The following is a 56,996-nucleotide window of genomic DNA, read 5'->3' on the forward strand; positions in this document are numbered from 1 at the left end:
TGAGCATGCAGCACCCCCTGCGTGCCCTCCTGCGGCTTGAAGTGGAACGGCAGATGGTTGGCATCCAGCCCACCCTCGCCGTGGCTGACCAATACACCCAGCGGGTTCTGCATGATCAGTTGATGCAGCACCTCGGGGCGCGACTCGTTGAAAGACTGCGGTACGTACATGGTTTGCATCCATCCGGCACAGGGCGATGGCAAATTGTGTGGCGCAACTGGCCCATGGTATAGATCCACTATCGAACAAAATGACTGGACCAGAAAACATGGCGCGCAAAGCCAACGTGGTGGATATTCCTTCGCTGGGCACGCTGGACCGCAGCAGCGGCCAACTGGGGCGCCAACTGGCCCAGGCGCTGCGTGCGGCGATCCGGCGCGGCGACCTCAAGCCCGGCGAGGCGCTGCCCTCGACCCGCATGCTGGCCAGATCGCTGATGATCGCGCGGGGCACGGCCATCGAGGCGTTCGAGCAACTGACGGCCGAGGGGTTTCTGGAGTCCCGCGGCCGTGCCGGCACGCGGGTCGCGCACAGCCTTGAAGAGCCACCTGCCGCGCACACGACAGGTGTGGCGCGGCCCGCCGCCAGCTCGGCACGCATCGAACGCTTTGCACAACTTGCCCGCCGCTTCGGCGAGGTACCCCAGGTACCGTTCGCCGTCTCGGTACCGCTGGGCAAGGCCGCGCCGGATGATATCTGGCGGCGCCTTGGCAACCGGGTGCGCGCCCGCGGCCCGGGCGCCCCTGCCGGCTATGGCGACCCGCTGGGGGAAATCGAGCTGCGCGAGGCGGTGGTGGACTATGTGCGCAAATCCCGCTCGGTACGCTGCGAGGCCAGCCAGGTGATCATCACCTCCGGCACCCAGCAGGGCCTGTACCTGGCCTGCCAGGTGCTGCTGGACATCGGCGATTTCGCCTGGGTCGAAGACCCGGCCTACCGCGGTATCACCGCCATTCTCGAAAGCGCCGGGCACAGCGGGCAGATGGTGCGCGTACCGGTGGACGCCGAGGGCATGGACGTGGAACACGCCGTCGCTACCTGCCCCCACGCCCGCGCCGCCTTCGTCACCTCTTCGCACCAGTACCCGCTGGGCATGCCGATGAGCATGACCCGGCGCGAGGCACTGCTGAGCTGGGCCAGAACCCACAATGCATGGGTGATCGAGGACGACTACGACGGCGAGTTGCGCTATGCAGGGCACCCCTTCCCCTCGTTGCAGGGGCTGGACCCTGAACGGGTGATCTACCTGGGCACCTTCAGCAAGATCCTGTTCCCGTCACTGCGCCTGGGCTATGCGATCGTGCCGCCGGACCTGGTGGACGCCTTCTGCGGTGCCCGCGTGCTGATGGACCGTCATCCGGCCAACGCCGACCAGCAGGTACTGGCGGCCTTCATCAACGAAGGCCATCTGGACCGGCACATCCGCCGCATCCGCGGTGTGTACGCCACCATCCACCGCCAGGTGAACGAAGCGGTGGCGCGCTGGCTGGAGCCTGAGCTGGCCTGGCTGCAACCGACCGACCAGGGCATGCACCTGGTGCTGTGGCTGGCAGCCGGTATCGACGACAGGCAGGTAGCGGACCAGGCCGCAGAGGCCGGGGTGGTGGTGCGCGCGGTATCCCCCATGTATGCGGGGCCGCACGGCAGGCCCGGGCTGGTGCTCGGCCTGGGTGGGTTCAGTGGCGAAGCCATCGATGCGGCGATGCAGCGCCTGGCACGGGTGATCGAAAGCGCCAGCGTTCAGGCCAGCGCCTGCAGGTAGGCGCTGGCCTGTTGATAGCGCTGCAGGCGCGCGATGTCTTCGGGGCCGGGCATGGCGATGCGCGAAAGGTCGCTGTTGTCGGCAAGGTCGGCAAGCTTTACCACCCGTGCCAGCGGGTCGCTGCCCAGCCGCGCGACGAAGGCCTCGTAGCTTTCGTCATCGCGCCGGCTCAGCGCCTGCACCGCCGCCAGTATCTTCAGGGCGAAGCCTTCGCGGGCCAGGTCCGACAAGCTCATGCTGGTATCTTCAAGCACGTCGTGCAGCACCGCGACGATGCGCTGCTCGGTGGTCTGCACCCTCAGCATCACCCGCAACGGGTGCAGGATATACGCAGTGCCGCCCTTGTCCTGCTGCCCTTCATGGGCCCTGGCGGCAACCGCAATGGCTCGCTCCAGTGTGGACATAAGCCCCCTCCTCTAACCCTCGCGCCGTCGCAGGCGCGCCATGCTGCAGGCATCGGTGAACACACCGTCACGTAAAGCATAGTCGCGCAAATGCCCTTCCACCTCGAAGCCGTGGCGCCGGTACAGCGCCAGTGCCGGCTGGTTATCGGCGTAAACAGTGAGTTCGACGCGCTGCAGGCCCATCCAGTTGTCCGCCACCTCGAGCACCGCCGACAACAGCCGTGTGCCCACCCCCTGCCCTTGCCAGGCCGGGGCGACGCCCATGCCGATGCCGCCGCAGTGGCCGCGACGTACACGTATGAACTGCTCGAGCGTACAGCTGCCGATCACCTCGCCTTGATGTAAGGCCACCAGAAACACCATTCGTTCGTTGTCGGTGGCGATGCGTTTGCGCCACAGGTCGGCGCTCTGATACGGCATCTGCAGCACCTGCCGCGCCACCTGTGGGTGGTTGTACAGGGCCGTGAGCCCCTCGACGTGCTGTTCGGTACAACGTTGAAGGGTAATGGCGAAGGGCGAATCATTCATGACGGCTCATCCTTGAAGACAAGCCGTGAGTGTAAGAGGCGTCGCCGCGTGCTGGCTAGCGCTCGGCGCCGTGCTGGATGACCACCGAATCGGTACCCAGGCGCGCCATCACATCGTTCTTGCTGGCCAGGGCCTCCTCTTTGGTCGGGTAAGGGCCCAGCAGAACCACCGGCTTGCCGTCGCGGTACACCACCGAGGATGGAATCTGTTTTTCGATCAGGCGCGCGGTCATGTCGCTGAGGGCGCCCATGTTCGGGCCCTGGATGATCTCGACGTCCCAGCCTTCGGGCGCGGGCTGGTCGGCCAGCGCATCGGCGCGGCGCTGCAGGTCGGCACCACCGCAGATTTCGCGGATGCGCAGGTCGCCGCCGGTTTCGTCGATGATGATCTGGTAGTCGTCGCCCTGCTTGATGGCCACGTAGCTGCGGTAAGGCTGGAACACACCGGCCGCGTCCTTGCCACGGAACTGGCCGCAGATATCGCCCTGCTTGTTGAATCGCACGTTGGCGAACTTGGCCGTCTTCGGGTTATCCAGATGCTCGGCAACCTGCTTGTGTACCCGTTCGGCATCGTTGTCACAGCCGGCCAGGGCCAGCACTGCCATTACCACCGCCACTTTGCGCACGCGTCTATCTCCAGGTTTCAAGCGGCGGATTTTAGCATCTGTGCAAGGCCGGGGGTTACAATCGCCCGGCCTTGAACTTCCATAGGGCCTTCCATGCGCCAGGTACTGCTGATTATCGACGTACAACCCTCGTTCAACCCGCCGCAATGGCTGGTAGACGGCATAGCATCACTGATCGGCCGCATGCCGTCGGTGGCGAGCGTGGAGCGCCATGATGAATCGGTGACCCCGTTTCAACGTCAGCTGGGCTGGCAACCGGCGGCGCACGACCAGAGCCTGGTGGCGGCAGATCGTATCTTCATCAAGCATGGCTACGCCCCGACGGCCGAGATGCTGGATTACCTCAGGCAATTGAACCCCGAGCGCGTGCTGGTGTGCGGCATACAGACCGACACCTGCGTGCTGGCGGCGGGGTTCGCGCTGTTTGATGCGGGGCTGCAGCCGACCCTGATCAGCGACCTCACGGTAGGGTCGTCGCTGGATCGCTCGGGGCAGTTGGGGGTGAGCCTGTGGCGGCATCATTTCGGGCACGTGGTGAGTACGCAACAGTTGCGGTGAAGGCTTCGCCGGCAAGGCCGGCGAAGCGGCCAGCACAAACCATCCCTCATTCGCGGATGCAATCCACCGTATACACGTCCCCCACCTCATGCTGCAGCCCGTGCACATCGGCCACAAACCCGGGGAACCCACGGTCGAACGCCCGTGCAAAGCCCAGGTAGTCGATGATCGAGCGCGTCGACTCGGTAAAGCGCTCCCCGGGCATGATCAACGGAATCCCGGGCGGGTACGGCACCAGCATCACCGCCGCCACCCGCCCGATCAGGCGCTCGATCGGCACCGCCTCGACCTCGCCGCGCACCAGCTTGTCATACGCATCCCCCGGCTTCATCACCACCTCGGGCAAACGCGTGTACAAGCGCTTGAGCTGCTTGGCCGTGGCGTTGGCGCGGTAGCATTCGTGCAACTGCTCGCACAGGTCGCGCAGGCCCATGCCGTGGTAGCGCAACGGGTCCAGTTGCGCCACGCACGGCAGGCTCTGCAGCAGCGCGGTATTGGCGTCGTAGTTGCGCTTGAACTCCAGCAGTTCGGTGAGCAAGGTGCTCCACTTGCCCTTGGTGATCCCCATCGAGAACAGCACCAGAAACGAATACAGGCCGGTCTTCTCCACCACCAGCCCGCGCTCCCACAGGAACTTGCTGACCACTGCCGCAGGAATACCATGCTCGCCCAGGCTGCCGCCCGCATCCAGCCCCGGCATCACCAGCGTGACCTTGATCGGGTCGAGCAGCACGTAGTCTTCGCTCACATCGCCAAAACCGTGCCATTCGGCCTGGGGTTGCAGCAGCCAGTCCTCGGTCGCCACGCGGTGAATGCCACCCACCTGCGGCGGTTGCCAGATACTGAACCACCAGTCGTCGGCCAGGTGCTCGCGCAGGTTGGCCAGCGCACGCCGAAAGCTCAGCGCCTCGTCGAACATTTCCTGCAGCAGCGAGCGCCCAGCCGGGCCTTCCATCATCGCCGACGACACGTCCAGCGAGGCCAGGATGCTGTACTGCGGCGAGGTGGAGATATGCATCATGAACGCCTCGTTGAATCGATCACGGTCGAGCTGGCGTGCACCGCCGTCCTGCACGTGGATCATCGAGGCCTGGCTGAACGCGGCCAGCAGCTTGTGGGTGGAATGGGTGCTGAACACCAACGGGCTGTCGGCACTGCGCGAAGTACCCATGGCGTAACGCCCGGCAAAGAATTCGTGAAACGCCGCGTAGGCGTACCAGGCCTCGTCGAAATGCAGCACCTCGACACTGTTGCCCAGCACCTGCTTGATCATCTCGGCGTTGTAGCACAGCCCGTCATAGGTGGAGTTGGTCACCACCGCCATCTTCACCCGCGGCTCGCGCCCTGCGGCCAGCGGGTTGGCCTCGATCTTGGCCTGGATCGCCTCGCGGCTGAACTCGCTCAGCGGGATGGGGCCGATGATGCCCAGTTCGTTGCGCTCCGGACACAGGTACAGGGGGATTGCGCCGGTCATGATGATTGCGTGCAGCACCGACTTGTGACAGTTGCGATCCACCAGCACCAGGTCGTCACGCCCGACCATCGAGTGCCAGACGATCTTGTTGGCGGTGGAGGTGCCGTTGATCACGAAGAAGGTGTGGTCGGCGCCGAAGTTGCGCGCCGCACGCGCTTCGGCCGCCGCCAGGGGGCCGGTATGGTCGAGCAGCGAACCCAGCTCCGGCACCGACACCGACAGGTCCGAACGCAGGGTGTTCTCGCCGAAGAACTGGTGAAACGCCTGGCCCACCGGGCTCTTGCGATACGCCACGCCACCGCCATGGCCCGGCGTGTGCCAGGAGTAGTTCGATTGCGCGGTGTGCTGCACCAGGGCCTTGAAGAACGGCGGCAGCAGGCCGTCCAGGTAGTTGTGCGCCGCCCGCGCCACTTGCCGGGCCAGAAACGGCACGGTGTCTTCGAACAGGTAAAGGATGCCGCGCAACTGGTTCAGTTCGCTCATGGCGTCGGCCGGCGCGTTCTCCAGGGTCACCTGCTCGCCCAGTGCGAAGATCGGCAAGTGCGGTGCGCGCACCCGCGCCAGGCGGATCAGCTCGACCATGTTCTGCAGCAGGTGGGTGTTTTCCCCCGCGCCTTCGGCCGCAATCAGCATGCAGGCCAGACCGTGGTGGGTGGCCGCTACCAGGCGGCCCTCGGCGTAGTCCACCGCCGGCAGAATGGTAAAGCCGTCCTGGGCCAGTTCCTGGGCAATGCCGCGCACGCGATCACCGGCCACACTGTCGGCCTTGATATCGCGGTGCACGATGAGTATCGGAAACTTGAGGTCCTTGTACATGGGCGCCGGCACCTTCTGAGCGACAGGCCGTGAGGCCGTTCATTTCAGGGTAGAAGGTCGGCGCCAGGTACGCGGCGGGATTTGCTTCAGCGGGCCTCGAGCAGTTGCTGCCACAAGGCCGGGCCACCGGTGGATTTTGCCACCGCTTCAAGGCGCGCCATGTGCGCTTGCAGCTCTGCCTCGGTGGCCGGGATGATGCGCCCCGGCTGACGCCCCACCAGCCGACGGATCTCGCTGCCCTGGCTGGACTGGCCTTCGCCCTCGCTGTCGCTGCCGGCCAGTGACAGGCTGGTCTGGCCGCCGGTCATGGCCAGGAACACGTCCGCCAGCAACTCGGAGTCGAGCAACGCGCCGTGCAGTTCGCGGCCGGAGTTGTCTACGCCATAGCGTTTGCACAAGGCATCGAGGCTGTTGCGCTGGCCCGGGTGACGCTCGCGGGCCATCAGCAGGGTGTCGAGCACCTCGCAGTGCTGTGCGATATCGGCGCGATCGTGCTGGCCGAGCATGGCGAATTCGTTGTTGATGAAACCAACGTCGAACGCCGCGTTGTGGATGATCAGCCGCGCGCCCTTGATGTACTCGAAGAACTCGTCGGCGATTTCGGCGAAACGCGGCTTGCCCACCAGGAATTCGTCGGTGATGCCGTGCACCCCGATCGCGCCCTCGTCGCTTTCGCGGTCGGGCTGCAGGTACACGTGGAAATTGCGTCCGGTCATGCGCCGGCCGACCAGCTCGATACAGCCGATCTCGATGATGCGGTGACCATCGGCCACCGGCATACCGGTGGTTTCGGTGTCGAGCACTACCGACCTGTTGTTCTGCATCTCCACGTCGGTCATCTCCTGCCGCGTACTGCCTGAATATTGAAAGCGGCGAATTTTACCTCACCCGGGGCAGGATGTGGCGAATTCGCTAAAGGGAGGGTTCAGCGTTGCTTGCGCAGATCGTCGACGCCGCGGTTGGCCAGCTGGTCGGCACGCTCGTTGCCGGCGTGACCGACGTGCCCGCGCACCCACTGCCATTTCACGTTGTGGCGGTTGACCTGTTCGTCGAGCTGCTGCCACAGGTCGGCGTTCTTGACCGGCTCCTTGGCGGCGGTCTTCCAGCCACGCTTCTTCCAGTTGACCATCCACTCGGTGATGCCTTTCATCACGTACTGCGAGTCGGTCACCAGCAGCACATCACACTGGCGCTTGAGCGCCTCGAGGCCCTTGATGGCGGCCATCAGTTCCATGCGGTTGTTGGTGGTTTCGCGCTCGCCGCCCCACAGCTCCTTTTCGACGCCCTTGCAGACCAGCAGCGCGCCCCAGCCGCCCAGGCCAGGATTGCCCTTGCAGGCACCATCGGTGTAGATCTCGACGCTTTCGACGCTTTCGCTCATGTACAGCCTTTATTCATCATTGAAGGTGCGGCCCTCGGGGTGAGGCGTGCGCCGGTTGACCTTGGCCATCGGCAACGGCAGCAGCTTGCCCATCGGCTCGCGGCGCACCTGGCGCAGCGGGCGCAGGCCCACCACCATCTTGCGCGCCACCAGCACGTACACACCGCCACCGGATATCTGCCAGCGCCCGGCAGCACGCTCCCAGCCAGACAACCGTGCCTGCCAGGCCGGCGAGGCAAGCGGCGGACGATAGCACCCGAAGCGGCGTTTCTCCAGCGCGAAGCCCAGCAGGTTGAGCCAGTCGCCCACCCGCGACGGCGAGATGCAGCGCGCCTTGCGCAACGCATCATGGGCAAACACCCGGCGCAGGCCCCAGGTGCTCCAGGGGTTGATCCCGACGATCAGCAGGTGCCCGCCAGGGCGCACGCTGCTGGCCGCCTCGCGCAGCAGGCCGTGGGGCGAGAGGCTGAAGTCCAGCCCGTGCTGCAGCACCACCACGTCGGCGGCGTGCTCGCTCAGGGGCCAGGCCTGTTCTTCGCACACGATCTCGACGCCCGGCAGCGGCGCCCCCAGGCGCACGTTGCGTTGCACCTGCGGGGCATTGGGCGGTGCCTCGGCGCAAGGGCCGTAATGCACCAGGTAGCCACCGAAGAAGCGCCCCAGCTCCTCTTCGAGCAGGCGCTGTTCCCCGGCGAGCAGCTGCTGGCCCAGCGGGCCGGCGAACCACTCGCGCGCCTGGCTGATCAGCTCGAGCCACTGCGGGTCGGCCTGGGCAAAGGCTTGATCGGTCATTGCTGTCTCCCTTGGAAGGTTCTCGACAACGCACATAGCTACTAAGATGCACCCATGTCCACCGTTTGGCGAATCGCACGATGATACAGATACAGGCCCTGCCCGCTTTCAGTGATAACTACATCTGGTTGTTACAAGATGCCGTGAACCAGCGTTGTGCGGTGGTCGACCCGGGCGATGCCGCCCCCGTGCTGGCCTGGCTGCAGGCGCATGCCGACTGGCAACTGACCGACATTCTGATCACCCATCACCACCACGATCATGTGGGCGGCGTTGAGCAGCTCAAGGCGCACACCGGCGCCCGCGTCAGCGGCCCGGCCAACGAACGCATACCCGCCCGCGACCAGGCCCTGAACGACAATGACCGCCTCGAGGTACTGGGGCTTGAGTTCCAGGTATTCGCCGTACCCGGCCACACCCTGGGGCACATCGCCTATTACTGTGCCCAGCCGCAGTTGCCGATGCTGTTCTGTGGCGACACGCTGTTCGCCGCCGGCTGCGGGCGCCTGTTCGAGGGCACGCCGGAGCAGATGCACCACTCGCTGGAGCGCCTGGCAGCGCTGCCGGCGGCCACCCAGGTGTATTGCGCCCACGAATACACCCTGAGCAACCTGCGCTTTGCCTGTGCGGTCGAGCCGCAGAACCCGCACGTTATCCAACGCTTCGAAGACGTTACCGCACTGCGCGCGCAAGATCGCATCACTTTGCCCTCCACCATCGCGCTGGAGAAGCTGACCAACCCGTTTTTGCGGGTAGCAGAAACATCCGTTAAACAAAAAATAGACGAACGGGTGGGCCGCATAAACCCTACGCCCAGTGCTGTTTTTGCAGGGTTGCGGGCCTGGAAAGACACGTTCTAAACAGGCGCTGTGAAGGTCGGAAAATTCTCAAAGGTTGACCGATGGGGGGTGCCTTTCTAGAATCGCCCGACATTTTTGCCCGGAACTTTCCCCCAGCCAATGTCGTCCCCTAGCCGCAGAACCTTCAATTCCGTTGCCCTGACGCGCCTGGCCCAAGCCAGTGCGCTGGCCCTGGCCGCCACCCTCGTGGGCTGCCAGAGCACGCGCCAGGTCGATGAATCCGATAGCGTTCGCGCGCACAACTTCCAGGCGCGGATCAAGCAGAAACCGATCTTCGTGCATGACAAGAAGCCGGTCGAGCCAGCCGTGGCCCAGGACGTCTGGGAACGCATGCGCCAGGGCTTCCAGTTGCAGGACGGCATTGCGGTGAACCCGCGCATCGAGCAGCAGCGCCTGTGGTTCGCCAGCAACCCTTCGTTCCTGGAAGGCGCCGGCGACCGCGGCAGCCTGTACATCCACTACATCGTCGAGCGTCTTGAAGAGCGCGACATGCCGCTGGAGCTGGCCCTGCTGCCGGCAATCGAAAGTGCCTACAACCCGATGGCCTATTCCCGCGCTCACGCGGTGGGCCTGTGGCAGTTCATCCCGTCGACCGGGCGCTACTTCAACCTGCGCCAGACGCGCTTCTACGATGGCCGTCGCGACATCACCGCCTCGACCAACGCGGCGCTGGACTACCTGACCCGCCTGCACGACATGTTCAACGGCGACTGGCTGCTGGCCCTGGCGGCCTACAACGCCGGTGAAGGCACGGTCAGCCGCGCCATCGAGCGCAACGAGAAGCTCGGCCTGCCAACCGACTACTGGAACCTGCCGCTGCCCAAGGAAACCCGTGACTACGTGCCAAAGCTGCTGGCCCTGTCGCAGGTGGTACTGACACCGCAGGCGTACGGCGTGAACCTCAACCCGATTGCCAACGAACCCTACTTCGAAGCCGTGGCGATCAAGGACCGGCTCGACCTGTCGCGGGTCGCCGCACTGGCCGAGATCGACGAAGACGAACTGTTCCAGCTCAACCCGGCCTTCAAGAAACGCATGACCGTGGACGGCCCGCAGCAGTTGCTGGTACCCACCGCCAAGGCGCAACTGCTGACCACCAGCCTGTCGAACATGAAGCCCGAAGAGCTGCTCAGCCTGCAGCCGAAAAAGGCGGTATTCGAGGCAGCCCTGGCCGAAGCCTCGACGCCGGTGCGCAACAGCCGCTACCGGGTCAAGCGTGGCGACAACCTGGGCAGCATCGCCCGGGCCAACAAGGTCAGCGTCAAGGACCTGCAGCGCTGGAACAAGCTGCGCGGCAACAACCTCAAGGTCGGCCAGACCCTGGTGATGCAAGGTGCGCAGCCTGCCAGCGCGGCCGGCAACCAGAAGAAGCCTACCCAGTACAAGGTGCGCAAAGGCGATTCGCTGTACATGGTGGCCAAGCGTTTCAACGTTGAAATGCAGCACCTCAAGCGTTGGAATCCGCGCAGCGGCCACGCCCTCAAGCCCGGCCAGACCCTCACCGTCTACCTGCCGCACTGAGACCCGGGCCAGGCCTGCCTGGCCGCGGCCCCGGCGATCTCCGGGGCTGCTCTTTTTCCTGCCGATACAAGCTGTTACTGTAGCCGGAATAAAGCCCAAGCCCGGATCGGATCGCCGACTTGATACGTCCCCTCCTGTTGCTGTCATTCAGCCTGGCCTTGAGCTTTCCCGCGGGCGCGACCATCAGCGAAAGTCACGGTTACGCCCAGTTCGGCACGCTCAAGTACCCAGCCAAATTCACCCATTTCGATTGGGTAAATCCGCAAGCGCCCAAAGGCGGCACCTTGCGCGCCATGGCATTCGGCACGTTCGATACCCTCAACCCCTATACCTTCAAGGGCTCAAGCCCGGTCACCACGCCCAACTTCCTGCAGTACGGGGTGAACGAGCTGAACGAGACCCTGATGGTCGGCACCGGCCAGCGCGACCCCTCGGGCGATGAAGCCACCTCCAGCTACGGGCTGATCGCCCGTTCGGTGGAGTACAGCGAAGACCGCAGCTGGGTGGTGTTCAACCTGCGTCCCGAGGCACGCTTTCACGATGGCCGGCCGATCACCGCCGCCGACGTGGCGTTCTCCTACCGCACCCTGCTCAAGGAAGGCCACCCGCTCTACCGCACCAACCTGCAGGAAGTGCAGCGGGTCGACATCCTCAACCCCAAGCGCATCCGCTTCGTGTTCAAGCGTGCCGGCAACCCGCTGCTGATCTTGCGCCTGGGCGAAATGCCGGTGCTGCCCCAGCATTACTGGAAAGGCCGCGACTTCAAGGCCACTACCTTCGAGCCGCCACTGGGCAGCGGCCCGTACCGCATCACCCAGGTACAGCCAGGTCGAAGCCTGGTGTTCGAGCGGGTCAAGGACTACTGGGGCAAGGACCTGGCAGTCAACCGCGGCAAGTACAACTTCGACCGCGTCGAGTTCGAGTTCTACCGCGACAGCGATGTGGCCTTCGAGGCATTCAAGGCGGGTGAATTCGATGTCTACATCGAGCACCAGGCCAAGAACTGGGCCACCGGCTACAACTTCCCCGCTGTGCGTCGTGGCCAGGTGATCCAGGCGCAGATCGCCCACCAGATCCCGACCCAGACTCAGGGGTTGTTCATGAACAGCCGGCGCGCCGCCTTCAGCGACGACCGCGTGCGCCAGGCGCTGGGCCTGATGCTGGACTTCGAATGGACCAACCGCACCCTGTTCAGCAGCGCCTACAAGCGCGCCAGCAGTTACTACCCCAACAGCGAGTTCAGCGCCACCGGCCTGCCGGTGGGCAAGGAGTGGCTGCTGCTGGCGCCGTACCGCGACCAACTGCCTGCCGCCCTGTTCACCCAGCCCTACAGCGTGGGCAAGACCAACGGGCGCGGTATCGACCGCGATACCCTGCGCCAGGCCCTCAACCTGCTCGGCCAGGCAGGCTGGAAGCTCAGCGGCCAGCGCCTGCTCAACAGCAACGGGCAGCCGCTGAAGCTGGAAATTCTGCTGGTGAACCCGAACCTGGAGCGGATCCTGCAACCTTATGTCGAAAATCTTGCCAGCATCGGTATCGACGCGCGCTTGCGCACGGTAGACCGGGCCCAGTACAAACAACGGCTGGACCAATTTGATTTCGACATGATTCTGATGACCCTGAACCAGACCCTGAGCCCGGGCCTTGAGCAGTGGCTGTATTTTCATTCCAGCCAGGCCGCCACCAAAGGCAGCAAGAATTACGCGGGTGTGAAGAGCCCGGTGGTCGACCACCTGCTAGAGTCCCTGCTCAATGCACAGAGCCGCGACGACCAGGTGGCTGCGGCGCGCGCCCTCGATCGAGTGCTGCTATGGCAGCACTACATGGTTCCCAACTGGTATCTCGACTATCACCGCCTGGCCTACCGCAACCGGTTTGCCTTTGTCGCCACGCCGCCCTACACCCTGGGGCTGAACAGCTGGTGGCTCAAGCCCACGGAGAACGCCCAATGATGCCATTGCCGTGCCTGCGCCTGATCGCAGGCGGCCTGCTGCTGGCCAGCCTGAGCCTTCAGGCCCTGGCCGCCCCGCAACATGCAGTGACCCTCTACGACGAAGCGCCCAAGTACCCGGCCAACTTCAAGCATTTCGACTATGTGAACCCCGACGCGCCCAAGGGCGGCACCTTTCGCGTCAACGGCTCCGGCAGCTTCGACAGCCTCAACCCCTTCATCAACAAGGGCGTGCCGGCCGACAACATCGATCTGGTATACGACACCCTGGCGCGCAACAGCCTTGATGAGCCATTCACCGAATACGGGCTGCTGGCCAGGCAGATCGAAAAAGCCCCCGACAACAGCTGGGTGCGCTTCTACCTGCGCCCCGAGGCGCGCTTTCAGGATGGCCATCCGGTTCGTGCCGAAGACGTCGTGTTCACCTTCAACACCCTGGTCACCAGCGGCGCACCGCTTTACCGCGCCTACTATGCCGACGTCGACGAAGTGATCGCCGAAGACCCGCTGCGTGTGCTGTTCAAGTTCAAGCACAAGGGCAACCGTGAACTGCCGCTGATCCTCGGCCAGTTGCCGGTGCTGCCCAAGCACTGGTGGGCCACCCGCGACTTCACCAAAGGCAACCTGGAGATCCCCCTGGGCAGCGGGCCGTACAAGGTCGCCGAGGTCAAGGCCGGGCGCTCGGTCCGCTACGTGCGCGACCCCAACTACTGGGGCAAGGACCTGCCGATCAACCGCGGCTTCTACAATTTCGACACCATTCGCGTCGACTACTACCGCGACAACACCGTGGCGCTCGAGGCGCTCAAGGCCGGCCAGTTCGACTACTGGCTGGAGGTCAGCGCCAAGAACTGGGCCACCGCCTACAACATCCCGGCAGTTCGCCAGAACCGCCTGATCCGCGAAGAGATCGCCAACGGCAACCCGACCGGCATGCAGGGCTTCGTGTTCAACCTGCGCCGCCCGATCTTCCAGGACGTGCGCGTGCGTGAGGCACTGAGCCTGCTGCTGGACTTCGAGTGGACCAACAAGCAGCTGTTCAATGGCGCCTACACCCGCACCACCAGCTACTTCGAAAATTCCGACATGGCGGCCAGCGGCCTGCCGGATGCGGCCGAACTGAAACTGCTGGAACCGCTGCGCGGGCAGATCCCCGACAAGGTGTTCACCGAAGCGTTCAAGAACCCGGTCACCGATGGCAGCGGCATGATCCGCGAGCAGCAACGCCAGGCCTACAAGCTGCTGCAGGAAGCCGGCTGGCGCATCCAGGACGACAAGATGGTGGATGCCCAGGGCAAGCCGGTGGTGATCGAGTTTCTGCTCGCCCAGACCGAGTTCGAGCGCATCCTGCTGCCCTACAAGCGCAACCTGGCCGACCTGGGCATCGAGCTGAACATTCGCCGGGTGGACGTATCGGAGTACATCAACCGCCTGCGCTCGCGCGACTTCGACATGATCGTGGGCGGCTTCCCGCAATCCAACTCGCCGGGCAACGAGCAACGCGAGTTCTGGCAGAGCGCGAGCGCCGACAAGCCCGGCAGCCGCAACTTCATGGGCCTCAAGGACCCGGCCGTGGACACCCTGGTGGACGGCCTGATCAATGCCGACTCGCGCCAGAGCCTGATCGAACACACCCGTGCCCTGGACCGCGTGCTGCAGTGGGGCTACTACGTGGTACCCAACTGGCACATCAAGACCTGGCGCGTGGCGTACTGGAACCATATCGGCCACCCGGCCACGCCGCCCAAGTACGACATCGGCATCAACACCTGGTGGATCAAGCCGGACGTGAAACCGGTGGTGCCGGGGGCCGCAGATGCCGCCCCAGCCGATGCTGCTCCAGCGGGCGAGGCACCTTGACATGCTGGCCTATATCTTTCGCCGCCTGTTGCTGATCATCCCCACCCTGCTGGGTATCCTGATCATCAACTTCGTGATCATCCAGGCCGCGCCCGGCGGCCCGGTGGAACAGATGATCGCCAAGCTCGAGGGCTTCGACGGCGCCACCAGCCGCATCGCCGGTGGCGGTTCGGAAGTATCCGTGGCCGGCTCCAACTACCGTGGCGCCCAGGGCCTGGACCCTGCCCTGGTCAAGGAAATCGAGCGCATGTACGGCTTCGACAAGCCGGCGCCGGAACGCCTGTGGATCATGATCAAGAACTACGCCCGGCTGGATTTCGGCGACAGCTTCTTCCGCGACGCCAAGGTCATCGACCTGATTGCCGAGAAGATGCCGGTGTCGATCTCGCTGGGGCTGTGGAGCACGCTGATCATGTATCTGGTGTCGATCCCCCTGGGCATCGCCAAGGCCACGCGGCACGGCAGCCACTTCGACGTGTGGACCAGCTCGGCCATCATCGTCGGCTATGCGATCCCGGCATTCCTGTTCGCCATCCTGCTGATCGTGCTGTTTGCCGGCGGCAGCTATCTGGACTGGTTCCCCTTGCGCGGGCTCACCTCGAACAACTTCGATGAACTGAGCACCACGGGCAAGATCCTCGATTACTTCTGGCACCTGACCCTGCCGGTGACCGCGCTGGTGATCGGCAACTTCGCCACCATGACCCTGCTGACCAAGAACAGCTTCCTCGACGAGATCAACAAGCAGTATGTGATCACCGCCAAGGCCAAGGGCCTGAGCCCCAACCGGGTGCTCTACGGGCACGTGTTTCGCAACGCGATGCTGCTGGTGATCGCGGGCTTCCCCTCGGCATTCATCGGCATCTTCTTCACCGGCTCGCTGCTGGTGGAGGTGATCTTCTCCCTCGACGGCCTGGGCCTGATGAGCTTCGAGGCGGCCATCAACCGCGACTACCCGGTGGTGTTCGGCACGCTGTTCATCTTCACCCTGCTGGGCCTGGTGGTGAAGCTGATCGGTGACCTGACCTACACCCTTGTCGATCCGCGTATCGACTTCGACAGCCGGGAGCACTGAGATGACCCTATCCCCTCTCAACCGCCGCCGCTTCGAACGCTTCAAGGCCAACCGCCGAGGCTGGTGGTCGCTGTGGCTGTTCCTGATCCTGTTCGGGCTGAGCCTGGGCGCCGAGCTGATCGCCAACGACAAGCCGCTGGCGGTGCGTTACGACGGCGAATGGTACTTCCCCGCCCTCAAGCGCTACCCCGAGACCACCTTCGGCGGCGAGTTCCCGCTGGAGGCCAACTACAAGAGCCCGTACATCCGCGAGTTGCTGGCAGCCAAGGACAGCTGGGTGCTGTGGGCACCGATCCCGTTCAGCTACCAGAGCATCAACTACGACCTGAAGGTGCCCGCCCCGGCCCCGCCCTCGGCGCAGAACCTGCTGGGCACCGACGACCAGGGCCGCGACGTGCTGGCGCGGGTGATCTACGGTTTTCGCATCTCGGTGCTGTTCGCCCTGACGCTGACGGTGTTCAGCTCCATCATCGGGGTGATCGCAGGCGCCCTGCAGGGCTTCTATGGCGGCTGGGTCGACCTGGCCGGGCAGCGCTTTCTGGAGATCTGGTCGGGGTTGCCGGTGCTGTACCTGCTGATCATCCTGGCCAGTTTCGTGCAGCCCAACTTCTGGTGGCTGCTGGGCATCATGCTGCTGTTCTCGTGGATGAGCCTGGTGGACGTGGTGCGCGCCGAGTTCCTGCGCGGGCGCAACCTGGAATACGTGCGCGCGGCGCGGGCGCTGGGCATGCAGAACGGCGCGATCATGTACCGGCACATCCTGCCCAACGCGATGGTCTCGACCATGACCTTTTTGCCGTTCATCCTGACCGGCGCCATCGGCACCCTCACGGCGCTGGACTTTCTCGGCTTCGGCCTGCCACCGGGCGCGCCGTCGCTGGGCGAGCTGGTAGCCCAGGGCAAGTCCAACCTGCAGGCGCCGTGGCTGGGCATGAGCGCCTTCGCGGTACTGGCACTGATGCTCAGCCTGCTGGTGTTCATCGGCGAGTCCGCCCGCGATGCCTTCGACCCGAGGAAATGAGATGAGCAACGACACCTTGATCGAAGTGCGCGACCTGTCGGTGGAGTTCGTCACCGGGGCGCAGCAGCAACGCGTGGTCGAAGGCATCAGCTTCGACATCCGTCGTGGCGAGACATTGGCACTGGTGGGCGAAAGCGGCTCGGGCAAGTCGGTGACCGCGCACTCCATCCTGCGCCTGCTGCCCTACCCGCTGGCCCGCCACCCCAGCGGCAGCATCACCTACGAAGGCCAGGACCTGCTCAAGCTGGAAGAAAAACAGATGCGGCGCATTCGCGGCAACCGCATCGCGATGATCTTCCAGGAGCCGATGACCTCGCTCAACCCGCTGCACAACATCGAGAAGCAGATCAACGAGATTCTCATGCTGCACAAGGGCCTACGCGGGAAGGCGGCCACCGAGCGCACCCTGGAGCTGCTGGAACTGGTGGGCATTCCCGACCCGGTCAAGCGCCTCAAGGCCCTGCCCCACGAGCTGTCGGGCGGTCAACGCCAGCGGGTGATGATCGCCATGGCCCTGGCCAACGAGCCGGAGCTGCTGATCGCCGACGAACCGACCACCGCGCTGGACGTCACCGTGCAGCTGAAAATCCTCGAATTGCTCAAGGACCTGCAGGCGCGCCTGGGCATGGCGCTGCTACTGATCAGTCACGATTTGAACCTGGTGAAAAGAATTGCCCATCGCGTATGTGTCATGCAGCGCGGTTGCATCGTCGAACAGGCGTCGTGTGACGAATTGTTCCGTGCCCCGCAGCATCCGTACACGCAAATGCTGCTCGGTGCCGAGCCCAGCGGCAAGCCTGCCGACAACCCGGTGGGCCCGCCGCTGCTCGAGGTCGAGGACCTGCGCGTGTGGTTCCCGATCAAGAAGGGCCTGCTGCGCAAGACCGTGGACCACGTCAAGGCGGTGGACGGCATCAACTTCAGCCTGCCCCAGGGCCAGACCCTGGGCATCGTGGGCGAGAGTGGTTCCGGCAAGTCTACCCTGGGCCTGGCGATCCTGCGGTTGATCGGCAGCCAGGGCGCGATACGCTTTGAAGGCCAGGCGCTGGACGGCCTGACCCAGCAACAGGTGCGGCCGTTGCGCCGCCAGATGCAGGTGGTGTTCCAGGACCCCTTCGGCAGCCTGAGCCCGCGCATGAGCGTGAGCGATATCGTCGGAGAGGGCCTGCGCATTCATCGGATTGGCACGGAGGCAGAGCAGGAACAGGCGATCATGGAGGCGCTAGAGGAAGTAGGACTGGATCCGCAAACCCGGCACCGCTACCCTCACGAGTTCTCCGGTGGCCAGCGACAACGTATTGCCATTGCCCGGGCACTGGTATTGAAACCGGCGCTGATACTGCTGGACGAGCCCACTTCGGCGCTCGACCGGACCGTTCAGCGCCAGGTGGTGGAACTGCTGCGTACGCTGCAGACCAAGTACAACCTGACCTACTTGTTCATCAGCCATGACCTGGCGGTGGTCAAGGCGCTCAGCCACCAGTTGATGGTGGTCAAGCAGGGCAAGGTGGTGGAACAAGGTCCGGCTACGGGTATTTTCAGCGCCCCGCAACATCCCTATACACAGCAGCTGCTGGAAGCCGCCTTTTTGGCCCCCACAGCTGTCGATTAACCTGAAGAGGAACAACACATGGGTTTTCTCGCCGGTAAGCGCGTACTGATCGTCGGTGTCGCAAGCAAACTGTCCATCGCATCCGGCATCGCTGCCGCCATGCATCGCGAGGGTGCAGAACTTGCCTTCACCTACCAGAACGAAAAGCTCAAGGGCCGCGTCGAAGAGTTCGCCGCTGGCTGGGGCTCCAGCCCTGAGCTGTGCTTCCCCTGTGACGTTGCCAGCGATGAAGAAATCGCCAAGGTCTTCGAAGAACTGAGCAAGAAGTGGGACGGCCTGGACTGCATCGTGCACTCCGTAGGCTTCGCGCCGGGCGACCAGCTCGACGGCGACTTCACCCAGGCCACCACCCGTGATGGCTTCCGCATTGCCCACGACATCAGCGCCTACAGCTTCGTGGCCCTGGCCAAGGCCGGTCGCGACATGATGAAGGGCCGCAATGGCAGCCTGCTGACCCTGTCGTACCTGGGCGCCGAGCGCACCATGCCCAACTACAACGTGATGGGCATGGCCAAGGCCAGCCTGGAAGCCGGCGTGCGCTACCTGGCGCGCAGCCTGGGCCCGGAAGGCACTCGTGTGAACGCCGTTTCGGCCGGCCCGATCCGTACCCTGGCAGCCTCGGGTATCAAGAACTTCCGCAAGATGCTGGACGCCAACGAAGCGCAGACCCCGCTGCGTCGCAACGTCACCATCGACGAAGTCGGCAACGCCGGCGCGTTCCTCTGCTCGGACCTGGCGTCGGGCGTGAGCGGTGAAATCATGTACGTGGACGGTGGCTTCAACACTACCGCCATGGGCGACCTTACCGAGTAAGGTTGGCAGGATGGGAAAAGGCCGCTGATGCGGCCTTTTCTTTTGTCCGGGATCTGGCCATTCTCCGGCAAGGCCGGCTCCTGAAGAGGTTGCGATCCCTGTAGGAGCCGGCCTTGCCGGCGAACGCCCCCGTACAACCAACACAAAAACAGAAAGGGCCGCATCAGCGGCCCTTTCCGTTTACAGCAGCATCACTCAGTAACGGGTGATGTCCGCCTTCTCTTCCAACTGCTTGCGGTATGCAGCGAAGTCCTGCTGGCCAGCACGCGACGCCAGGAAGCGACGGTAGGCCGCCTTCTCTTCGTCACTTGCCGCAGCACCTTCGTTGACGCCGTTCAGGCGCAGGACCACAAAGCTGCCGTCGTTCAAGGTGACGCTACCGAAGGTCGGCTTGTCCTTGGCTTGCGGCTTGCTCATGCGGAACACCGCCTGCAGCTCGGCCGGGTCGATGGCCTCCTGGTTGCGTGTGACCGCTTCCTGGACCTTCCAGCTCTGCCCTTCCTGGCTGGCTGCCAGTTCGACCTTGCCGTCGCGCAGGCCGGCGATCAGCGCCTCGCCCTTGGCCTTGGCCGCCGCACTGGCGTGCTCCCTGGCCAGGTGCTTGCGAATGCTGTCGCTCACCACTTCCAGCGGCAGTTGCTCAGGCTTGCGGTGCTCCTTGACACGGATGACCACGACCGTCTCCGGGTCCAGCTCGATGGCGGTGCTGTTGGCACCCTCTTCCAGCACTTCCGGGCTGAACGCCGCCTTGATCACCGCACGGTTGGCCGTGATGCCATCGCCACCTTCACGACCGAACGGCGCCGAGGTGTTCAGCTTCAGGCCAAGCTCCTGGGCCGGCTGGGCCAGGTCGGAGGCTTCGAACGCCGAGTCCTCCAGCTGCTTGGTCACTTCGACGAAGCGCTGTTCGACCTGCTGGGTCTTGAGCTCGCGGGTCAGCTTGTCTTTCAGGCTGGCGAAAGTCGGCACTTCAGGTGCCTGCACATCCAGCAGCTTGATCAGGTGCCAACCGAAGTCGGTACGCACCGGCGCCGATACCTGGCCCTTGTTCAGCGCATACAGCGCCTCTTCGAAGGCCGGGTCGTAGACGCCCTGGCCGGCATAGCCCAGGTCACCACCCGTGGCGGCAGAGCCCGGGTCCTGGGAGAACTCCTTGGCCAGCTTGGCAAAGTCTTCGCCTTTGTCCAGACGCTGCTTGATCTCTTCGATGCGGGCCTTGGCCTGGGCATCGTCAAGCTTGTCGTTGACTTCGATGAGGATGTGCGCGGCATGACGCTGCTCGGCCAGGTTGGCGATTTCCTTCTGGTACAGCGCCTGGAGCGCCTCGTCGTCGACCTTGACCTGGTCGAAGAACGCGGCCTTCTTCAGCTCGATGTAGTCGATGACCACCTGATCGGGGCTCATGAACTCCTTGGCGTGCTCGTCGTAGTGCGCCTTGATCTCTTCGTCGGTGACCTTGACCGCGGCCGGGTCGGCCTTGAAGGTCAGCGAAGCGAAATCACGGGTCTGCTTCTCCAGGCGGGCAAATGCCTCGACCTGCGAATCGGTAACGAAACCGCTGCCGGCCAGGCCAGCACGCAGTTGGCCGATCAGCATTTCCTGCGCCAGCATGTCGCGGAACTGCAGGCGACCGTAGCCCAGCTGACGAATCACCTGGTCGAAACGCTCGGGGCTGAACTTGCCGTCAACCTGGAACTCCGGCGTTTGCAGGATGACCTGGTCAAGCGCGGCTTCGGAGAAGCTGAACTTGGCATCCTTGGCGCCCTGGAGCAGCAGCTTGCGCTCGATGAGGCCCTTGAGTGCTGCTTCACGCAGCATTTTTTCATCCAGCAGGGAGGCGTCGAAATCCTTGCCCAGCTGTTGCATCAGTTGCCGACGTTGCATGTCGACAGCCTGGCTCAGCTCATTCTGGCTGATGGTGTCGCCATTGACCTTGGCAGCGTCCTGGCTATGGGTGGTGGCCTGGAAGATGGCATCGAAGCCGGTCAGCGCCATCAAGGCCACGATGACACCGATGATGGTCTTGGCAATCCAACCTTGTGAATTGTCCCTGATATTTTGAAGCATGCGTCCCCCAGAAACGGCCGTACTAAATAAACAACCGCGGAGCGTGGGTAGAGTCCTGATAGAAGAAAGGCGCATCCGAGGATGCGCCTTCTCGTAACTGGCGAAGCACACGGGAATCTGTTTTTGCGATTCCCCGTGCTGCGCTACCAGGCCAGGCGAAACCCGACCCGGTTAGGCGAAGCCTGAAAGAGACGCCTTAGTTGACGGCTTCTTTCAGTGCTTTGCCGGCCTTGAAGCCTGGCTTCTTGGCAGCAGGAATTTCCAGAGTCTTGCCGGTTTGCGGGTTGCGACCGGTACGGGCAGGACGATCGGTTACCGAGAAGGTACCGAAACCGACCAGCACCACGGAATCACCGGCTTTCAGGGCGCCGGTGACGGATTCGATGACTGCGTCCAGCGCACGGCCGGCAGCAGCTTTCGGGATATCAGCAGATGCGGCAATAGCGTCAATCAGTTCCGACTTGTTCACTCTAAGTCCCCTTATCTCTATTTGAGTTTGTTTCTAAGTATGTAATGAAAAGCAAAACGATTGCCGGGTGGCCCACCGACAAGTGGGCGCCGCTTTATAACAAGGGCCCGAATTAACGTCGTGGAGGCCCCCCAGCCAAATACGTACTAATGGGTACTGATTCGTTCCTTGGAATCGCTGTCGCGCTTTTCATCCTTGGCGACAATCTCGGGAGCCACATCTGGCAAGGGCTCCGGGGCGTATTGCAGCGCAATTTGGAGGACTTCGTCAATCCATTTGACAGGTTTAATCTGAAGATCCTGTTTAATATTGTCAGGAATTTCCTTCAGGTCGCGCACATTCTCTTCTGGAATGATCACGGTCTTGATCCCGCCGCGGTGTGCTGCCAGCAGTTTTTCCTTCAAACCGCCAATGGCCAGCACCTGGCCACGCAGGGTGATTTCCCCGGTCATGGCCACATCGGCGCGCACCGGAATCCCGGTCAGGGCCGACACCAGTGCAGTGCACATGCCGATGCCAGCGCTCGGGCCGTCCTTGGGGGTAGCCCCTTCCGGCATGTGAATGTGGGTGTCGCGCTTCTCGTGGAAGTCGGCCGGGATCCCCAGGCTGCGTGCACGGCTGCGCACCACGGTCTGCGCGGCAGTGATCGACTCGACCATCACATCGCCCAGCGAACCGGTCTTGATCAGTTGACCCTTGCCCGGAATCACCGCGGCCTCGATGGTCAGCAGCTCGCCGCCCACCTGGGTCCACGCCAGGCCGGTTACCTGCCCTACCTGGTCCTGCTGCTCGGCCAGGCCGTAGCGGAACTTGCGAACGCCCAGGTAATGCTCGAGGTTGTCACCATCGACCTTGACGGCCACCTGCTTGAGCCCGGCATGTTCCTTGACGACCTTGCGGCAGATCTTGGCGATCTGGCGCTCCAGGCCCCGCACACCGGCTTCGCGAGTGTAGTAGCGGATGATGTCGCGGATGGCGGCAGTGTCGATCTCCAGCTCGCCCTTCTTCAGGCCGTTGGCCTTGATCTGCTTGGGCGAGAGGTACTTGACCGCAATGTTGATCTTCTCGTCTTCGGTGTACCCCGGCAGACGAATCACTTCCATCCGGTCGAGCAGCGCCGGCGGGATATTCATCGAGTTGGAGGTGCACAGGAACATCACGTCCGACAGGTCGTAATCGACCTCCAGATAGTGATCGTTGAAGTTGTGGTTCTGCTCGGGGTCGAGCACTTCGAGCAGTGCCGAGGCCGGGTCGCCACGCATGTCGCTGCCCATCTTGTCGATTTCATCGAGCAGGAACAGCGGGTTGCGCACACCCACCTTGGTCATCTTCTGGATCAGGCGACCTGGCATCGAACCGATGTAGGTACGGCGGTGACCGCGAATTTCTGCCTCGTCACGCACGCCACCCAGGGCCATGCGCACGAACTTGCGATTGGTGGCGCTGGCAATGGATTCGGCCAGGGAGGTCTTGCCCACACCCGGCGGGCCGACCAGGCACAGTACCGGGCCGCGGATCTTCTTCACGCGCTTTTGCACGGCGAGGTATTCGAGGATGCGTTCCTTGACCTCGTCCAGGCCATAGTGGTCGGCATCCAGGATCTCTTCGGCCTTGGCCAGGTCAAGGCGCACCTTGCTCTGCGCCTTCCACGGCACCTGCACCAGCCAGTCGAGGTACGAGCGCACCACGGTGGCTTCAGCCGACATCGGCGACATCTGCTTGAGCTTGTTCAGCTCGGCCTGGGCCTTGGCGTAGGCATCCTTGGGCAGGCCGGCAGCGTCGAGGCGCTTTTTCAGCTCTTCGACTTCGTTGTGGCCTTCGTCGCTGTCGCCGAGCTCTTTCTGAATGGCCTTCATCTGCTCATTCAGGTAGTACTCGCGCTGGCTGCGCTCCATCTGCTTCTTGACCCGACCACGGATGCGCTTCTCGACCTGCAACAGGTCGATTTCGGCATCCAGCAAGGCCAGGACGTGCTCGACCCGGGCGCCCAGGTCGATGATTTCGAGAATTTCCTGCTTCTGCTCGATCTTCAGGGCCATGTGGGCGGCCATGGTGTCGACCAGGCGCCCCGGCTCGTCGATGCTGTTGAGCGACGAGAGGACTTCAGCGGGGACCTTCTTGCCCAGCTGCACATACTGTTCGAATTGCGACAGCAGGCTGCGCACGAAGACTTCGGACTCGCGATCGGCGGCCTCGACTTCGTCGATCAGCGCCACATCGGCGCGAATATGCCCGTCGACTTCGACAAAGCGCTCAACCGCACCGCGCTGCTCGCCCTCGACCAGCACCTTGACGGTGCCATCGGGCAGTTTGAGCAGTTGCAGTACGGTTGCGATGGTGCCGACACGGTACAGGGCATCTTCACCTGGATCGTCATCAGCTGGATTCTTCTGGGCCAGCAGGAGGATCTGCTTCTCGCCCGTCATCGCGGCCTCGAGGGCCTCGATGGACTTTTCACGCCCCACGAACAGCGGGATGACCATGTGCGGGTAAACGACGACATCGCGCAATGGCAAAAGAGGCAAGTCGAGGGTTGTCTTCATGATTTCGCCTCTACAGCGGCCTTATGGCCGTAATCCGATGGAAATTTGAGCATGGAGTTAATGTGGGGGCAGGCCCGCAAAAAAACAAGCTCTGCGACAGGAAAAGCAAAGGGGCCCGTAGGCCCCTTGCTGGTTTGCTGCCGTCACCCGACTCAGGCGTCGGGTGCAGCCTTGGCTTGCGGCTCGCTGTTCTCGTAGATCAACAGCGGCTTGGACGAGCCATCGATGACGCTCTCGTCGATCACCACCTTGCTGACATCCTTCTGCGAAGGAATCTCGTACATGGTGTCGAGCAGGATGCCTTCGAGAATCGAACGCAGGCCACGGGCACCGGTCTTGCGCTCCAGTGCCTTGCGGGCCACCGACTTGAGCGCATCGCTGCGGAACTCCAGGTCGACGCCTTCCATCTCGAACAGCTTGCCGTATTGCTTGGTCAAGGCGTTCTTCGGCTCGGTGAGGATCTGCATCAGTGCAGCCTCGTCGAGCTCGTCGAGGGTTGCCAGTACCGGCAGGCGGCCGACGAACTCGGGAATCAGGCCAAACTTGACCAGATCGTCCGGCTCGACTTCACGCAGCGACTCGCCAACCTTCTTGCCTTCTTCCTTGCTGCGAACTTCCGCACCAAAGCCGATGCCACCGCGGGTGGAACGGTTCTGGATGACCTTTTCGAGGCCCGAGAACGCACCGCCGCAAATGAACAGGATGTTGCGCGTATCGACCTGCAGGAACTCCTGCTGCGGGTGCTTGCGGCCACCTTGCGGCGGTACCGAGGCAACCGTGCCCTCGATCAGCTTGAGCAATGCCTGCTGCACGCCTTCGCCCGAAACGTCACGGGTGATGGACGGGTTGTCCGACTTGCGCGAGATCTTGTCGATTTCGTCGATGTAGACAATGCCCATCTGGGCCTTTTCCACGTCGTAGTCGCACTTCTGCAGCAGTTTCTGAATGATGTTCTCGACATCTTCACCGACATAACCCGCTTCGGTCAGCGTGGTGGCATCGGCAATGGTGAACGGCACATTCAACAGACGCGCGAGGGTTTCGGCGAGCAGGGTCTTACCCGAGCCCGTCGGTCCGATCAGCAGGATGTTGCTCTTGCCGAGCTCGACATCGTCGTTCTTCTTGTCACGTTGGTTCAGGCGCTTGTAGTGGTTGTACACCGCTACGGCCAAGACTTTTTTCGCGCGCTCCTGACCAATGACGTACTGGTCCAGGATGCCGCTGATTTCTTTCGGCGAAGGCAATTTATGCGCGCTGCTCTCGGCCTGGGCTTCCTGCACCTCCTCACGGATGATGTCGTTGCACAGGTCGACGCACTCGTCGCAGATAAAGACCGAGGGGCCGGCAATCAACTTGCGTACTTCATGCTGGCTTTTGCCGCAGAAGGAGCAATAGAGCAATTTGCCGTTGTCCTCGCCGTTACGGGTGTCAGTCATTCGATCGATCCAATCCGGTAGGCTTGCAACACAAGATGAAGGCAATTGCGGGCTTTTTCAAGTCCACAGGTGGCGGGAGGGCCCGCCCACCCGCTTGGCTGCCTATCAAACAGGCCGCTTGTGGAGCACCGAGTCGATCAGGCCGTATTCGGCAGCACGCTCGGCGCTCATGAAGTTGTCGCGGTTGGTGTCACGCTCGATGGTTTCGAGGTCCTGACCGGTGTGATGGGCCAGCAGCTCGTTCAGACGCGAACGGATCTGCAGGATTTCCTTGGCGTGGATCTCGATATCCGAGGCCTGACCCTGGAAGCCACCCAGCGGCTGGTGAATCATCACCCGCGAGTTCGGCAGGCAGAAACGCTTGCCATGGGCACCGGCAGCCAGCAGGAACGCGCCCATGGAGCACGCCTGACCGATGCAGGTGGTGGAAACGTCGGGCTTGATGAACTGCATGGTGTCGTAGATCGACATGCCTGCTGTCACCGAACCACCCGGCGAGTTGATGTAGAGATGGATGTCCTTGTCCGGGTTTTCCGCTTCAAGGAACAGCAATTGCGCTGCGATCAGGTTGGCCATGTAGTCCTCTACCGGGCCGACCAGAAAGATCACCCGCTCCTTCAACAGGCGCGAGTAGATGTCATAGGCGCGTTCGCCACGAGCGGATTGCTCGATAACCATCGGGACCAGGCCGCCTGCGGCCTGGATGTCAGAGCTCTGCTGATAATAAGAATTGCGGGACATGTCCTGCACTCACTCCCAAATAGTCATGTCTTGAATACGCACAAGCCAGCTCGAAGGCTGGCTTGTGGTGTTTTCCTACAAGAGAAGGAAATCAGTCAGCGGCAGGTGCCTGCACCGGCTTGACAGCTTCTTCGTAAGAGACCGATTTGTCGGTCACAGTCGCTTTCTGCAGAACAGTATCCACAACTTGTTCTTCCAGCACAACCGAACGGACTTCGTTCAGCTGCTGGTCGTTCTTGTAGTACCAGGCCACGACTTGCTCAGGCTCCTGGTAGGCCGAGGCCATTTCCTGGATCATTTCGCGAACGCGGTCTTCGTCTGGCTTGAGGTCGAACTGCTTGACCACTTCGGCGACGATCAGGCCCAGCACGACGCGGCGCTTGGCTTGCTCTTCGAACAGCTCGGCCGGCAGTTGCTCAGGCTTGATGTTGCCACCGAATTGCTGAACGGCCTGCACGCGCAGACGGTTCACTTCGTTTTCCAGCAGGGCCTTTGGCACTTCGATCGGGTTGGCAGCCAGCAGGCCGTCCATTACCTGGTTCTTGACCTTGGTCTTGATGGCCTGGCGCAGTTCACGCTCCATGTTCTTGCGAACTTCGGTGCGGAAGCCTTCGATGCCGGTTTCCTTGATGCCGAACTGGGCGAAGAACTCTTCGGTCAGCTCAGGCAGTTTTGGCTCGGAAACGCTGTTGACGGTAACGGTGAACTCGGCGGCTTTGCCAGCCAGGTCCAGGTTCTGATAGTCCTCGGGGAAGGTCAGGTTCAGAACGCGCTCTTCACCGGCCTTGGCGCCGACCAGACCTTCTTCGAAGCCTGGGATCATGCGGCCGGAACCCAGCACCAGCTGGGTGCCCTGGGCCGAACCACCGGCGAACACTTCACCGTCGACCTTGCCGACGAAATCGATGTTCAGCTGGTCTTCATTCTGGGCAGCACGATCGGTCGCTTCAAAGCGAACGTTCTGCTTGCGCAGCACTTCCAGCATGTTGTCCAGGTCGGCGTCAGCCACTTCGGCGCTCAGGCGCTCGACGTTGATCGACTCGAAACCGGCAACGGTGAACTCAGGGAACACTTCGAAGACGGCAACGTATTCCAGGTCCTTGCCCGCTTCGAGCGACTTCGGCTCGATCGACGGCGAACCGGCCGGGTTCAGCTTCTGCTCGACCACAGCTTCGTAGAAGGAGGACTGGATCACATCGCCTACTGCTTCCTGGCGAGCGTCAGCACCGAAACGGCGCTTGATTTCGCTCATTGGAACTTTGCCTGGACGGAAGCCAGCGATCTTGGCCTTTTGGGCGGTCTGCTGCAGACGCTTGTTGACCTGGCTCTCGATACGCTCAGCCGGCACGGTGACGCTCATGCGGCGCTCGAGAGCGGAAGTATTTTCAACAGAAACTTGCATGGATATTCCTCGTTGCACAGACGTTAGCCGGCGATACCGACTCCAGAATCAAGGGCAAGCATTCTAGTGACTCAAACACCAGAAGTCACCCCGTTCAAATCAAGGAGAACAGGCCGCGGCACATTTGAATTTCGCACAACTGCCCCGAAGCCTCTTGCCCGGGCGCCGGAACCCGCCGTTGAAGGCGTTGCGGCCTGACCGGCGGGCATCCCGATGCCCAGTGGAGGCTATGGAACAGAAACTTTTCAACACACTACCGCGCCTCAGGGCGCAGCATCTTCAATTTCGTTGAACTCGCAGTATTCCTGCCAGCTCAGGCCCAATGCCTCGGCCACTTCGCGGTGCACTTCAAGACGCATCTCGCGCAGTTGTTCGGGCGACTCGGCAATCAACTCCAGGGTCAACTCCCAGGATTGAAGGCCACGCTCCTGCGCCTGGTCATCGAACGCCCACTGGATCTGCTGCTGTTGCTCGTGGGCATTGAGCCCGGCTATCTCTTCGAGCAACTGCGGGTTTGCCTGGGCAAACCGCTCTAGCGCGACCGCCTGGCGTGATTCTTTTGCAATCATGGTGCATTCCTTCCTGCGGCCGATAACCCGGCCACTGCTTCAACCGCCTGAAATCTATCAGCTTTGGCTTATTTGTCACTAGCCAGGGTGACATCGGTGACAGGTGAACAGCAGAATGCCGCGCACCTTAACATCTGGCCCTGTGCCACCCAAGCGCTGCAGCAAATCAACAAACGGCCGCCCGGTTTCTGCCAGACTCACCGGCGTCTTCTTTACGGATACCTGCATGAATCACGAATTGTTCTGGGTCCTTGGCCTGCTGTTCAGCGCCGTCGCGCTGTTTGTCATCAATCGCCCGCGCATGGACGTGGTGGCGCTGCTGGTGATCGTCGCCCTGCCCCTGCTCGGCATCCTGAGCGTGCAGGAAGCCCTGGCCGGCTTCAGCGACCCCAACGTGGTGCTGATTGCCGCGCTGTTCGTGATCGGCGAAGGGCTGGTGCGCACCGGCATCGCCTACCGCATCGGCGAGTGGATGGCCGAGCGCGCCGGCAACAGCGAAACTCGCCTGATCGTGCTGCTGATGGTGTCGGTGGCAGGCCTGGGCTCGGTGATGAGTTCGACCGGCGTGGTGGCGATCTTCATCCCGGTAGTACTGAGCATCGCCGCACGCATGAAGGTGTCGCCCAGCCGCCTGATGATGCCACTGGCCTTCGCCGGGCTGATCAGCGGCATGCTCAGCCTGGTGGCCACGCCCCCCAACGTGGTGGTGCACAGCGAGCTGGTACGCCACGGTGAAACCGGTTTCAGCTTTTTCAGCTTCACCCCTTTCGGCCTGGTGATCCTGGTGCTGGGGGTGGGCTACATGCTGCTGACGCGCAACTGGCTGGGCAGCGCGACGCGCAAGGACGGCAGCACCGAAACCCGCCGCACCCTGCTCGACCTGATCATCGACTACAAGCTGGCCGGGCGTGAACGACGCCTGCGGGTCAGGCCCCATTCGCCGCTGATCGGCCACAGCCTGAGCGAGCTGAAGCTGCGCACCGAGCACGGTGCCAACGTGGTCGGCATCGAGCGCCAGCACAAGTTCAGCACCCGCGTGATCAGCCCCGACTCCAGTACCCTGGTGCACGAGGGCGACGTGCTGCTGCTTGACCTGTTCTCGCCCAAGGACGACCTGCGCAGCCTGTGCCAGACCATGCGCCTGGAGCCTCTGCACTTCAAGGCCGCCTACTTCATCGACCAGTCGCGCGAAGTGGGCATGGCCGAAGTGGCGCTGCCACCGGGCTCGCAGTTGATCGGCAAGAACCTGCTGGAGCTGACGTTCCGCAGCCGCTGGGGGCTGAACGTGGTGGGCCTGCGTCGCGACCAGGCGGCCATCGACGAGCAACTGGTGGAAGAAAAGCTCAAGCTGGGCGACACCCTGCTGGTGATCGGCACCTGGAAGGCGATTCGCCAGCTGCAGACGCAACCGCGGGACTTTCTGGTGCTGAGCCTGCCGGCGGAAGTGGACAACGTGGCCCCGGCCCTGAATCAGGCGCCTTATGCGCTGATCAGCCTGGCGGTGATGGTGGGCCTGATGATCAGCGGCCTGGTGCCCAACGTGATTGCCGCGCTGATCGGCTGCCTGCTGATGGGCGCCAGCCGCTGCATCGACATGGAGAGCGCCTACCGGGCGATCCACTGGCAGAGCCTGATACTGATCGTGGGCATGCTGCCCTTTGCCCTGGCGTTGCAGAAAACCGGAGGCATCGCCCTGGCGGTGGACGGCCTGGTGGGCGTGCTGGGCGGTGCCGGGCCCTACGTGATCCTCGCCACGCTGTTTGCGATCACGGCGTTGATCGGGCTGTTCATTTCCAACACCGCAACAGCGGTACTGATGGCGCCGGTTGCGATCACCACCGCACAGCAACTGGGCGCATCGCCCTACCCGTTCGCCATGATCGTGGCGCTGGCCGCATCCGCCGCGTTCATGACGCCGGTGTCGTCGCCGGTGAACACCCTGGTGCTGGGGCCGGGGCAGTATCGCTTCGCCGACTTTGTGAAGGTGGGGGTACCGTTCACGATCCTGGTGATGATTGTGAGCGTGGTGATGGTGCCGTGGATTTTTGCTCTGTAGACGGCGGTGCTGCCTTCGCCGGCCATGCCGGCTCCTGCAGGAGCCGGTTTGGCGGCCACAACTCACTAACAATAATAATTATCATTTGAGAAATAATCTCGTTATACTCCGCAGCCTCATCAGCCCTGCACCGATCGCACTCGATGGAATCCAGCCCACACGCCCCTGCCAGCGCCCATGCGTACCTGCAGACGCTGTACACCGATCACCATCGCTGGCTACGCCAATGGCTGCGCAACCGTATGGGTTGCCCGGAGTCGGCGGCTGACCTGGCCCAGGACACGTTCCTGAGCATCCTGGCCTCCAAGGACCTGTTCAGCATCCGCGAGCCGCGCTCGTTCCTGTCCACCGTGGCGCGACGCCTGATGGCGAACGTACACCGGCGCCGACTGGTGGAGCAGGCCTATCTCGAAGCCCTGGCCAACCTGCCCGAAGCCGTGGAGCCCTCGCCCGAGGTGCGCACCCTGGCCCTTGAAGCCCTGACCCTGCTGGACAGGCTGCTCGACGAGCTGCCGGCCAAGGTCCGCGAAGCGTTTCTGCTGTCGCACCTGCAGGGTCTGAAAATCGCCGAGATCGCCGAGCGCCTGCAAGTCAGCACACGCTCGGTGAAGCTGTACCTGGTGCGCGCCAACCAGCACTGTTTTTTTGCGCAACTGCCATGAGCACACCGCAACCGGCCTTCAAGCCCCGCACCACCCGTGAGGCTGCCCACTGGCTGACCCTGTGGATGGACGGCGACCTGCCGCCCGAGCAGGCCCAGGCCTTTGCACGCTGGCGCGCCGCCGACCCGGACAACGAACGCGCCTGGCTGCATATAGAAAGCCTGCGCGGTCGCCTGGCCGGGCTGGAGCCCACCGCCGGCTACCGCAGCCTCAGTCACGGCGGCAGCAGTCGTCGGCGGGTGGTCAAGGCATTGCTGCTGCTTGCCCTGGCCGGCGGCACCGGCGGCCTGGCCTACCGCGAGCCCTGGCGCAGCGGTGCGGGCCTGGCCTACCACAATGGCGCCAGCGCCCCTCGACACATCACCCTGGCCGATGGCAGCCAACTGACCCTGGATGCCGACAGCACGGTGGAGGTGGACTTCACCCCCACCCAGCGCACCCTGCACCTGCGCAGTGGGCGGCTGCTGATCAGTACCGGGCATGATGACGCGCAGCGCCCCTTCAGCGTGAAGACCGCCCAGGGCAGCGTCCTCGCGCTGGGCACCCGGTTCGTGGTGCAGGTGCAGCCCGAGCGCACCGATGTGCAACTGTTCGAAGGCGCGCTGAAACTCAGCCCGCTGCACACCACGCCACAGCGGCTCAGTGCCGGTGAGCGCACACGCTTTACTGCCATGCGCATCGACGACAGCACCCGGGTGGGCCGCGAGCCTTCATGGGGCGTAGGTGCACTGGAGGCCGACGACATGCGCCTGGGGCACTTCATTGCCGAACTGTCGCGCTATCGCCCCGGCCTGTTGCGCTGCACCAGTGAAGTGGCCGACCTGCGCATCTCGGGGGTCTACCCGCTGGCCGACAGCGATGCGGTACTCGACGCGCTGACCCAGTCGCTGCCGGTCAGCATCAACCGGCGCTCGCGCTACTGGGTCACGGTCAGCGCCCGCTGAGGGAACTGGCCATTCAGCACGCCAACTCGATGCCCACCGCGTGGCCGGGCCCCGCCGTTACACTGACCTGAGCCCCGAACACCGTCTCGATGGTATGTGCATTCAGTACCTGCGCGGGGGTCCCGCTGGCGCACAACCGGCCCTTTTCCATCAGCCACAGCCGGTCGCAGTAGCGCGCCGCCAGGTTGAGGTCATGCAGCACGCACACCACCGCGATATGTGGCAGGCGGGCCAGCCGGCGCAACAGGCGCATCAGATTCTGCTGCTGGCCGATATCCAGCGCGCTGGTGGGCTCGTCGAGCAGCAGCAGGCGCGGCGCCTGGCCCTCGGTGGGGCCCGCAGGGCTGATGGCCAACTGGTTCAGCGCGCGGGCGATGGTCACCCGCTGCAACTCGCCGCCCGACAGCGACAGCACGCCGCGGTCGAGCAGATGAGTGATGTCCATGGCCTCGACGATGCCGGCGCACGGCAACCCGGCATGCCCCTGGCCCAGCTGGATGAATTCGCCGACCTGCCAGTCGAACGCACTGTCCATGTGCTGGGTGACCAGGGCGCGGTTGCGCGCCAGCTGGCGCGGCGAATAGGCGCTCAACGGCTGATCGAGCAGCCGCACTTCGCCGCAGTCGGGCGTGATATAGCCGGAGATCAGCGACAACAATGTGCTTTTGCCTGCGCCGTTGGGGCCGATCAGCCCCAGTAGCTGGCCGCCCTGTATGGCCTCGGTGACCGGGCTGAGGGCAAATGGCCGATGCAGGCCGACAGCGAGAAGATCGAGCATTCAGAACTCCCGGACCTTGCGGCCCAGCAACAACCAGAGAAAGTACGGCCCGCCGATCACGCTGGTGACCAGGCCGACCGGAATCTCGGCAGGGCTGACCAGGCTGCGCGCCAGGGTGTCGGCAAGCAGCAGCAGAATCGCCCCGCACAGCATCGAGGCCGGAATCAGCAGACGGTGGCCCGGCCCGAAGTACAGGCGCAGGCAGTGCGGCACCAGCAGGCCGATGAAGCCGATGATGCCGGTGAGTGCGACGCACAGGCCCACGCCCAGCGAGGAGGCCAGCACAATGCGATTTTTCAGGCGCTCGGCATTGAGCCCCGCCGCATGGGCAGACACCTCACCCAACTGGAACAGGTCCAGGTCGGCGGCGCTGCGCACCAGCACCAGCAAGGTCAACGGCAACACCACCAGCGCTACGCTCAGGGTCGACCACTCGGCACTGCCCAGGCTGCCCATGCCCCACAGGCTCAATTGGCGCAACTGTTCTTCGCTGGCCATGAAGGTCAGCATGCCGCCCACCGCGCCGGTCAGGGTATTGATCACCAGGCCGGCCAACAGCAGGGTGATGGTCGATTCGCGACCCTTGTAGCCGCGCCCGATGCGGAAGATCACCAGCGTTACCAGCAACGCCCCGACAAACCCGGCCAGAAACTGCCCATACAGCTCCAGGCCGGCAAAACGCCCATTGAACAGCACGATCCAGATCGACACCGCCAACCCCGCACCGCTGGCCTGGCCCAGCAGCGTGGGGTCGGCCAGCGGGTTGCGAAACAGCCCCTGCATGGCGGTGCCGCCTGCTGCCAGGGTCGAGCCCACCAGCACCGCCAGCAGCAGCCGCGGCAGGCGTACCTCGCTCCACACTTGCCATTCCAGCGGCGCGGGCAGATGGCCCAGCAGGATGCGCGGCGACAGGCCGATGCTGCCCACCAGCGAACACAGCGCCAGCAAGGCGCACAGGCCGGCCAGCATCAGCAACAGCGTGGGCAATGAGCGGGTGTGCGAGCGCGTCATGGGAACAGCGCCCCGGCATCACGGCGCAGTTGCAGCATGGCCGCCACGGTGCGTGGGCCCAGGTTGAGCAGCGCCTGATCGTCCACCTGCACCAGGCGCCGGTGCTGACCGGCCGGGGTCAGCGCCAGGCCGCCGAGCTTCCACAGGTTGTCCTCGCCGCCCAGGGCCTGCAACCCGGCGCGGCTGATGATCACGAAATCCGGTGCAAGCGACACCATCGCTTCGGCCGCCACCTGCTTGTAGGCACTGAACGGCGCGCAGTTTTCGATGCCCGCCTGCTCCAGTGCGGCATGGGCTTCGGTGCCGCGCCCCATGATCAGCGGGATCATGCCCGCTCGATTGAAGATGAACAGCGCCCTGGGGCCCTTGAGCGGCGCCAGTGCAGCCAACTCGGCGGCCAGACGTTGCTGCTCTGCAACCAGCGGCGGGCTCAGGGTTTCACGGTCGAAGGCCTTGGCCACCTGTTCTATCTTGCGTGGGATATCGGCGATGCGCTTGCCCCTGGGCACTTCGATGACCTCGACGCCCACGGTATCCAGCTGGCGCAGCACCACGGCCGGACGCGCCGCATCGCTGAGCACCACCCGCCGCGGATGCAGGCTCAGGATGCCTTCGGACGACAACTGGCGCAGATAGCCCACCGACGGCAGGCGAGCCACTTCGGGTGGGTAGTGACTGGAATCGTCACGCCCCACCAACCGCGAAGTGGCCTGCAACTGCGCGGCAATCTCGGCCAGGTCGTTGCCGATGACCAATGTGTCGGCCTGATCGGCATGCACGGGCGCTGTACCTATTAAAAGAAGCAGGCACACACTCAGCAGCCGAGCGCTCATTGCCCCGCCTCCAACCGATCGAGCAACTCGCGCCAGGCTGGCTGTTCGGGCTGCCCGGCAGGGCGACGTCCGAACAGTTGCACGATCAGGCGCTGCTCGGCATCGAAGATCTCCAGGCTGTTGACCCCGCCTACGGCATTGGGTTTGTACACGCGCCAGGCTTCGGCTTCGACGGTGTCACGTATGCCGAAACGGGTTGGTGCGGCGTCACCATCACCCGGCATGTCGAACACCAGGCTGTCGCCCTGCCGCGTGGCGCCGTCGAGCTTGCCGGTGTAGATCTGCGTGGAGCCGGGGCTATAGATGAAGACCATCAGTTCCAGCCCGCTGTCGGCCAGTTGCCCGAGCAGCGCCGCAGTGCCCGCGCTGCCGATACGCCGGGCAAACTGCGGGGCCACGCCCTGGTTGCCCTGATAGCGGGTCAGGCCATGACGCTTGAGCAGCGCGAAGTGGTCATGCACATCCCCCATCGCTGCCCAGTCGTCGACCAGCCCGGCGACCTGTACATCAGTTTTGACCAGCGCCTCGCGCGGTGTGAAGTGCGGCTGCTCCAGGCTGCCCTGGGCATACAGCTCGGCCCACGCCTGCAGGTCCGAGCCGGGTAGCGACGTCAGGCGCAACAGCGGCGCGGCATGCCGGTCGAACACCCGCAGCTCGAAATCACCAGCGGCCTGGCCACGGGTGAGGCACAGCCAGTGCCAGGCGCGCAGGTTCAGGCGCAGGTCCAGGCCATCTTCGCCAAGCACCAGACCGACCTGGGCAACATCGTCCGACCGTGGGAAGCGCCCCACCTGGTCGAGGAATGCATGACTGGCCTGGGTCATGACCCTCAGCGGGCCAAGGTGATACAGCCGGGCCGCCACTTCGGCGGCAGGCAGGGCGAGGCTGAGGCAGTCATGCCCAAGGCGTTGGCGGAGGTCGCTGGCAGTAATAGCAGGCATGTGGGGATTCCTTGTGAGCAGAAAAGGTTCAGTGAAGGGCTGGCTGCAAGGGTGCGTCGCAGCTGGCAGCCGCCGGGGCAAGCGCAACGCCGTCGCCGTCCTGGCTGGGCAACAGCCACACGAAGTCGGCATCCTGCACGGCTGGGGCCTGGCCCTCCTCCCCCAGCACCAGCACCTTCAAACCGGGATCGCGCGCGCCATGCCTGAGGTACTGGGGCGCGCCCTGGGACTTGAGGGTGTGCAGCACACCGGCGAACAACAGGCGCGGGGCCGGCGCGGCGTCGAGCACCTGGGCCATGCGCCGGTCGCGACCGTGCTGAATGGCGAGCATGGCGTTCAGTCGCGGCAGGTCGATCTCGCCACAGTGCATCTGCACGATGCGCTGACGCTGCACCTCGGCGATTGCCGCTTGCGGAAACAGGCTGGCCGCATCCGCGGGCGCGTCGGCTGCCACCTGCTTGCGTTCGCGGGAAGACAGGTTGCCGGCCAGCACCGGTGCCGGGGCCTGCATCAGTGCCTGCATCAACGGGCCGTATTGCTCCCAGCTCCAGCGCTCATCCCACTGCATGATCTTGCGCAGACGCGCCAGCCGCACGCGGTTGCCTGCGCCCAGCCACGCCTGCACATCGCCAACCGGGCGCTGCTGATCGCTATCGAGCATCTCGAGCACCACGGCGCCTTGCTTGCGCCGCTCGGCCAGGCCGGTGGCCAGCCACTGCTCGATCAGGTGATGAGCCACGTTGTCGTGGGTCTCCCCCACCATCACCGTGGGGGCTTGCGCCAGTACGTCGAGCAATTGCCCGGCATCGATCTGCTGGCCGCTGCGCACATCAACGATCGCGCCCCAGCCGGGGATGTTGGCTTCGACACGGGCATAGGCGGTCTGGGCCGGCGGCGCATTGACCGTGGCGCAGCCGACGAGCAGGGCAAGGCACGCCCCAAGCAGGCAGTTCGTGTACATGAGAGGGTCCTGTGGGGTCAGTATTCGAACGTGACGCCGAACGAGGTGGTACGCCCACGCCCGGTACCGCGGTCCAGTGAGGCGGACATGATCGAGTCCACCGAGGCGTTGTAGCTGTAGGTCTTGTTCTCCACGTTCTCGACGTTGAAGAACAGGCTGACGTTCTGCTGCACCTGCCAGCTGCCGTAAAGGTCCCAGATCACGCCGGTGGACTGTGTTTTCCTGGTTTCGTACCAGTCCCAGCTTTCTTCGGCAGGGCCGGAGTACTCGCCGCGGGCGCCGAGCACCACGCGCTCGTCGAACCAGCGCGTGCCCAGGTCGAGGGTCCAGTAGCGGTCGGGCTGGCTGTTGATGTCTTCGAGTTCGATGCCCGAGGTGGTCGGCGCCTTGGTGGTGGCGCGGGTCCAGGAGAGGTTGGCGTAGACGAAGCCTGCGTCGTAGCGGCCCTCGATCTCGTAGCCGCTCATGCGCACCTGCTCGGGCCAGTTGACCCAGTTGGCCTTGGCCGAGTATTCGCCGTCGTCATCGACGATGTCGAACGACTGCGGGGTGATATAGCCGTCGATCTTGCTGATGAAGCGGTTGACCTTGAGCTGGGCGTAGTCGTTGCTGCTGAACAGCCCGGCGCGACTGAGATTGAAGCCGAACTCGTAGTTGGTGGAGCGCTCCTGGCGCAGGTACGGGTTGGCCCCTACGCCGTCGGCATCGCTGGCGTCGGCGGTCATCGGCACCTTCTCGAAGAACATCTCCTGCACCCGCGGTGCACGCGAGGTGCGCGACCAGCTGGTGTAGAGCTGCATCCAGTCATAGGGCTTTACGGCAAAGCCGATACGCGGGTTGAAGCTGTGCTTGCGGCGGGTGATGTCCACATCGCCCCCGCCGATACCCGTGCACTCGCGCAAAATCGAGCACTTGGGCACGTGGCCGCTGACCTTGTAGCCGTCGTAGTGCATGCCCAGGGTCATGGCATAGATGTCGTAGTCCAGCTCCAGGGTACTGAACAGGCTTTCGGTCTGCTGCTTGCCTTCGGGGTTGGCCCCGCGTTTTTCCGGCGTGTCGGCAACGAAGTCGTCGGTGTAGTAGCGCATGCCGTTGCTCCAGCTCGCTTCCACCGGGCCGAGGTTGAAACGGCTGAGGTTGGTGAAGTCGAAACCGTGGGCATCGTCGTGGGTCTTGCGGCCGATGAAGGTGGATTCCTCCACCGGCGGGTAATCGAGCTGGGTCTTGTTCTGGTAGGCGTTGACCGTCAGGTTCACCCATTCGTTGTAGGGCGTGTAGGCGTACTTGGCGCGGTAGGTTTCGTTGCGCAGTTCCCATGGGTAGTTGTGGTAGAACTCGTTGCGATACTGCACGCCGCTGAGGTCCAGGCGGTGCAGGTCGTTGGGCTGCAGGCGCACCTTGAGCAGGCCCGAGCGCGGGCTCTGCTTGGTGGTGTCGTAGTGGTTTTCCTGGCCGGAGCTGGTCTTGTATTCGCCGGTTTGCGAACTGCTGGCGGCGGCGACGATGCCGTACACGCCCTCGCTATCCTCGGGACGGGTTCGTGCGCCGGCGGCGAGCATGCGCGTGTTGCCGTAACCGTTGTTGCCGGTGCGGTAGGTGCTGCGCACACCCACGCGGTGGTCGGGCTTGACGATGTCGTCGATATCGAAGGTGCGGAAGTTGGCGGTGCCCCCCAGGGTATTGGCCCCTTCGGCGCCGTCCACCGCGCCGCGCTGCACATCTACACCGGCCAGCAGGTTGGGGTCGACGAAGGCCATCGGCCCGCCCGAACCGTGACCGGCGTTGTTGCGGAAGGTCTGGGTCACACCGTCGATCATGGTGTTGACCCGCCCCAGGCCCGACAGCCCGCGGATGTTCACCGAAACCCCGGGCTGGCTGCGTGAATGCAGGGTGTAGGTACCGGGCATGGAACGCACCAGGCTGTTGAGGTCCTGGCGTTCGGCGTGCACTTCGCGGCTGCTGCGGATCACGCCCGGGCGCTCGCCTAGTGCGTTGACCAGCGTGGGGCCCACCTCCAGCGCGCTGCGGCTCTGTTCATCGGCGCGCAGCACGAAGCTCTTGTCCTTGAGCTGCACGATGCGCAGCCCGGTACCCATCAGCAGCAGGTCGAAGGCTTCCTTGCGGTTGTACTCGCCATCCAGGCCCTGGGTCTGGCGCTTGTCGGTCAGCTCCGGGGAAAAGGTCAGCATCACGCCGGTGGCGCCCGCCAACTGATTGAGTGCGGGCGCCAGCGGGCCTGCCGCAATCTGGTAATGCTTGCGTACAGCTGCGTGCTGAGCGGTGGGCGCCTCCATGGGCGCCGCCATTGCAACGCTGGCACCACTGACGGCAAGCGCCAGCACAGTAAGCGCGCCCTGCGCCGCCTTGAAAACACGGTGCCTGTCGGGCTGCTGGCCTGGATTTACGGTCGGCGCGATGCGTTTCACGTGAAGCTCCCTGGAACGTTGCAATGGTCTTGCAATAGAGGTCACGTGAGGCAGTCAAAAGGGGAAATGAAAATCAGTATTATTTTTAAAATCATTCATCAGCATGCGCGCGGATAAATGTTGGAACAGTTCTGCCCGTGGTGTTCACGCGCCTACGGCGCAAAGGACGCTATGCTTGCAGAGCCTTCCGTTGACGAACGGTGCCACAGCACCCGCACACGGAACGGCCGACTCGAGTGGCAGGGAGGCCGTGCTAAAGGAACCGCACATGGAAAAATACCGATTGGCCGCTGCGCAGCTCGACGAGAGCCTCAGCAGAATTCGCGAACAACGCGATCACCTCCTCGCCCTGGGGGAGGCGGAGCAAGCCGCTCCACTCACCAGAATCCTCAACATCGTTCGACTGGAGCTTGAGCTGTCACCGGTAGGTGGGCCCAAAGCGACCAGGCATTGACGCGAGGGCACTGAAACGCGAAAGCCACCTTGATAGGTGGCTTTTCTGTTCTATAGAGTGGCGCGTCGCTTGATAGCCCTACTCCCCTGGACCCTGCCCCATGACTGATCGCCAGATTATCCTCCCCGACGAGATGAAATTGCTTTGCGAGCGTGCTGGTTATGCCCCCGCGGTAAAGGTGGGCAGAACCCTGTACTGCGCCGGGCAGGTGGGTCGAACGCCGGAGCTGGAGGTGATTGAAGACCCGGAGCAGCAGTTTCTGGCGGCCTGGGAAAACCTTCGCCTCGTGCTCGCGGCGGGCGGTTGCGGGTTTGACGACGTGGTCGAAATGACGACCTATCACATCGACATGCAACGCCATATGCCGCTGTTCAGGAGCATGAAGGACAAGGTCTTTCCAAGGGGCACCTGTGCATGGACCTGCATAGGCGTCAGCGAACTCGCCCGACCAGGGTTGCTGGTGGAGATCAAGTGCATTGCGGTGCAGCGGTAGGTGCGGGTAAGGAGTAGAAGCCCAGAAACGAAAAAAGCCGCTCAAGGCGGCTTGTTCCGGGCTTCAACGCACTTCAGCGAAGGGCGGTGAAAGCATCTATGGTGCGGACGAAGAGACTCGAACTCTTACAGCTTGCGCCGCTGGAACCTAAATCCAGTGTGTCTACCAATTTCACCACGTCCGCGTGAAGCTTTTAAAGCAAAGGCGCCGGATTTTCATCGGGCGCCTTTTAGAATATGGGGTGGACGATGGGGATCGAACCCACGACAACAGGAGTCACAATCCTGTGCTCTACCAACTGAGCTACGCCCACCATATTGCTTTACTGCTTTTACTTGTGCCAGCTGCCTGTATTGGCGCACCCGGCAGGACTCGAACCTGCGACCATCCGCTTAGAAGGCGGATGCTCTATCCAGCTGAGCTACGGGCGCATATTTAATCTGCTTTCTGTTAGGATTACAAATTAACTTTTAGTCATACCGAACAAGCTATCAAAACCACTCATTCTGCCTGACCTTGCTAACCAGTGCTAGGCTCTGCCCGACAAGTGCGATGAATGTTATAGACGAGCGGCAAAGTCGTCAACACCTTTTTGAAAAAAATTCATTTTATTTAAGGGGTTAGGGGAATTGCCAGACCAAGCGCCTTTGCCCTGCGCCCCGGTCATGCGAGAATGCGCGCTCTTTTTATTCCCTCTCGATGGTTAATCACGCGTCATGACTGCACAACTTATCGACGGCAAGGCGATCGCCGCCAGCCTGCGCCAGCAGATCGCCCAACGTGTCGCGCAACGTCGCGAGCAAGGCCTGCGCACCCCCGGCCTGGCAGTGATCCTGGTAGGCAGCGACCCCGCCTCCCAAGTCTATGTTTCGCACAAGCGTAAAGACTGTGAAGAGGTCGGCTTCAACTCCCAGGCCTATGACCTGCCCAGCGACACCACCCAGCAGGCGCTGACCGACCTGATCGACCGCCTAAATGAAGACGCCGACATCGACGGCATCCTGCTGCAACTGCCACTGCCGGCGCACCTGGATGCCTCGCTGCTGCTCGAGCGCATTCGCCCCGACAAGGACGTGGACGGTTTCCACCCTTATAACGTAGGCCGCCTGGCCCAGCGCATCCCGCTGCTGCGCCCGTGCACCCCCAAAGGCATCATGACCCTGCTGCACAGCACCGGTCAGGACCTGTACGGCATGAATGCGGTGGTAGTGGGCGCCTCGAACATCGTCGGCCGCCCCATGGCCATGGAGCTGCTGCTGGCCGGCTGCACCGTGACCGTGACCCACCGCTTCACCAAGGACCTGGCCGGCCACGTCGGTCGCGCCGACCTGGTGGTGGTGGCTGCCGGCAAGCCGGGGCTGGTCAAGGGTGAATGGATCAAGGAAGGCGCCATCGTCATCGACGTGGGCATCAACCGCCAGGAAGACGGCAAGCTGGTGGGCGACGTGGTCTACGAGACCGCCCTGCCCCGCGCCGGCTGGATCACTCCGGTGCCAGGCGGCGTCGGGCCGATGACCCGGGCGTGCCTGCTGGAGAACACCTTGTATGCGGCCGAAGAGCTGCACGGTTGACCCCGCTGGATTTAAGTTCCAGCGGCGCTAGCCACTAAAGGAACGGCACCTGAGAAGGTGCCGTTTTTTTTGGCCTGGAACAAACGCACGCTCGTCAGCAAAGGCCGTCAGGTTGACGAACGGTCATGACAATGGTCAGATGCGGCCCAGTTTCAGGTGCCTGCTGCCGCCGTGCAGCAGGTGAAACGGGAAGCCGGTGCGTCTTGCATGACTAGTCCGGCGCTGCCCCCGCAACGGTAAGCGAGTGAAGCATCCAACAGGCCACTGTGCGCAACGCATGGGAAGGCGGATGACTTCGAGCCTCGCAAGCCCGGAGACCGGCCTGCAAACCCACGACTGTTGAAAGGATGCGTTCAGTCATTTTGGCAAACCTGCGGTGGGCGGGCACGAGCCGGTATTCTGGCGCGCGTTCGCCGGAACCCTCCTGTGCGCTTCCCGAAAAATCCTTTTTCGAGAAGTAGATGAAGACACGTCGTTTTACCCTGATCGGTTGCCTGATCGGCAGCCCGGCCCTGGCGGCCAGCGAACCCCTGACCCTCGACCAGCAGATCGTTTCCGCACCCTCGGTGGAGTCCACCACGGTGGCCGAGATGGCGCGCTATGGCAGCAAGGTGGAGGTCGTGGACCGCGAGCAGATCGAGCGCGCCGGCCCCAGCGCCGACATCACCCGCGTGTTGCAGATGTTCGTGCCGGGCCTGTATGTGGCGCCCAAGCAGGGGCCGTTCGACTATGGCACCTATTCGCTGCTGGGCGGGCGCAACGACGACACGCTGATCATGCTCGACGGGGTGCGCCTGAACAACCGCCTCTACGGCGGCATCTATATAGACACCCTGCCCGCCGCCGCCATCGAGCGCATCGAGGTACTCAAGGGCGGCCAGAGCCTGCTGTTCGGCACCCAGGCCGTGGCCGGGGTCATCAACATCGTCACCCGTTCGGCCCATAGCCGCGACCCCTCGGGCCAGGTCAACCTGGGCGTCGACAGCTTCATGGGGCGCAACGGCGATGCCCGTATCGAGCGCATCTTCAGCAACGGCCTGGGCGACCTGGGGCTGCTGGCCTACGTCAGCCACAACGTGTCCGAGGGCTATCAGCCCTACCACAGCAGCCAGATCACCTCGACGGTCAGCGACAAGAAGCGCAGCTACGAGGTCAACACCTTCGGCGCCAAGGCCGCACAAAGCCTGGGCGATGACAGCCGCCTGGAGCTGTTCTACCAGTACAGCGCCGCCAACCTGGACTTCCTGCGCCCGGACGCCAACCGCCGTACCACCAACGACCGCGTGCAGCAGATCGCCACGGCCACCTTCGAGCAGCGCCTGAACCCCGACTTCAGCTACTTCGTCAAAGGCCACATGAACGATTGGGATACGCGCTACACCCGCATCTACAACAACACCGACGGCAGCACCCGCACCCTCAACCACGATGACTACTGGGGCTTCAGCGACTGGGGCATGCAGGCCGAAGGCAAGGCCGTGCTCCCCGGCGAGCACACCCTGGTGTTCGGTACCGACAACCAGTGGTTCAAGGGCAAGGACGACGTGCTCAAGATCGATAACAACCAGGCCGAGGCCCATGCGCTGTATGTGCAGCTGCGCCCTGTCATCGACGCCCTGCCTGACTGGCACCCCAGCATCGGCGTGCGCCGCGAGCACCTGAGCGGCGGTGACAGTGCCACGGTGGGCATGCTCACCTCGCTCTACGACCTGACCGACCAGCTCAAGCTGCGCGGCCAGTTCGGCACCGCCTACAAGCTGCCCAACGCCGAGCAACTGTACGTCAACGAACCGGGAGACGAGATGGGCAACCCCAACCTCAAGCCGGAGAAGAGCCGCAATGCCGAACTGGGCCTGGACTACACCGGCCTGATCCAGGGCCAGCCTTACAGCCTGAGCGGTACGCTGTTCACCCGGCGCATCGAGGACCTGATCACCATCGTGGATGCACAATGGGTCAACGGCGATGGCGAGATCCAGGTGCGCGGCGTCGAGGTCAACGGGCAGTTCCAGCTCAGTGACCGCTGGCAGCTGGCGGCAGACATGACGCGCAACCTGAGCGAGTCGCGCAACGGCGCCACCCTCAACAACATTCCCGGGTTCTTTGCACGCAGCCGGCTGGGGTACGAGTCGGGTGACCGGATGTGGGGCGCAGGCGCGGCGGTGCGCTACATCGGCACGGTGAAAAGCCCGCGTGATGTGGACTACGGGCATTACACCGTGGTGGACGCCGATGCCTACCGCTACCTGGACGGCGCCCGCCAGCATCGCCTGAGCCTGCTGCTGGAGAACCTGCTGGACCGCGACTACACCACCAGCATGGACAGCGGCGCGCGCAAGGTGCAGAACCTGGGAAGGCCGTTCACCAGCGAAGTGCGTTACACCTACAGCTTCTAGAAGCAGCGCGGGTCAAGCCGCACCACGGACTCAAGGACAAGCCCATGCCCATCCCCAGCAAACCCGAGTGGTCGCACATTCCCGCCCACGCCCGCCACGTGATGCTGTGCACCGGCCCGCGCTGCACCCAGCGCGGCGCGCAGCAGGTGTGGAAAGTGGTGCGCAACGAACTGCTCGCCGCCCAGCGCATGGAAACCGCCGACGGCGTGCTGCTGACCCGTACCCACTGCCAGTTCCCGTGCAACCTGGGCCCGGTCGCCACCGTCTACCCCGAGCGCTGCTGGTACCGCATCGCCAGCGCCGACGATGCCCGCCGCCTGGTGCGCGAGCACCTGGTCGCAGGTACCCCGGTCAGCGCACTGCTGCTCAATGGTGATACCCCATGACGCGCCTGCTCTGCCTGCTGTTGTGCCTGCTCGGCACCACGGCCCACGCCCAGACCTACCGTAACTGCGGCCAGGACTGGACCCTGCCGCACGCCCCGCCGCAGCGCATCCTGGCGCTCAACCAGCATGCCGCCGACCTGCTGCTGGCCCTGCAGGTCGGCCCGTCGCTGGTTGCGGTGAGCTACATCGATGACGACCCCGAGGCGCTGGCCTCCCGGCGCTACCGCGGCGTGCCCCTGCTGTCGCGGCTGTATCCCTCGCCGGAGGTGTTCTATGCCCAGCGCTACGACCTGGTGGTCGGCGGTTTCGCCAGCGCCTTTCGCGATGGCGTGGGCGCCCGTACCCACCTGACCCGCAATGGCATCGGCAGCTATCTGCTGGAGAACGCCTGCGACCCGCGCCCGGCCTCCGGTTTCGCGGCCATCGAAGACGACCTGCGCAGCCTGGGCAAGCTGCTGCAGCGCGAATCCCAGGCCGCTCGGCTGATCGCGCAGCAACGAGCAGACCTGGACCGCGCCCGCCAGCTCGCCGCGCAGCATGCCCCGCTTTCGGTGTTCTACCTGGACAGCGAGCACCAGGGCCTCGACAGCGAGGGCAGCCGCGGCTTCATCACCCAACTGATCCAGGTTGCCGGTGGGCGCAACCTGTTCGCCGACGTCGACCTGCACCGCGTGACCGTCGACCCCGAAACCCTGCTGCAACGCGACCCGGACGTGATCATCCTGGCCGACGCCGTCTGGTCGCCGGCCCGGCGCAAGCGCGAGTACCTGCACAACCACCCGGCCCTTTCGAAGTTGCGTGCGGTGCGCGAGGGCCGGCTGATCGACCTGCCCTTCACGCACCTGGTGGCAGGCGAACACAGCGCCCGTGCTGCCGTCGCGCTGGCCAACCAGTTGCGTGACATGGCCGAGCACCTGCCCTGAACCGGCACAGCCGATTACGCTGCAATACCCCGCTTTTCAGCTTTCCCCGCTGAGCGCCCCGCGCGCTTCAGCCGGGATTGCAGCGCCACTGCATCGACAATAGACGCACTGCCAACCCCGGATGCGTGCCTCGATGCAAACCACCAATACAGTCTTGATGATCCGCCCCGCGCGGTTCGCCTTCAACCCGGACACCGCACTCAACAACCGCTTCCAGCAGCCTGCACTGGACCCCGACCAGGCACAGCATAAAGCGCTGGAAGAGTTCGACGGCTATGTGGACACCCTGCGCCAGCATGGCGTCGAGGTGCTGGTGGTGCAGGACACGCCGGCCCCGCACACGCCTGACTCGATCTTCCCCAACAACTGGTGGAGCAGCCACGCCGACGGCAGCCTGGTGCTCTACCCGATGGAGGGCCACAACCGCCGGCTGGAACGCGACAAGGGCGTGCTGCAGGTGCTCGCCGACCGTTTCAGCATTCACAACACCATCGACCTGAGCCCGCTGGAGCAACAGAGCATGTTCCTGGAAGGCACCGGCAGCATGGTGCTCGACCGCGAACACCGCATCAGCTACGCCTGCCACTCCGGACGCACCCACACCGAAGCACTGCGCCAGTTCGCCGACAGGCTCGACTACCGCCTGTGCCTGTTTCACGCCGTCGACCGACACCGGGCGCCCATCTACCACTGCAACGTAATGATGAGCGTGGGCCGCGGGCTGTCGGTGGTGTGCCTCAAGGCACTGCCCGATGCCGACGAGCGCCGTACCCTGGAACACAGCCTGCGCGCCACCGGCAAGGACATCCTGGCCCTGGACTTCGACCAGCTCGAAGGCTTCGCCGGCAACATGCTCGAAGTGCACGACAAGCAAGGCCAGCCGCTGCTGGTGATGTCGCGCAGTGCCTGGCGCTCGCTGCACCCCGAGCAGCGCCGCCAGGTCGAGCGGCACACCCACCCGGTGGTGGTGAACATCGACAACATCGAACGCATCGGCGGCGGCAGCGCGCGCTGCATGCTCGCCGAAGTGCACCTGCCGGTGCGCAATTGACCGACCACAAGAAGGAGCTCCCCATGACCCGTTACATCGACGTCAACGACCTCAGCCAACTGGTCGCCCGCAAGGGCCTCACCATCTGCCTGGAAGAAATGGCCGAGTACATCCGCCAGGACTACCTGCGCTGGCACGACTTCGAAAAGTGCGCGCGCCTGGCCAACCACTCGCCAGACGGGGTGATCGAGCTGATGCCGGCCTCCGACGCCAACCTCTACGCCTTCAAGTACGTCAACGGCCACCCGAAGAACACCCAGCGCGGCATGCTCACCGTGATGGCGTTCGGTGCGCTGGGCGATGTCGACACCGGCGCGCCATTGCTGCTCAGCGAAATGACCCTGACCACCGCGATCCGCACCGCCGCCACCTCGGCCCTGGCCGCACGCTACCTGGCGCGTCCCGACAGCCGCAGCATGGCGCTGATCGGCAACGGCTCGCAGAGCGAATTCCAGGCCATCGCCTTCCACGCGCTGGTAGGCATCGAAGAAATCCGCCTGTACGACCTGGACCCACAAGCCACGGCCAAACTGGCCGCGAACCTTCGCGCCTTCCCGGCGATCAAGGTGGTACTGGCCAGCTCCGTGGCCGATGCGGTACGCGGCGCCGACATCGTCACCACGGTCACCGCCGACAAGGCCTACGCCACCATCCTGACCGCCGACATGATCGAGCCGGGCATGCACCTGAACGCGGTGGGTGGCGACTGCCCGGGCAAGACCGAGCTGCACCGCGACATCGTCGACGCCGCACGGGTGATCGTCGAGTACGAACCGCAGAGCCGCATCGAGGGCGAGATCCAGCAGATGCCAGCCGACTCGCCGATCACCGAGTTCTGGCAAGTGGTCAACGGCCAGGTGCTCGGCCGCGAGAACGACACCCAGGTCACCCTGTTCGACTCGGTGGGCTTTGCCATCGAAGACTACTCGGCCCTGCGCTATGTGCTGGATGTGGCCAAGGCCCTGGATATCGGCCATGAAATAGACCTGGTGCCGACCCTGGAAAACCCCAAGGACCTGTTTGCACGGCTGCTGCCCAAGGTTCAGGCGGTGTACAAGAAACGCGCCTAGACCGGGCCTGCACGTCAATCCAGGCGGCCGTGCACCTTGCACGGCCGTACACAGCAAGCTGCCCCGAAGCCAAAACAGGAGGTCATGCAGCCGATTCGGCTGACACCGAATCGCCAACAGCAGAATCCGGCAGCAAGCGCCGGCCCAAACGACACAAAAAAAATGCTGCCTTCACGCATTCTGACGCCCAGAGCGAAGAGTCACACACAGACCAAGGCTCAGGCCAACGAAGCGTTCACTGCCCTACATCAACTACAAGACACAGGGATACCTTTATGACCTCGCTGCGAAAGCTGCTCAGCGTGCTGCTCCTGCCCATGTGCGCGAGCACAGTCCAGGCCCAGGAATGGAAAGAAATCCGTTTCGGCGTGTTCCCCGAATACCCGCCCTTCGAATCCGTCGCCGCCGATGGCAGCCTGCAAGGTCTCGACATCGAGCTGGGCAATGCCATCTGTGAAAAGCTGCAGGTCAAGTGCACCTGGGTGCACAACGAATTCGACGGCATGATCCCGGCCCTGCGTGCACGCAAGTTCGACGCAATCATGTCGTCCATGGCGGTGACGCCGGCCCGTCAGAAGCAGATCGAGTTTTCCGATCGCCTGTTCCTCAGCCCCACCTCGGTGATCGTGCGCAAGGGCGCCGACTTCGGCGACACCCCCGAATCGCTCGAGGGCAAGACCGTTGGCGTGTTGCAAGGCTCGCTGCAAGAGGCCTACGCCCGCGCCAAGCTGGCGCCGCTGGGCGCCCGGGTCAAAGCCTACCAGGCCCAGAACCAGAACTATGCCGACCTCATGAACGGGCGCCTGGACGCCACCCTCACCGACAAGCTCGAAGCGCAGCTGAACTTCCTCAACACCCCCGAAGGCGCCGACTTCAAGAGCGGCCCGGCAATCAAGGACCCCACCCTGCCCCTGGACATCGCCATGGGCCTGCGCAAGAACGACGCCGAGCTCAAGGCGCTGATCGACAAGGGCATCGCCGCGGTGCTGGCCGATGGCACCTTCGCCAGGATCCAGCAGAAGTACGTCGGCGACCTCGATATCTACAACGAGTAATCGCCTGCAGAGCCCGGGCCTGCACGGCCCGGTGCGCTGTCGCACCCGCCTTTGGTCCTACCGAGAGTTTTCCCGTGAACGACTTCCTCACCTCCACCGGCTTGCAGGCGCTGAGCCTGCAGGGCTTCGGCCCGCTGTTGCTGCAAGGAACCTGGATGACCCTGCAACTGGCCTTTCTGTCACTGGGCCTGAGCCTGCTGCTGGGCCTGATCGGCGCCAGCGCCAAGCTGTCCTCGCTGCGCCTGCTGCGCATTCCCGCCACCCTCTACACCACGCTGATTCGCAGCGTGCCCGACCTGGTGCTGATCCTGCTGATCTTCTACACCCTGCAGCTGTGGCTCAACGACCTGACCGAGCTGCTTGGCTGGGATTACGTCGAGATCAACCCGTTCATGGCCGGCGTGATCACCCTGGGCTTCATCTATGGCGCCTACTTCACCGAGAACTTTCGCGCAGCGATCCTCAGCGTGCCCCATGGCCAGCTGGAAGCGGCTACCGCCTACGGGCTGAGCCGCGTGCAGCGCTTCCAGCTGGTGCTGTTCCCGCAACTGATGCGCTTCGCCCTGCCGGGGCTGGGCAACAACTGGCTGGTGCTGCTCAAGTCCACCGCGCTGGTGTCGATCATCGGCCTCTCCGACCTGGTAAAGGCTGCGCAGAACGCCGGCAAGACCACCAATGAGCCGTTGTACTTTCTGCTGTTCGCGGGGCTGCTCTACCTGCTTATCACCACCCTTTCCAATCGCCTGTTCAAGGTGCTGGAACGGCGCTACAACACCGGCATCAAGGGGTTGGCATCATGATCGAACTGCTTCAGGAATACGGCCGGGCCTACCTGTACAGCGATGGCGCGGGCATGTCGGGGCTGGCGATGACGCTGTGGCTGTTCATCGTGACCATGGTGCTGGGTTTGGTGCTGTCGTTGCCACTGGCGCTGGCGCGGGTGTCGCGCAAGCGCTGGCTGCGCTGGCCGGTAGAGCTGTACACCTTCGTGTTTCGCGGCACCCCGCTGTATATCCAGTTGTTGATCTGCTACACCGGGCTGTACGGGCTGGAGGTGGTGCGTGACAACGCGCTGCTCGACCAGTTCTTGCGCAATGCGCTCAACTGCACGCTGCTGGCCTTTGTGCTCAACACCTGCGCCTACACCGTGGAGATCTTCGCCGGGGCCATTCGCAACATTCCCCATGGCGAGATCGAGGCCGCCCAGGCCTACGGCCTGCATGGCTGGCGCCTGAACCTGTTCGTGGTGCTGCCGGCAGCCCTGCGCCGTGCGCTGCCGGTGTACAGCAACGAGCTGATCCTGATGCTGCATGCCACCTCGCTGGCGTTCACCGCCACCGTCGCCGACGTCCTCAAAGTGGCCCGCGACGCCAACGCCGCGACCTTTCTGACGTTCCAGGCCTTCGGCATCGCGGCCATTCTGTACATGCTGCTGTCCTTCGCGCTGGTCGGGCTGTTTCGCCTGGCCGAACGCCGCTGGATGCGTTTCCTTGTTCCTGCCCGAGGCTGACCCATGACCCTTTGCGCACACCCCCTGCCGGCCCATGGCCAGGCCCTGTACGAAACCCCCACCGCCCCGCGCGTCAGCAGCGCCGCCATCAAACTGAGCGTGGATGCCCTGCACAAGAGCTATGGCGATCACCAGGTACTCAAGGGCGTCTCGCTGCAGGCGCGCAAGGGCGACGTGATCAGCCTGATCGGTGCCAGCGGCTCGGGCAAGAGCACCATGCTGCGGTGCATCAACTTTCTCGAACAGCCGGACTCGGGCGTGATCACCCTCGACGAGCAGAGCATCGAGATGCACCAGGGCCGCGCCGGCACCCGCGCGCCGAACCCGGCCCAGCTGCAGAACCTGCGCACGCGCCTGGCCATGGTGTTCCAGCACTTCAACCTGTGGAGCCACATGACCGTGCTGGAGAACATCTGCCTGGCGCCGCGCCGCGTGCTTGGGGTGAGCCCGCGCGAGGCCGAGGCCCGCGCCCGCGCCTACCTGGACAAGGTCGGCTTGCCAGGGCGCGCGGCCGATCAGTACCCGGCATTCCTGTCTGGCGGGCAACAGCAGCGCGTGGCCATTGCGCGGGCGCTGGCGATGGAACCGGAGATAATCCTGTTCGACGAACCGACCTCGGCACTGGACCCGGAACTGGTTGGCGAAGTGCTCAAGGTGATACAGACGCTGGCCGAGGAAGGCCGTACCATGCTGATGGTCACCCACGAGATGGGCTTTGCCCGCCAGGTGTCTAGCCAGGTACTGTTCCTGCACCAGGGCCGGGTCGAGGAACAGGGCGGCCCGCAGATGCTCGACCAGCCGCAGAGCGAACGCCTGCAGCAATTTCTTTCCAACCGTTTGAAGTGAACCGACGCCACCATGGACACCAAGGCCAACCGCTTGCATGACACGCCGCCTCTGGATCGGATCGACGAGGCGATCATCGACGTACTGCGCCACAACGGGCGCATCACCTACGAGAAGCTGTCTTCGCTGGTGCACCTGACGCCCAGGCCTTGCCTGGAGCGGGTGCGCAAGCTGGAGCGACGCGGGGTGATACGTGGTTATGGCGCGATCATCGATGTGCAGCGGGTGTCGCCAGGGTTGTCGCTGCTGGTGCTGGTGGCGTTGTCCAACCAGAGCGGGCGCTCGGCCCAACGGGCCTTCGAGGCCTGCATGAAGGCCTGCCCGCAGGTATTCGAGTGCCAGCTCATCAGCGGGCATTTCGACTACAGCCTGCGCATGCGCTGCCGGGACATGGAGCATTACCGGGTGCTGAGCGAAACCTGGATGAACAACGACGAGCTGCACATCGACAAGCTGGTGGCGCACCCGGAACTGGCGGTGGTGAAGAACACGGCGCCGCAGTTGTAGCGCCGGCCCTGCAGCAGCCGGCCTTGCCGGCCAAGGGCCCGATGCGGCATTACGCCTGGCGCAACACCACCCACTCATGCGGCTGCACATACTCGCGCACCCATCCCACCACCTCCGCCGCCGGCATCGGCCGGGCGATGCCGTAGCCCTGCGCCACATCGCAGCCAAGCCCCATCAGCACCTCGCCATGCTCCACCGTCTCTACCCCCTCGGCGATCACCTGGCGCCCGAAAGCCCGTGCCAGGCCGATCACCGCGCGGGTCAGGGCCAGGTCATCCTGGTCATGCAGGATGTCGCGCACGAACGACTTGTCGATCTTGATCGCCTGGGTGGGCAGGCGCTTGAGATAGCTCAGCGACGAATAGCCGGTGCCAAAGTCATCCAGTGAAAACTGCACCCCCAACTGCTGACACGCCTCCAGGCATTCGCTGACCCGCTTGATGTTCTCGATTGCCACCGACTCGACGATCTCAAGGTCGAGCATGCGCGGCGCAACCCCGTCATGACGCGCAAGCAACAGGCGCAGGCGCTCGACGAAGTCAGACCGTTGAAAGTGGCGCGCCGCGATGTTCACGCTCACCGACCAGCGATACCCGGCGTCCTGCCAATGCTGCATCTGCGCCATCGCGCGGTCGATCACCCACTCGCCGATGTCCACGATCAGGTCGGTCTGCTCGATCAACGGCAGGAACTCCGCTGGCGGCACCAGCCCCTTGACCGGGTGCTGCCAGCGCAGCAAGGCCTCGAAGCCCAGCACCTCGCCACTGCGCATGTTCACCTTGGGCTGGTAGAACAGGCGCAGCTCGCCATTCTTCATGGCGCGGCGGACCCGCTCAACCGTCTGGTGCGTGGCCTTCACTTCCTGGTCCAGCGATACGTCGAACAGGTGGAAGCGGTTGCGTCCGCTCTGCTTGGCCACGTACATCGCCTGGTCGGCATGGCGCAGCAGGGTGTCGGCATCATCGTTGTCGGCCGGGTACAGGGTCACGCCGATACTGGCGCTGACACTGATCTGCTGGCCACGAATCGAATACGGCGCCGCCACCGCCGACAGCACCCGCCCCAGCACCGTGCGCAACTGCGCCTGGCCCTCGACATGGCGCAGAATCAGCACGAACTCGTCACCAGACAACCGCGCAACCGCATCGCCGCCACGCAGTATGCCCTTGAGCCGCGCCGCCACCTCGACCAGCAGCAGGTCGCCGCAGGCATGCCCATAGCCGTCGTTGACCGCCTTGAAGCCGTCCAGATCGAGCATGCACACCGCCAGCGGGAACTGCTCGGTGCGCGAGAATTCCAGGGCCTGGTTCAGCAGGTCCGAAAGGAATGCGCGGTTGGGCAGCCCGGTGAGCACGTCATGCCCCACGCGCCATTGCAGGGTGTGCACCAGCTGGCGTTTCTCGCTGACGTCGAAGCGGATCGACACATACTTGCGGACCTTGCCGGTGGCCGGGTCCAGCAGTGGCACCATGGTGCTGTCGACCCAGTACAACGAGCCGTTCTTGGCGCGGTTGCAGATCTCGCCCTTCCAGACCTTGCCGGCTACCAGCGATGCCCACATGCTCTCGAAGAAGTCACTGCCGTGCAGGCCGGAATTGAGGATGCGGTGGTTGGCCCCCAGCAGCTCTTCACGGCTGTAGCCGGAGATGCTGCAGAACTGCTGGTTGACGTAGGTGATGCGTCCGGCGAGGTCGGTTTCGGAAAAGATCGCGGCCGCGTCGACGGCCGCGCGGTAGTTGTCATCCATGCTCGTTCACTCGCCTGGCGGCTATCGGTTGAAGCGTTCAACCAAGGCACGCAGGCCGCTGGAAATATGCTCAAGCTCGCCACCACGGGTGGCGGCGGCATTGGCGTTGTCGGCAGTCTTCTGCACCGTGCCGGCTACCCGATTGATCTGCTGCGACACGTCCTCCGCCACGTAGGACTGCTCCTGCGAGGCGGCCGCCATCTGCTGGGTCATATCGGTGATGCGTGCCACCGCCTCGCGAATGCCTTGCAGTGCGCGCTGCGCCTCGACCACCTGCGCCACGCCCTGCTCGGCCTCCTGGATGCCCAGGTTGGCGATGCTCACCGCGTCATCGGCGCCGCTGCGCAGGGTCTCGATGATGCCCTGGATCTGCTGGGTCGACTGGCGGGTCTTGCCTGCCAGGGCGCGCACCTCATCGGCCACCACGGCAAAGCCGCGGCCCTGCTCGCCGGCCCGCGCCGCCTCGATGGCAGCGTTGAGCGCCAGCAGGTTGGTCTGGTCGGCAATCGCCTGGATCACGCTGGCAGCCAGCATGATGTCCTGGGTCTGCCCGGCCAGGTGGCCGACCGCCTGGTTGATCTGGGTGACGGTGCTGGCCAGCAGCTGGATCGCCTCGCGCGAGGTACCGGCCACCTGGCTGCCCTGTTCGGCCAGCTGGTTGGCGGTGCCGGCCTCGCTGGCGGTCTGCTGTACATGCACCGCCACTTCGGCGATGGATGCCGCCATCTCGGTCATCGCCGCCGCGGTCATGTCGGTTTCGGCGCGCTGGTCGAGCAGCGCCAGCTCGGTGGCATTGGACAGCCGGCTGGAATCGCTGGCGGCCACGGCCATCTGGTTGGCCAGGTCGCTCAGGCGCGTCAGCGCGGTTTTCAGGCGCGCCTCTTCACTGATCAACACCATCTGCAGTTGCGCGGTCGGCCCCAGCGCTTCGCTGTAGGCCAGCGCACTGATCGGGTCGGAGAACGTGTTGGGGGTGCTGCGCACGATCTGGCGCACTTCATGGCGCAGGCGATTGTGCCCCCACAGGCCCACCGCCACGAACAGCGCCAGCGTGATGCCCTGCCCGCCCCAGCCCGGCAACAGCCGGTTGGCGCCCATGGCCAAAGCGGCTGCCAGCAACGGCAGCGCAAGCACGCGGCCCTGCAGGGCCAGGCGACGCCCGAAGGGCACGGGGGGCTTGCCTTCACGCAGACGGGCATACAGCGCTTCGGCGCGCTGCACCTGATCGCGAGTGGGCTTGACCCGTACCGATTCGTAGCCGACCAGGCGGCCGTCCTCGAGCACCGGTGTGACGTAGGCGCTGACCCAGTAGAAGTTGCCGTTCTTGCAGCGGTTCTTGACGATGCCCATCCAGCTCTGGCCGGCCTTGAGGTACTGCCACATCAGGGCAAATACGGCAGGCGGCATGTCCGGGTGGCGCACCAGGTTGTGCGTGCTGCCGATCAGTTCCGCCTGGCTGAAGCCACTCATGGCGGCGAATTCGGCATTGCAATAGGTGATGTTACTGTCGGTATCGGTGGCGGAAATCAGCCGCTGATGGTCCGGAAAGGTCTGTTCGACAGCCGTGACCGGCAGATTGAGACGCACGTTAAAACTCCCTGAAGCGCACGCTAAAGCCTTGTCCAGCGGCCCTGAAACCTGCAGCGTAAATGTCGGTCCAAGTGAACGATTCTACGAAATACATCACATTTTGCAAGAAAAGGTGATGAAACGTGGCGTTGTGCAATGCCAATATTTATCGTTAAGTTCTTGATTCTAAATGGGAATCGAGCGATGGAATTATCTAGTTTGGGTCCAGCCATCAGACGCTATCGCAAGGTAGCCGGGCTTACTCAGGCTGAACTTGGCGAAAAAACCGGTTTTGACCCCAAAACCATAAGCCGCTTTGAAACCGGCACCTACACCCCCAGTGTCGAAGCGCTGTTCACCTTTGCCGACGTGCTGGGCGTCAAGCTCAATGCCTTTTTCGCCGACCTGGAAGATGCGGACGAGCAACGTGCCTACTTGTTCGGTGTTATTCACAAAGCTCCACCCAAGGACCTGGGAAAGCTGATTGCAGCGGTAGACCTGGCCCTTTCCAAGCCTTGATCACTGCCCTCGCAAAAGCGTGACAGGCGCCTGCCACTGTTGCTTGAAGCGCTTTTGTCGTCGATAAGTACTGCAACTGGTCAGACCGGTAAAACCGATCTGATGCCCTGGATTCGCGAAATACTTGCAAACCCGCAAAAACCCCGCCTACACTGCGCCTGCACTGGACATACCGGTAAGACCACAATAATTAAGTCTGTCGCTCGGCGCTTGTCGCCAGAAGCACGGACACCGACCAGAGATCCCTCCCCATGCTCAAATGGTGCTCGCGTTCGATCTTCCTCCAAGTGGTGCTCGGCCTGATGCTCGGCATCGCCTGCGGCCTGAGCTTTCCTGAAGTTTCCCTGCAACTCAAACCCCTCGGTGACGGCTTCATCAAGCTGATCAAGATGCTCATCGGGCTGATTGTGTTCTGCGTGGTGGTCAGCGGCATTTCCGGTGCCGGCGACCTCAAGAAGGTTGGCCGCATCGGCCTCAAGTCGGTGATCTACTTCGAAGTGCTGACCACCATTGCGCTGGTGCTGGGGCTGGTACTGGCATTCACCTCAGGCATCGGTACCGGTGCCAACATCCACCTCGACCAGTTGTCGACCGCCGATGCCGGTGCGCTGGCCGAGCGTGGCCAGCATATCCAGGGCACGGCAGCGTTCCTCATGGGCCTGATACCCAATTCGGTGCTCGGCGCCTTCGCCGACAACAACATCCTCCAGGTGCTGCTGTTCTCGGTGCTGTTCGGCAGCGCCCTGAACCTGGTGGGCGAGGCCGCGTCGGGTATCACCCGGCTGATAAACGAACTGAGCCATGTGATCTTCCGCATCATGGGCATGATCGTGCGCCTGGCGCCGATCGGCGTGTTCGGCGCCATCGCCTTCACCACCAGCCAGTACGGCCTGGACTCGCTGCAACACCTGGGCGGCCTGGTGGCGCTGTTCTACGTGACCTGTGCAGGCTTCGTGCTGGTGATCCTGGGGACAGTGATGCGCGTCTCGGGCCTGAAGCTGTTCCCGTTCCTCAAGTACATGCGTGAAGAACTGGGCATCGTGCTGGGTACTGCGTCGTCCGATGCGGTCCTGCCGCAGATCATGCGCAAGCTCGAACACCTGGGCATCGGCAGCTCCACCGTCGGCCTGGTGATCCCCACGGGCTACTCCTTCAACCTGGACGGTTTCTCCATCTACCTCACCCTGGCCATCGTGTTCATCGCCAACGCCACCGGCACGCCGCTGGCCATGACCGACCTGCTGACCATCCTGCTGGTGTCGCTGATCACCTCCAAGGGCGCCCACGGCATTCCGGGGTCGGCGCTGGTGATTCTGGCCGCCACCCTCACGGCAGTACCGGCCATCCCGGTGGTGGGCCTGGTGCTGGTGCTGGCGGTGGACTGGTTCATGGGCATCGGCCGCGCGCTGACCAACCTGATCGGCAACTGCGTGGCCACCGTGGCCATCGCCCGCTGGGAAAAGGACATTGATCTGGAACGCGCCAACAACGTACTCAACGGCAAGCAGGGCTTCAGCTTCCAGACGCGCAAGCTGCCCACCCCTGCCCATCAACAGGAATTCTAGGCAACGACGTATGCATGTGTTTTCAGGGAGCAAACAGTGATTACCTCATCGACGGTAGTGAATGCGGTAGTGGAGAAACTGCGCCAGGCACTGGCCCGTGGCCAGTGGCGCTCGGGCGAGATGCTCCCGGGTCAGCGAGAACTGGCCGAGCAACTGGGCATCAGCCGGCCAAGCCTGCGCGAAGCGGTCACGGTGCTGGAGACCCTCGGCCTGGTGCGTTCCATGCCAGGCAAGGGAGTGCTGGTGCTCGACCCCGGCACCCAGGAGCTGGTACAGGCCCCCGCGGCCGTGGCCGGAGCCAGCCTGGAGGACGTGCTGCAGCTGCGTTACACGCTGGAGCCGTTCATTGTCGGGCTGGTGGCGCAGTCGGTCAGCAGCAAGGAAATCGGCCAGTTGCGCCTGACCCTGATGGACATGCGCGAGGCCCTGGAGGCCAGCGACA

General features: G+C 63.7%; 52 protein-coding genes, 3 tRNA genes and 1 riboswitch (2 of these 56 cut by a window edge). Of the genes, 29 read left to right on the top strand and 26 right to left on the bottom strand.

Translation table 11 applies throughout. The annotated features are described in order from the left end of the window. Positions 1 to 170, bottom strand: partial view of an FMN-binding negative transcriptional regulator gene (locus CR917_RS17775; RefSeq protein ID WP_078479642.1) — the 5' end (the start) only. The gene continues 499 nt to the left of window position 1, outside the view; only the first 170 of its 669 coding nucleotides appear in the window; the start codon lies at positions 168 to 170; its stop codon lies beyond the left edge, outside the window. 98 nt (positions 171 to 268) lie between these two features. Between CR917_RS17775 and CR917_RS17780 the strand changes: the two genes are divergently transcribed. Then, on the top strand, positions 269 to 1,762 hold the full coding sequence (locus tag CR917_RS17780) for a PLP-dependent aminotransferase family protein (protein WP_043860820.1): 1,494 nt from the start codon (positions 269 to 271) through the stop codon (positions 1,760 to 1,762). Here CR917_RS17780 and CR917_RS17785 read toward each other — a convergent pair. The 3 genes from CR917_RS17785 to CR917_RS17795 are packed head-to-tail and all read right to left on the bottom strand — an operon-like array spanning position 1,741 to position 3,319. Beyond that, on the bottom strand, positions 1,741 to 2,166 hold the full coding sequence (locus CR917_RS17785) for an HD domain-containing protein (protein WP_043860821.1): 426 nt from the start codon (positions 2,164 to 2,166) through the stop codon (positions 1,741 to 1,743). The two genes, CR917_RS17780 and CR917_RS17785, sit on opposite strands and share 22 nt — an antisense overlap. A 12-nt stretch (positions 2,167 to 2,178) precedes the next feature. Beyond that, the gene (locus CR917_RS17790; protein WP_104572740.1) at positions 2,179 to 2,694 is read right to left on the bottom strand and encodes a GNAT family N-acetyltransferase; all 516 of its coding nucleotides are present in this window, start codon (positions 2,692 to 2,694) and stop codon (positions 2,179 to 2,181) included. A gap of 55 nt (positions 2,695 to 2,749) precedes the next feature. Continuing rightward, positions 2,750 to 3,319 carry an SPOR domain-containing protein gene (locus CR917_RS17795; RefSeq protein WP_054915273.1) on the bottom strand — a complete coding sequence of 190 codons (570 nt, stop codon included), beginning with the start codon at positions 3,317 to 3,319 and terminating at the stop codon, positions 2,750 to 2,752. A gap of 93 nt (positions 3,320 to 3,412) precedes the next feature. Between CR917_RS17795 and CR917_RS17800 the strand changes: the two genes are divergently transcribed. Continuing rightward, entirely contained in the window at positions 3,413 to 3,877 is a 465-nt protein-coding gene (locus tag CR917_RS17800; RefSeq protein ID WP_043859730.1) for a cysteine hydrolase family protein, read from the top strand. A 46-nt stretch (positions 3,878 to 3,923) separates the two neighbouring features. Here the strand turns inward: CR917_RS17800 and CR917_RS17805 are convergent, their stop codons facing one another. From CR917_RS17805 to CR917_RS17820, 4 genes are all read right to left on the bottom strand, one after another. Then, the gene (locus CR917_RS17805) at positions 3,924 to 6,167 is read right to left on the bottom strand and encodes an Orn/Lys/Arg decarboxylase N-terminal domain-containing protein (protein ID WP_104572741.1); all 2,244 of its coding nucleotides are present in this window, start codon (positions 6,165 to 6,167) and stop codon (positions 3,924 to 3,926) included. Between the two features lie 86 nt (positions 6,168 to 6,253). Then, the gene (dnaQ, locus tag CR917_RS17810) at positions 6,254 to 7,006 is read right to left on the bottom strand and encodes a DNA polymerase III subunit epsilon (protein ID WP_229589435.1); all 753 of its coding nucleotides are present in this window, start codon (positions 7,004 to 7,006) and stop codon (positions 6,254 to 6,256) included. Positions 7,007 to 7,092: 86 nt separating this feature from the next. Beyond that, a complete protein-coding gene (rnhA, locus tag CR917_RS17815) occupies positions 7,093 to 7,548 on the bottom strand; it encodes a ribonuclease HI (RefSeq protein ID WP_043859728.1) in 456 nt (151 codons plus the stop codon). Between the two features lie 9 nt (positions 7,549 to 7,557). Next, the gene (locus CR917_RS17820; RefSeq protein WP_043859727.1) at positions 7,558 to 8,340 is read right to left on the bottom strand and encodes a class I SAM-dependent methyltransferase; all 783 of its coding nucleotides are present in this window, start codon (positions 8,338 to 8,340) and stop codon (positions 7,558 to 7,560) included. Positions 8,341 to 8,420: 80 nt separating this feature from the next. Between CR917_RS17820 and gloB the strand changes: the two genes are divergently transcribed. From gloB to fabI, 8 genes are all read left to right on the top strand, one after another. Further along, the gene (gene gloB, locus CR917_RS17825) at positions 8,421 to 9,200 is read left to right on the top strand and encodes a hydroxyacylglutathione hydrolase (protein WP_043859726.1); all 780 of its coding nucleotides are present in this window, start codon (positions 8,421 to 8,423) and stop codon (positions 9,198 to 9,200) included. Positions 9,201 to 9,299: 99 nt separating this feature from the next. Then, positions 9,300 to 10,721, top strand: coding sequence for a LysM peptidoglycan-binding domain-containing protein (locus CR917_RS17830; RefSeq protein WP_043859725.1), 1,422 nt, complete (start codon positions 9,300 to 9,302; stop codon positions 10,719 to 10,721). A gap of 119 nt (positions 10,722 to 10,840) precedes the next feature. Continuing rightward, positions 10,841 to 12,673, top strand: a complete 1,833-nt coding sequence (locus CR917_RS17835; protein WP_054915278.1) for an extracellular solute-binding protein — start codon at positions 10,841 to 10,843, stop codon at positions 12,671 to 12,673. Then, on the top strand, positions 12,670 to 14,532 hold the full coding sequence (locus tag CR917_RS17840) for an extracellular solute-binding protein (RefSeq protein ID WP_104572742.1): 1,863 nt from the start codon (positions 12,670 to 12,672) through the stop codon (positions 14,530 to 14,532). Before CR917_RS17835 ends, CR917_RS17840 begins: the two co-directional genes overlap by 4 nt. A gap of 1 nt (position 14,533) precedes the next feature. After that, positions 14,534 to 15,607, top strand: coding sequence for a microcin C ABC transporter permease YejB (locus CR917_RS17845; RefSeq protein WP_043864486.1), 1,074 nt, complete (start codon positions 14,534 to 14,536; stop codon positions 15,605 to 15,607). A gap of 1 nt (position 15,608) precedes the next feature. Continuing rightward, positions 15,609 to 16,628, top strand: coding sequence for an ABC transporter permease (locus CR917_RS17850; protein ID WP_043864487.1), 1,020 nt, complete (start codon positions 15,609 to 15,611; stop codon positions 16,626 to 16,628). A gap of 1 nt (position 16,629) precedes the next feature. After that, positions 16,630 to 18,240, top strand: coding sequence for an ABC transporter ATP-binding protein (locus CR917_RS17855; RefSeq protein ID WP_043864488.1), 1,611 nt, complete (start codon positions 16,630 to 16,632; stop codon positions 18,238 to 18,240). Between the two features lie 18 nt (positions 18,241 to 18,258). After that, the gene (gene fabI / locus CR917_RS17860; RefSeq protein ID WP_043864489.1) at positions 18,259 to 19,053 is read left to right on the top strand and encodes an enoyl-ACP reductase FabI; all 795 of its coding nucleotides are present in this window, start codon (positions 18,259 to 18,261) and stop codon (positions 19,051 to 19,053) included. Positions 19,054 to 19,248: 195 nt separating this feature from the next. On the opposite strand, the gene CR917_RS17865 is transcribed toward fabI, so the two are convergent. From CR917_RS17865 to CR917_RS17895, 7 genes are all read right to left on the bottom strand, one after another. After that, complete coding sequence (locus CR917_RS17865; RefSeq protein ID WP_104572743.1) at positions 19,249 to 21,120, bottom strand: SurA N-terminal domain-containing protein; 1,872 nt, start codon at positions 21,118 to 21,120, stop codon at positions 19,249 to 19,251. Positions 21,121 to 21,316: 196 nt separating this feature from the next. Then, positions 21,317 to 21,589: an HU family DNA-binding protein gene (locus CR917_RS17870; RefSeq protein WP_003183171.1), complete on the bottom strand. Its 273-nt coding sequence runs from the start codon at positions 21,587 to 21,589 to the stop codon at positions 21,317 to 21,319. A 146-nt stretch (positions 21,590 to 21,735) separates the two neighbouring features. Then, positions 21,736 to 24,132, bottom strand: coding sequence for an endopeptidase La (gene lon / locus CR917_RS17875; RefSeq protein ID WP_043864491.1), 2,397 nt, complete (start codon positions 24,130 to 24,132; stop codon positions 21,736 to 21,738). Positions 24,133 to 24,284: 152 nt separating this feature from the next. Then, entirely contained in the window at positions 24,285 to 25,568 is a 1,284-nt protein-coding gene (gene clpX, locus CR917_RS17880) for an ATP-dependent Clp protease ATP-binding subunit ClpX (protein ID WP_043864492.1), read from the bottom strand. Positions 25,569 to 25,673: 105 nt separating this feature from the next. After that, positions 25,674 to 26,309 carry an ATP-dependent Clp endopeptidase proteolytic subunit ClpP gene (gene clpP / locus CR917_RS17885; RefSeq protein WP_043864493.1) on the bottom strand — a complete coding sequence of 212 codons (636 nt, stop codon included), beginning with the start codon at positions 26,307 to 26,309 and terminating at the stop codon, positions 25,674 to 25,676. A gap of 91 nt (positions 26,310 to 26,400) precedes the next feature. Next, a complete protein-coding gene (gene tig / locus CR917_RS17890; RefSeq protein WP_043864494.1) occupies positions 26,401 to 27,711 on the bottom strand; it encodes a trigger factor in 1,311 nt (436 codons plus the stop codon). 263 nt (positions 27,712 to 27,974) lie between these two features. Further along, a complete protein-coding gene (locus CR917_RS17895) occupies positions 27,975 to 28,280 on the bottom strand; it encodes a DUF6388 family protein (protein WP_043864495.1) in 306 nt (101 codons plus the stop codon). Positions 28,281 to 28,506: 226 nt separating this feature from the next. On the opposite strand from CR917_RS17895, the gene CR917_RS17900 reads away from it, so the two are divergent. The 3 genes from CR917_RS17900 (at position 28,507) to CR917_RS17910 (ending at position 31,942) form a co-directional block, all read left to right on the top strand. Continuing rightward, positions 28,507 to 30,336, top strand: coding sequence for an SLC13 family permease (locus CR917_RS17900; protein ID WP_100633184.1), 1,830 nt, complete (start codon positions 28,507 to 28,509; stop codon positions 30,334 to 30,336). 143 nt (positions 30,337 to 30,479) lie between these two features. Beyond that, positions 30,480 to 30,998, top strand: a complete 519-nt coding sequence (locus CR917_RS17905; RefSeq protein ID WP_043864497.1) for a sigma-70 family RNA polymerase sigma factor — start codon at positions 30,480 to 30,482, stop codon at positions 30,996 to 30,998. Next, positions 30,995 to 31,942, top strand: a complete 948-nt coding sequence (locus CR917_RS17910; RefSeq protein ID WP_058541307.1) for a FecR domain-containing protein — start codon at positions 30,995 to 30,997, stop codon at positions 31,940 to 31,942. The genes CR917_RS17905 and CR917_RS17910 overlap by 4 nt, the downstream gene beginning before the upstream one ends. Before the next feature lie 13 nt (positions 31,943 to 31,955). Here the strand turns inward: CR917_RS17910 and CR917_RS17915 are convergent, their stop codons facing one another. From CR917_RS17915 to CR917_RS17940, 6 genes are read right to left on the bottom strand one after another with little or no spacing between them, the layout of a single operon-like run. After that, a complete protein-coding gene (locus CR917_RS17915; protein ID WP_043864499.1) occupies positions 31,956 to 32,720 on the bottom strand; it encodes an ATP-binding cassette domain-containing protein in 765 nt (254 codons plus the stop codon). After that, on the bottom strand, positions 32,721 to 33,731 hold the full coding sequence (locus CR917_RS17920; RefSeq protein WP_054915286.1) for an iron ABC transporter permease: 1,011 nt from the start codon (positions 33,729 to 33,731) through the stop codon (positions 32,721 to 32,723). It lies immediately after the preceding gene. Next, on the bottom strand, positions 33,728 to 34,510 hold the full coding sequence (locus CR917_RS17925) for a hemin ABC transporter substrate-binding protein (RefSeq protein WP_052504327.1): 783 nt from the start codon (positions 34,508 to 34,510) through the stop codon (positions 33,728 to 33,730). The genes CR917_RS17920 and CR917_RS17925 overlap by 4 nt, the downstream gene beginning before the upstream one ends. A 50-nt stretch (positions 34,511 to 34,560) precedes the next feature. Continuing rightward, a complete protein-coding gene (locus CR917_RS17930; protein ID WP_158255596.1) occupies positions 34,561 to 35,505 on the bottom strand; it encodes a ChuX/HutX family heme-like substrate-binding protein in 945 nt (314 codons plus the stop codon). Positions 35,506 to 35,533: 28 nt separating this feature from the next. Beyond that, positions 35,534 to 36,466 carry a ChaN family lipoprotein gene (locus tag CR917_RS17935; protein ID WP_104572745.1) on the bottom strand — a complete coding sequence of 311 codons (933 nt, stop codon included), beginning with the start codon at positions 36,464 to 36,466 and terminating at the stop codon, positions 35,534 to 35,536. A gap of 17 nt (positions 36,467 to 36,483) precedes the next feature. After that, positions 36,484 to 38,892 carry a TonB-dependent receptor gene (locus tag CR917_RS17940; protein WP_218278981.1) on the bottom strand — a complete coding sequence of 803 codons (2,409 nt, stop codon included), beginning with the start codon at positions 38,890 to 38,892 and terminating at the stop codon, positions 36,484 to 36,486. A 268-nt stretch (positions 38,893 to 39,160) separates the two neighbouring features. On the opposite strand from CR917_RS17940, the gene CR917_RS17945 reads away from it, so the two are divergent. Both CR917_RS17945 and CR917_RS17950 read left to right on the top strand, forming a co-directional pair. Then, positions 39,161 to 39,346 (top strand): hypothetical protein, encoded by a 186-nt coding sequence (locus CR917_RS17945; RefSeq protein WP_054915290.1) that lies wholly within the window; start codon positions 39,161 to 39,163, stop codon positions 39,344 to 39,346. A 100-nt stretch (positions 39,347 to 39,446) separates the two neighbouring features. Continuing rightward, positions 39,447 to 39,839 (top strand): RidA family protein, encoded by a 393-nt coding sequence (locus CR917_RS17950; RefSeq protein ID WP_104572746.1) that lies wholly within the window; start codon positions 39,447 to 39,449, stop codon positions 39,837 to 39,839. Between the two features lie 99 nt (positions 39,840 to 39,938). Here CR917_RS17950 and CR917_RS17955 read toward each other — a convergent pair. From CR917_RS17955 to CR917_RS17965, 3 genes are all read right to left on the bottom strand, one after another. Further along, positions 39,939 to 40,023: transfer RNA gene (locus CR917_RS17955), tRNA-Leu, on the bottom strand. A 53-nt stretch (positions 40,024 to 40,076) separates the two neighbouring features. Further along, positions 40,077 to 40,152 (bottom strand) — tRNA-His (locus CR917_RS17960). 41 nt (positions 40,153 to 40,193) lie between these two features. Further along, positions 40,194 to 40,270 (bottom strand) — tRNA-Arg (locus CR917_RS17965). Positions 40,271 to 40,555: 285 nt separating this feature from the next. On the opposite strand from CR917_RS17965, the gene folD reads away from it, so the two are divergent. The 11 genes from folD to CR917_RS18020 all read left to right on the top strand — a co-directional run bounded on the left by folD (position 40,556) and on the right by CR917_RS18020 (position 51,154). Further along, positions 40,556 to 41,410: a bifunctional methylenetetrahydrofolate dehydrogenase/methenyltetrahydrofolate cyclohydrolase FolD gene (folD, locus tag CR917_RS17970; protein ID WP_054915292.1), complete on the top strand. Its 855-nt coding sequence runs from the start codon at positions 40,556 to 40,558 to the stop codon at positions 41,408 to 41,410. 137 nt (positions 41,411 to 41,547) lie between these two features. Further along, positions 41,548 to 41,751: riboswitch (cobalamin riboswitch) on the top strand. Positions 41,752 to 41,871: 120 nt separating this feature from the next. Then, entirely contained in the window at positions 41,872 to 43,806 is a 1,935-nt protein-coding gene (locus tag CR917_RS17975) for a TonB-dependent siderophore receptor (protein ID WP_054915293.1), read from the top strand. A 44-nt stretch (positions 43,807 to 43,850) separates the two neighbouring features. Then, positions 43,851 to 44,192 (top strand): ferredoxin, encoded by a 342-nt coding sequence (locus CR917_RS17980; protein WP_043864507.1) that lies wholly within the window; start codon positions 43,851 to 43,853, stop codon positions 44,190 to 44,192. Further along, positions 44,189 to 45,115 carry an ABC transporter substrate-binding protein gene (locus tag CR917_RS17985; RefSeq protein WP_088515234.1) on the top strand — a complete coding sequence of 309 codons (927 nt, stop codon included), beginning with the start codon at positions 44,189 to 44,191 and terminating at the stop codon, positions 45,113 to 45,115. Before CR917_RS17980 ends, CR917_RS17985 begins: the two co-directional genes overlap by 4 nt. Positions 45,116 to 45,248: 133 nt before the next feature. After that, complete coding sequence (ctlX, locus tag CR917_RS17990) at positions 45,249 to 46,166, top strand: citrulline utilization hydrolase CtlX (RefSeq protein ID WP_043864655.1); 918 nt, start codon at positions 45,249 to 45,251, stop codon at positions 46,164 to 46,166. A 23-nt stretch (positions 46,167 to 46,189) separates the two neighbouring features. Next, entirely contained in the window at positions 46,190 to 47,236 is a 1,047-nt protein-coding gene (locus tag CR917_RS17995) for an ornithine cyclodeaminase (protein WP_104572747.1), read from the top strand. A 275-nt stretch (positions 47,237 to 47,511) separates the two neighbouring features. Beyond that, on the top strand, positions 47,512 to 48,291 hold the full coding sequence (locus CR917_RS18000) for an ABC transporter substrate-binding protein (protein WP_088515235.1): 780 nt from the start codon (positions 47,512 to 47,514) through the stop codon (positions 48,289 to 48,291). A 74-nt stretch (positions 48,292 to 48,365) separates the two neighbouring features. Then, the gene (locus CR917_RS18005) at positions 48,366 to 49,091 is read left to right on the top strand and encodes an ABC transporter permease (RefSeq protein WP_104572748.1); all 726 of its coding nucleotides are present in this window, start codon (positions 48,366 to 48,368) and stop codon (positions 49,089 to 49,091) included. Beyond that, positions 49,088 to 49,801, top strand: a complete 714-nt coding sequence (locus CR917_RS18010) for an ABC transporter permease (RefSeq protein ID WP_043864512.1) — start codon at positions 49,088 to 49,090, stop codon at positions 49,799 to 49,801. The genes CR917_RS18005 and CR917_RS18010 overlap by 4 nt, the downstream gene beginning before the upstream one ends. A 3-nt stretch (positions 49,802 to 49,804) precedes the next feature. Beyond that, on the top strand, positions 49,805 to 50,647 hold the full coding sequence (locus CR917_RS18015; protein WP_236066305.1) for an ABC transporter ATP-binding protein: 843 nt from the start codon (positions 49,805 to 49,807) through the stop codon (positions 50,645 to 50,647). Positions 50,648 to 50,659: 12 nt separating this feature from the next. Next, positions 50,660 to 51,154, top strand: a complete 495-nt coding sequence (locus CR917_RS18020; protein ID WP_043864513.1) for an Lrp/AsnC family transcriptional regulator — start codon at positions 50,660 to 50,662, stop codon at positions 51,152 to 51,154. Positions 51,155 to 51,203: 49 nt separating this feature from the next. On the opposite strand, the gene CR917_RS18025 is transcribed toward CR917_RS18020, so the two are convergent. Next, positions 51,204 to 52,901 carry a bifunctional diguanylate cyclase/phosphodiesterase gene (locus CR917_RS18025; RefSeq protein WP_043864514.1) on the bottom strand — a complete coding sequence of 566 codons (1,698 nt, stop codon included), beginning with the start codon at positions 52,899 to 52,901 and terminating at the stop codon, positions 51,204 to 51,206. 21 nt (positions 52,902 to 52,922) lie between these two features. After that, the gene (locus CR917_RS18030) at positions 52,923 to 54,488 is read right to left on the bottom strand and encodes a PAS domain-containing methyl-accepting chemotaxis protein (RefSeq protein WP_043864515.1); all 1,566 of its coding nucleotides are present in this window, start codon (positions 54,486 to 54,488) and stop codon (positions 52,923 to 52,925) included. Positions 54,489 to 54,674: 186 nt separating this feature from the next. On the opposite strand from CR917_RS18030, the gene CR917_RS18035 reads away from it, so the two are divergent. The 3 genes from CR917_RS18035 to CR917_RS18045 form a co-directional block, all read left to right on the top strand. Next, positions 54,675 to 54,989, top strand: a complete 315-nt coding sequence (locus tag CR917_RS18035) for a helix-turn-helix domain-containing protein (RefSeq protein ID WP_043864657.1) — start codon at positions 54,675 to 54,677, stop codon at positions 54,987 to 54,989. 251 nt (positions 54,990 to 55,240) lie between these two features. Continuing rightward, positions 55,241 to 56,554 (top strand): C4-dicarboxylate transporter DctA, encoded by a 1,314-nt coding sequence (locus CR917_RS18040; protein ID WP_043864516.1) that lies wholly within the window; start codon positions 55,241 to 55,243, stop codon positions 56,552 to 56,554. Between the two features lie 36 nt (positions 56,555 to 56,590). Next, on the top strand, positions 56,591 to 56,996 hold the 5' portion of the coding sequence (locus CR917_RS18045; RefSeq protein ID WP_054915296.1) for a FadR/GntR family transcriptional regulator. It continues 299 nt past the right edge of the window; the window shows 406 of its 705 coding nt (coding positions 1–406); the start codon lies at positions 56,591 to 56,593; the stop codon falls past the right edge of the window.

Source organism: Pseudomonas sp. BRM28 (assembly GCF_002939405.1).
In the GTDB taxonomy this organism is placed as follows: Bacteria; Pseudomonadota; Gammaproteobacteria; order Pseudomonadales; family Pseudomonadaceae; genus Aquipseudomonas; species Aquipseudomonas palmensis.

Coding starts and splice junctions, on each gene's coding strand:
- CR917_RS17780 (WP_043860820.1), top strand. CDS start 269: ATGGCGCGCAAAGCCAACGTGGTGGATATTCCTTCGCTGGGCACGCTG.
- CR917_RS17785 (WP_043860821.1), bottom strand. CDS start 2,166: ATGTCCACACTGGAGCGAGCCATTGCGGTTGCCGCCAGGGCCCATGAA.
- CR917_RS17790 (WP_104572740.1), bottom strand. CDS start 2,694: ATGAATGATTCGCCCTTCGCCATTACCCTTCAACGTTGTACCGAACAG.
- CR917_RS17800 (WP_043859730.1), top strand. CDS start 3,413: ATGCGCCAGGTACTGCTGATTATCGACGTACAACCCTCGTTCAACCCG.
- CR917_RS17805 (WP_104572741.1), bottom strand. CDS start 6,167: ATGTACAAGGACCTCAAGTTTCCGATACTCATCGTGCACCGCGATATC.
- dnaQ (WP_229589435.1), bottom strand. CDS start 7,006: ATGACCGACGTGGAGATGCAGAACAACAGGTCGGTAGTGCTCGACACC.
- rnhA (WP_043859728.1), bottom strand. CDS start 7,548: ATGAGCGAAAGCGTCGAAAGCGTCGAGATCTACACCGATGGTGCCTGC.
- CR917_RS17820 (WP_043859727.1), bottom strand. CDS start 8,340: ATGACCGATCAAGCCTTTGCCCAGGCCGACCCGCAGTGGCTCGAGCTG.
- gloB (WP_043859726.1), top strand. CDS start 8,421: ATGATACAGATACAGGCCCTGCCCGCTTTCAGTGATAACTACATCTGG.
- CR917_RS17830 (WP_043859725.1), top strand. CDS start 9,300: ATGTCGTCCCCTAGCCGCAGAACCTTCAATTCCGTTGCCCTGACGCGC.
- CR917_RS17840 (WP_104572742.1), top strand. CDS start 12,670: ATGATGCCATTGCCGTGCCTGCGCCTGATCGCAGGCGGCCTGCTGCTG.
- CR917_RS17845 (WP_043864486.1), top strand. CDS start 14,534: ATGCTGGCCTATATCTTTCGCCGCCTGTTGCTGATCATCCCCACCCTG.
- CR917_RS17850 (WP_043864487.1), top strand. CDS start 15,609: ATGACCCTATCCCCTCTCAACCGCCGCCGCTTCGAACGCTTCAAGGCC.
- CR917_RS17855 (WP_043864488.1), top strand. CDS start 16,630: ATGAGCAACGACACCTTGATCGAAGTGCGCGACCTGTCGGTGGAGTTC.
- fabI (WP_043864489.1), top strand. CDS start 18,259: ATGGGTTTTCTCGCCGGTAAGCGCGTACTGATCGTCGGTGTCGCAAGC.
- CR917_RS17865 (WP_104572743.1), bottom strand. CDS start 21,120: ATGCTTCAAAATATCAGGGACAATTCACAAGGTTGGATTGCCAAGACC.
- lon (WP_043864491.1), bottom strand. CDS start 24,132: ATGAAGACAACCCTCGACTTGCCTCTTTTGCCATTGCGCGATGTCGTC.
- clpX (WP_043864492.1), bottom strand. CDS start 25,568: ATGACTGACACCCGTAACGGCGAGGACAACGGCAAATTGCTCTATTGC.
- clpP (WP_043864493.1), bottom strand. CDS start 26,309: ATGTCCCGCAATTCTTATTATCAGCAGAGCTCTGACATCCAGGCCGCA.
- tig (WP_043864494.1), bottom strand. CDS start 27,711: ATGCAAGTTTCTGTTGAAAATACTTCCGCTCTCGAGCGCCGCATGAGC.
- CR917_RS17895 (WP_043864495.1), bottom strand. CDS start 28,280: ATGATTGCAAAAGAATCACGCCAGGCGGTCGCGCTAGAGCGGTTTGCC.
- CR917_RS17900 (WP_100633184.1), top strand. CDS start 28,507: ATGAATCACGAATTGTTCTGGGTCCTTGGCCTGCTGTTCAGCGCCGTC.
- CR917_RS17905 (WP_043864497.1), top strand. CDS start 30,480: ATGGAATCCAGCCCACACGCCCCTGCCAGCGCCCATGCGTACCTGCAG.
- CR917_RS17910 (WP_058541307.1), top strand. CDS start 30,995: ATGAGCACACCGCAACCGGCCTTCAAGCCCCGCACCACCCGTGAGGCT.
- CR917_RS17915 (WP_043864499.1), bottom strand. CDS start 32,720: ATGCTCGATCTTCTCGCTGTCGGCCTGCATCGGCCATTTGCCCTCAGC.
- CR917_RS17920 (WP_054915286.1), bottom strand. CDS start 33,731: ATGACGCGCTCGCACACCCGCTCATTGCCCACGCTGTTGCTGATGCTG.
- CR917_RS17930 (WP_158255596.1), bottom strand. CDS start 35,505: ATGCCTGCTATTACTGCCAGCGACCTCCGCCAACGCCTTGGGCATGAC.
- CR917_RS17935 (WP_104572745.1), bottom strand. CDS start 36,466: ATGTACACGAACTGCCTGCTTGGGGCGTGCCTTGCCCTGCTCGTCGGC.
- CR917_RS17945 (WP_054915290.1), top strand. CDS start 39,161: ATGGAAAAATACCGATTGGCCGCTGCGCAGCTCGACGAGAGCCTCAGC.
- CR917_RS17950 (WP_104572746.1), top strand. CDS start 39,447: ATGACTGATCGCCAGATTATCCTCCCCGACGAGATGAAATTGCTTTGC.
- folD (WP_054915292.1), top strand. CDS start 40,556: ATGACTGCACAACTTATCGACGGCAAGGCGATCGCCGCCAGCCTGCGC.
- CR917_RS17975 (WP_054915293.1), top strand. CDS start 41,872: ATGAAGACACGTCGTTTTACCCTGATCGGTTGCCTGATCGGCAGCCCG.
- CR917_RS17980 (WP_043864507.1), top strand. CDS start 43,851: ATGCCCATCCCCAGCAAACCCGAGTGGTCGCACATTCCCGCCCACGCC.
- CR917_RS17985 (WP_088515234.1), top strand. CDS start 44,189: ATGACGCGCCTGCTCTGCCTGCTGTTGTGCCTGCTCGGCACCACGGCC.
- ctlX (WP_043864655.1), top strand. CDS start 45,249: ATGCAAACCACCAATACAGTCTTGATGATCCGCCCCGCGCGGTTCGCC.
- CR917_RS17995 (WP_104572747.1), top strand. CDS start 46,190: ATGACCCGTTACATCGACGTCAACGACCTCAGCCAACTGGTCGCCCGC.
- CR917_RS18000 (WP_088515235.1), top strand. CDS start 47,512: ATGACCTCGCTGCGAAAGCTGCTCAGCGTGCTGCTCCTGCCCATGTGC.
- CR917_RS18010 (WP_043864512.1), top strand. CDS start 49,088: ATGATCGAACTGCTTCAGGAATACGGCCGGGCCTACCTGTACAGCGAT.
- CR917_RS18015 (WP_236066305.1), top strand. CDS start 49,805: ATGACCCTTTGCGCACACCCCCTGCCGGCCCATGGCCAGGCCCTGTAC.
- CR917_RS18020 (WP_043864513.1), top strand. CDS start 50,660: ATGGACACCAAGGCCAACCGCTTGCATGACACGCCGCCTCTGGATCGG.
- CR917_RS18025 (WP_043864514.1), bottom strand. CDS start 52,901: ATGGATGACAACTACCGCGCGGCCGTCGACGCGGCCGCGATCTTTTCC.
- CR917_RS18035 (WP_043864657.1), top strand. CDS start 54,675: ATGGAATTATCTAGTTTGGGTCCAGCCATCAGACGCTATCGCAAGGTA.
- CR917_RS18040 (WP_043864516.1), top strand. CDS start 55,241: ATGCTCAAATGGTGCTCGCGTTCGATCTTCCTCCAAGTGGTGCTCGGC.